Annotated in this window: 46 protein-coding genes (1 of these 46 running past the window's edge); 20 read left to right on the forward strand and 26 right to left on the reverse strand. The window is 47.0% G+C overall.

What is annotated here, in order from left to right:
- From ELAC_RS00005 to uvrB, 3 genes are all read right to left on the reverse strand, one after another.
- On the reverse strand, window positions 1-2,750 hold a 2,750-nt coding region (locus ELAC_RS00005; protein ID WP_143406385.1), incomplete at its 3' end, for an ELWxxDGT repeat protein.
- A gap of 365 nt (window positions 2,751-3,115) precedes the next feature.
- Window positions 3,116-4,441, reverse strand: coding sequence for an efflux RND transporter periplasmic adaptor subunit (locus ELAC_RS00010; protein ID WP_098037225.1), 1,326 nt, complete (start codon window positions 4,439-4,441; stop codon window positions 3,116-3,118).
- Between the two features lie 232 nt (window positions 4,442-4,673).
- Window positions 4,674-6,698 (reverse strand): excinuclease ABC subunit UvrB, encoded by a 2,025-nt coding sequence (gene uvrB, locus ELAC_RS00015; protein ID WP_098037226.1) that lies wholly within the window; start codon window positions 6,696-6,698, stop codon window positions 4,674-4,676.
- A gap of 257 nt (window positions 6,699-6,955) precedes the next feature.
- On the opposite strand from uvrB, the gene ELAC_RS00020 reads away from it, so the two are divergent.
- A complete protein-coding gene (locus ELAC_RS00020; protein ID WP_158227759.1) occupies window positions 6,956-8,302 on the forward strand; it encodes an MBL fold metallo-hydrolase in 1,347 nt (448 codons plus the stop codon).
- Between the two features lie 35 nt (window positions 8,303-8,337).
- Here the strand turns inward: ELAC_RS00020 and ELAC_RS00025 are convergent, their stop codons facing one another.
- Window positions 8,338-9,060, reverse strand: coding sequence for a LicD family protein (locus ELAC_RS00025; RefSeq protein ID WP_098037228.1), 723 nt, complete (start codon window positions 9,058-9,060; stop codon window positions 8,338-8,340).
- 358 nt (window positions 9,061-9,418) lie between these two features.
- Here ELAC_RS00025 and ELAC_RS00030 point away from each other — a divergent pair, with 358 nt between their 5' ends.
- Together ELAC_RS00030 and ELAC_RS00035 are read left to right on the forward strand one after the other, a co-directional pair.
- Window positions 9,419-11,113 carry a Na+/H+ antiporter NhaC family protein gene (locus ELAC_RS00030; RefSeq protein ID WP_098037229.1) on the forward strand — a complete coding sequence of 565 codons (1,695 nt, stop codon included), beginning with the start codon at window positions 9,419-9,421 and terminating at the stop codon, window positions 11,111-11,113.
- Between the two features lie 132 nt (window positions 11,114-11,245).
- Window positions 11,246-12,505, forward strand: coding sequence for a hypothetical protein (locus tag ELAC_RS00035; protein ID WP_239414268.1), 1,260 nt, complete (start codon window positions 11,246-11,248; stop codon window positions 12,503-12,505).
- 46 nt (window positions 12,506-12,551) lie between these two features.
- Here ELAC_RS00035 and ELAC_RS00040 read toward each other — a convergent pair whose 3' ends face one another.
- Window positions 12,552-13,370, reverse strand: coding sequence for an inositol monophosphatase family protein (locus ELAC_RS00040; protein ID WP_098037230.1), 819 nt, complete (start codon window positions 13,368-13,370; stop codon window positions 12,552-12,554).
- Window positions 13,371-13,694: 324 nt separating this feature from the next.
- Here ELAC_RS00040 and tpx point away from each other — a divergent pair, with 324 nt between their 5' ends.
- The gene (gene tpx / locus ELAC_RS00045; protein WP_098037231.1) at window positions 13,695-14,195 is read left to right on the forward strand and encodes a thiol peroxidase; all 501 of its coding nucleotides are present in this window, start codon (window positions 13,695-13,697) and stop codon (window positions 14,193-14,195) included.
- Here the strand turns inward: tpx and ELAC_RS00050 are convergent.
- Together ELAC_RS00050 and ELAC_RS00055 are read right to left on the reverse strand one after the other, a co-directional pair.
- Window positions 14,185-14,913, reverse strand: coding sequence for an SET domain-containing protein (locus ELAC_RS00050; protein ID WP_098037232.1), 729 nt, complete (start codon window positions 14,911-14,913; stop codon window positions 14,185-14,187). The two genes, tpx and ELAC_RS00050, sit on opposite strands and share 11 nt — an antisense overlap.
- Window positions 14,906-15,148, reverse strand: coding sequence for a hypothetical protein (locus ELAC_RS00055; RefSeq protein WP_143406387.1), 243 nt, complete (start codon window positions 15,146-15,148; stop codon window positions 14,906-14,908). The genes ELAC_RS00050 and ELAC_RS00055 overlap by 8 nt, the downstream gene beginning before the upstream one ends.
- A gap of 687 nt (window positions 15,149-15,835) precedes the next feature.
- On the opposite strand from ELAC_RS00055, the gene ELAC_RS00060 reads away from it, so the two are divergent.
- A complete protein-coding gene (locus ELAC_RS00060) occupies window positions 15,836-16,708 on the forward strand; it encodes a fructosamine kinase family protein (RefSeq protein ID WP_098037234.1) in 873 nt (290 codons plus the stop codon).
- Window positions 16,709-16,761: 53 nt separating this feature from the next.
- Here the strand turns inward: ELAC_RS00060 and ELAC_RS00065 are convergent, their stop codons facing one another.
- A complete protein-coding gene (locus tag ELAC_RS00065) occupies window positions 16,762-17,196 on the reverse strand; it encodes an FKBP-type peptidyl-prolyl cis-trans isomerase (protein WP_098037235.1) in 435 nt (144 codons plus the stop codon).
- Window positions 17,197-17,689: 493 nt separating this feature from the next.
- Between ELAC_RS00065 and ELAC_RS00070 the strand changes: the two genes are divergently transcribed.
- Window positions 17,690-19,426: a hypothetical protein gene (locus ELAC_RS00070; RefSeq protein WP_098037236.1), complete on the forward strand. Its 1,737-nt coding sequence runs from the start codon at window positions 17,690-17,692 to the stop codon at window positions 19,424-19,426.
- Window positions 19,427-19,604: 178 nt separating this feature from the next.
- Here the strand turns inward: ELAC_RS00070 and ELAC_RS00075 are convergent, their stop codons facing one another.
- Entirely contained in the window at window positions 19,605-20,081 is a 477-nt protein-coding gene (locus ELAC_RS00075; protein WP_098037237.1) for a hypothetical protein, read from the reverse strand.
- A 498-nt stretch (window positions 20,082-20,579) separates the two neighbouring features.
- Entirely contained in the window at window positions 20,580-20,741 is a 162-nt protein-coding gene (locus ELAC_RS11685) for a hypothetical protein (RefSeq protein ID WP_158227760.1), read from the reverse strand.
- 638 nt (window positions 20,742-21,379) lie between these two features.
- On the opposite strand from ELAC_RS11685, the gene lpdA reads away from it, so the two are divergent.
- The 11 genes from lpdA to ELAC_RS00130 all read left to right on the forward strand — a co-directional run bounded on the left by lpdA (window position 21,380) and on the right by ELAC_RS00130 (window position 32,494).
- On the forward strand, window positions 21,380-22,822 hold the full coding sequence (gene lpdA / locus ELAC_RS00080; RefSeq protein ID WP_098037238.1) for a dihydrolipoyl dehydrogenase: 1,443 nt from the start codon (window positions 21,380-21,382) through the stop codon (window positions 22,820-22,822).
- Between the two features lie 17 nt (window positions 22,823-22,839).
- Window positions 22,840-23,832, forward strand: coding sequence for a lipoyl synthase (lipA, locus tag ELAC_RS00085; protein WP_098037239.1), 993 nt, complete (start codon window positions 22,840-22,842; stop codon window positions 23,830-23,832).
- The gene (locus ELAC_RS00090) at window positions 23,819-24,742 is read left to right on the forward strand and encodes a hypothetical protein (protein WP_098037240.1); all 924 of its coding nucleotides are present in this window, start codon (window positions 23,819-23,821) and stop codon (window positions 24,740-24,742) included. Before lipA ends, ELAC_RS00090 begins: the two co-directional genes overlap by 14 nt.
- A 377-nt stretch (window positions 24,743-25,119) precedes the next feature.
- Window positions 25,120-26,196, forward strand: a complete 1,077-nt coding sequence (gene sctJ / locus ELAC_RS00095; protein ID WP_098037409.1) for a type III secretion system inner membrane ring lipoprotein SctJ — start codon at window positions 25,120-25,122, stop codon at window positions 26,194-26,196.
- A 120-nt stretch (window positions 26,197-26,316) separates the two neighbouring features.
- Complete coding sequence (locus ELAC_RS00100; protein WP_098037241.1) at window positions 26,317-27,180, forward strand: hypothetical protein; 864 nt, start codon at window positions 26,317-26,319, stop codon at window positions 27,178-27,180.
- The gene (locus ELAC_RS00105) at window positions 27,177-27,851 is read left to right on the forward strand and encodes an HrpE/YscL family type III secretion apparatus protein (RefSeq protein ID WP_098037242.1); all 675 of its coding nucleotides are present in this window, start codon (window positions 27,177-27,179) and stop codon (window positions 27,849-27,851) included. Before ELAC_RS00100 ends, ELAC_RS00105 begins: the two co-directional genes overlap by 4 nt.
- 4 nt (window positions 27,852-27,855) lie before the next feature.
- Window positions 27,856-28,722, forward strand: coding sequence for a type III secretion system export apparatus subunit SctR (sctR, locus tag ELAC_RS00110; protein ID WP_239414270.1), 867 nt, complete (start codon window positions 27,856-27,858; stop codon window positions 28,720-28,722).
- 19 nt (window positions 28,723-28,741) lie between these two features.
- Window positions 28,742-29,020 (forward strand): type III secretion system export apparatus subunit SctS, encoded by a 279-nt coding sequence (sctS, locus tag ELAC_RS00115; protein WP_098037243.1) that lies wholly within the window; start codon window positions 28,742-28,744, stop codon window positions 29,018-29,020.
- A 40-nt stretch (window positions 29,021-29,060) separates the two neighbouring features.
- Window positions 29,061-29,903: an EscT/YscT/HrcT family type III secretion system export apparatus protein gene (locus tag ELAC_RS00120; protein WP_098037244.1), complete on the forward strand. Its 843-nt coding sequence runs from the start codon at window positions 29,061-29,063 to the stop codon at window positions 29,901-29,903.
- A gap of 237 nt (window positions 29,904-30,140) precedes the next feature.
- Window positions 30,141-31,259, forward strand: coding sequence for a leucine-rich repeat domain-containing protein (locus tag ELAC_RS00125; protein ID WP_098037245.1), 1,119 nt, complete (start codon window positions 30,141-30,143; stop codon window positions 31,257-31,259).
- A 263-nt stretch (window positions 31,260-31,522) separates the two neighbouring features.
- Window positions 31,523-32,494: a beta/alpha barrel domain-containing protein gene (locus tag ELAC_RS00130; protein WP_098037246.1), complete on the forward strand. Its 972-nt coding sequence runs from the start codon at window positions 31,523-31,525 to the stop codon at window positions 32,492-32,494.
- Between the two features lie 2 nt (window positions 32,495-32,496).
- Here ELAC_RS00130 and ELAC_RS00135 read toward each other — a convergent pair whose 3' ends face one another.
- From ELAC_RS00135 to ELAC_RS00215, 15 genes are all read right to left on the reverse strand, one after another.
- Window positions 32,497-33,438, reverse strand: coding sequence for an L-threonylcarbamoyladenylate synthase (locus tag ELAC_RS00135; protein ID WP_098037247.1), 942 nt, complete (start codon window positions 33,436-33,438; stop codon window positions 32,497-32,499).
- 13 nt (window positions 33,439-33,451) lie between these two features.
- Window positions 33,452-34,678 (reverse strand): cysteine desulfurase, encoded by a 1,227-nt coding sequence (locus tag ELAC_RS00140; RefSeq protein WP_275425078.1) that lies wholly within the window; start codon window positions 34,676-34,678, stop codon window positions 33,452-33,454.
- 25 nt (window positions 34,679-34,703) lie between these two features.
- Window positions 34,704-36,014 carry a Fe-S cluster assembly protein SufD gene (sufD, locus tag ELAC_RS00145; RefSeq protein WP_098037249.1) on the reverse strand — a complete coding sequence of 437 codons (1,311 nt, stop codon included), beginning with the start codon at window positions 36,012-36,014 and terminating at the stop codon, window positions 34,704-34,706.
- The gene (gene sufC / locus ELAC_RS00150) at window positions 36,011-36,790 is read right to left on the reverse strand and encodes a Fe-S cluster assembly ATPase SufC (protein WP_098037250.1); all 780 of its coding nucleotides are present in this window, start codon (window positions 36,788-36,790) and stop codon (window positions 36,011-36,013) included. Before sufC ends, sufD begins: the two co-directional genes overlap by 4 nt.
- Window positions 36,791-36,793: 3 nt before the next feature.
- The gene (gene sufB / locus ELAC_RS00155; protein WP_098037251.1) at window positions 36,794-38,230 is read right to left on the reverse strand and encodes a Fe-S cluster assembly protein SufB; all 1,437 of its coding nucleotides are present in this window, start codon (window positions 38,228-38,230) and stop codon (window positions 36,794-36,796) included.
- Between the two features lie 779 nt (window positions 38,231-39,009).
- Window positions 39,010-40,029: a magnesium transporter gene (locus ELAC_RS00160; RefSeq protein WP_098037252.1), complete on the reverse strand. Its 1,020-nt coding sequence runs from the start codon at window positions 40,027-40,029 to the stop codon at window positions 39,010-39,012.
- A gap of 78 nt (window positions 40,030-40,107) precedes the next feature.
- Window positions 40,108-41,181 carry a hypothetical protein gene (locus tag ELAC_RS00165; protein ID WP_098037253.1) on the reverse strand — a complete coding sequence of 358 codons (1,074 nt, stop codon included), beginning with the start codon at window positions 41,179-41,181 and terminating at the stop codon, window positions 40,108-40,110.
- A 6-nt stretch (window positions 41,182-41,187) separates the two neighbouring features.
- The gene (locus tag ELAC_RS00170; RefSeq protein WP_098037254.1) at window positions 41,188-42,069 is read right to left on the reverse strand and encodes a DUF58 domain-containing protein; all 882 of its coding nucleotides are present in this window, start codon (window positions 42,067-42,069) and stop codon (window positions 41,188-41,190) included.
- Between the two features lie 39 nt (window positions 42,070-42,108).
- Window positions 42,109-43,110 carry an AAA family ATPase gene (locus ELAC_RS00175; protein WP_098037411.1) on the reverse strand — a complete coding sequence of 334 codons (1,002 nt, stop codon included), beginning with the start codon at window positions 43,108-43,110 and terminating at the stop codon, window positions 42,109-42,111.
- A gap of 303 nt (window positions 43,111-43,413) precedes the next feature.
- Entirely contained in the window at window positions 43,414-45,177 is a 1,764-nt protein-coding gene (locus ELAC_RS00180; RefSeq protein WP_098037255.1) for a sensor histidine kinase, read from the reverse strand.
- A gap of 593 nt (window positions 45,178-45,770) precedes the next feature.
- Window positions 45,771-46,766 carry a glycosyltransferase family 2 protein gene (locus tag ELAC_RS00185; protein ID WP_143406388.1) on the reverse strand — a complete coding sequence of 332 codons (996 nt, stop codon included), beginning with the start codon at window positions 46,764-46,766 and terminating at the stop codon, window positions 45,771-45,773.
- A gap of 224 nt (window positions 46,767-46,990) precedes the next feature.
- Window positions 46,991-49,258, reverse strand: a complete 2,268-nt coding sequence (locus ELAC_RS00195; protein ID WP_098037258.1) for a tetratricopeptide repeat protein — start codon at window positions 49,256-49,258, stop codon at window positions 46,991-46,993.
- A gap of 581 nt (window positions 49,259-49,839) precedes the next feature.
- Window positions 49,840-50,127 carry a hypothetical protein gene (locus ELAC_RS00205; protein ID WP_143406389.1) on the reverse strand — a complete coding sequence of 96 codons (288 nt, stop codon included), beginning with the start codon at window positions 50,125-50,127 and terminating at the stop codon, window positions 49,840-49,842.
- Window positions 50,124-50,483 carry an anti-sigma factor antagonist gene (locus ELAC_RS00210; RefSeq protein ID WP_158227761.1) on the reverse strand — a complete coding sequence of 120 codons (360 nt, stop codon included), beginning with the start codon at window positions 50,481-50,483 and terminating at the stop codon, window positions 50,124-50,126. Before ELAC_RS00210 ends, ELAC_RS00205 begins: the two co-directional genes overlap by 4 nt.
- Window position 50,484: 1 nt before the next feature.
- Window positions 50,485-52,218 carry an ATP-binding SpoIIE family protein phosphatase gene (locus ELAC_RS00215; RefSeq protein ID WP_098037262.1) on the reverse strand — a complete coding sequence of 578 codons (1,734 nt, stop codon included), beginning with the start codon at window positions 52,216-52,218 and terminating at the stop codon, window positions 50,485-50,487.
- Between the two features lie 450 nt (window positions 52,219-52,668).
- Between ELAC_RS00215 and rpoN the strand changes: the two genes are divergently transcribed.
- From rpoN to ELAC_RS00230, 3 genes are all read left to right on the forward strand, one after another.
- A complete protein-coding gene (rpoN, locus tag ELAC_RS00220; RefSeq protein ID WP_098037263.1) occupies window positions 52,669-54,135 on the forward strand; it encodes an RNA polymerase factor sigma-54 in 1,467 nt (488 codons plus the stop codon).
- A gap of 183 nt (window positions 54,136-54,318) precedes the next feature.
- Window positions 54,319-56,067, forward strand: a complete 1,749-nt coding sequence (locus ELAC_RS00225) for a hypothetical protein (RefSeq protein WP_098037264.1) — start codon at window positions 54,319-54,321, stop codon at window positions 56,065-56,067.
- A gap of 85 nt (window positions 56,068-56,152) precedes the next feature.
- Window positions 56,153-57,031, forward strand: coding sequence for a hypothetical protein (locus ELAC_RS00230; protein WP_143406390.1), 879 nt, complete (start codon window positions 56,153-56,155; stop codon window positions 57,029-57,031).
- 99 nt (window positions 57,032-57,130) lie between these two features.
- Here the strand turns inward: ELAC_RS00230 and ELAC_RS00235 are convergent, their stop codons facing one another.
- Window positions 57,131-57,671, reverse strand: the 3' portion of a protein-coding gene (locus ELAC_RS00235) for a hypothetical protein (protein ID WP_098037266.1). The gene runs 323 nt beyond the window's last position; only the last 541 of its 864 coding nucleotides appear in the window; the start codon falls outside the window, past its right edge — the gene reads right to left on this strand; the stop codon is at window positions 57,131-57,133.

A 57,671-nucleotide genomic window follows, 5' to 3' on the forward strand; every position in this document is an offset into this window, starting at 1 on the left:
GCTGTGCCGCTGAAGTTCGCTGAAGGAGAAAAAGTGAGTCCGTTCAGGGCAGCGTTGATATTGGCAGCCGTTCCCGTAAAGACCATATTTGAGCTGTTGGTACCGCTACCTGCAGTGAACGTCAAACCGTTCGTTTGACTTAACGACATAGTGCCATTGGCTGATGTCAAAGTAACCTGAAGGGTGCTTGAGCTTGCGTCTACATCACCTACAGAGATCTGATTGCCATTGGCGGCCGAGAAAGTCAGTAGAGAGTCTTCATTGACGGAAGCTGTCGCAGGAACCTGGTTGACGGGAGCGTCGTTGAAGGCTGAGACAGTGAAAGTCACAGTTGCCGTGTCAGTACCTCCGCTTTTGTTTTGTACTGTAAATGAAAAGCCATCCTGACCGCTAAAATTGGCATTCGGTGTGTATTTGAATGAACCATCGGCATTGACATACTCCAAGTTACCATGGGCAGGAGATGTATAGCTTAAGACTTTTGCTCCGCCATTGGGATCGACGATGTTAGTCAAAAGCCCTGTTTGAGCGGGAACAATCAGTGAATTGTCTTCCGATAGAGAATACGATTGATCTTTAGCATCGACACTTGCTGTCGTATCAAGACCCCATAACTCTTGCCCCGTGGAACCATCATCGGCACTGAAATAGAGTTTGGTTCCGGAAACAGTTAAATTAGTGGGTGCTGATCCTGTCGTGTCTGCACGAATATCTTTAACCAGAACCGTTCCCGAGCTTGTACCGTCTGTCACCCACACTTCCGTGCCTTTATCGGTTGTGGTGGCTGTAAAATAGATCTTCCCGTTGAAAGCTGTCAGCTGCTGAGGTGATGACCCTGAGCTTCCAGTTTCAATCTCAGCAATTTGCTCTGTTCCCGCTGTCGTGCCATCGCTTTTCCACAGTTCGACATTACCTGTCGAGGAAGCGGCCGCAAAATAGAGCGTGTTGTTTAAAACAGTCAAACCAGAAGGAGAGGAAGAACCTGTTCCGGAAGAAATATCTTTCACAATGACAGTCCCTGCGGCCGTTCCGTCGCTCTTCCAGAGCTCGCTTCCCTGAGTCGATGTGGTGGCGGCAAAGTAGAGGTTGCCATTCATCACAACGGGTTTCGTCATCGAAGAGCCGTCTTTTCCGGAAAAGATATCTTTGACAAGAGTCGTCCCGACAGCCGTTCCGTCACTCTTCCAGAGCTCAGGGCCGCTTGAGCCATCATCGGCGGTAAAGTAAAGAGTACCATTCAGATTGATCAGGTTGGTTGGATCAGATGAAACGCCACCGTTGCGGATCTCCTTTACCAGTTTAGTTCCCCCTGCTGTACCATCAGTCACCCACAGCTCAGTACCGGAAGCGCCTGTCGTCGCGGCAAAGAAAACCTTCCCCCCCGCTTCAGTAAACTGCGTGGGGTTGCTGGAAGGCGATCCGTTGCGCACATCAGCAATCATATATGTACCGGAGGAAGTGCCATCGCTGCGCCACACTTCCGTTCCATTCGAGGGATCGGAGGCGCTGAAGTACAAAATGCCGCTAATGTTTGTTAAGCCGGTGGGGTTAGAGCTCCCGTTAGTTGTATAGATATTTTTAACAAGAGTAGTCCCTGCAGCTGTTCCGTCGCTCTTCCAGAGCTCAACGCCATTTGATCCATCATCCGCTGTAAAGAATAACGTTCCGTTGACATTAGTGAGGTTTCCGGGAGATGATGATAGAGTTCCTGGGTTAATATCTTTCACCAAGACAGTTCCTGCCGCACTTCCATCACTTTTCCAAAGCTCCAGACCATTGGTGGAAGTGGTCGCCGTAAAGTAAAGCGTTCCATTCACGTCGACAAAATTGGCAGGAGAGGAGGCACCCGATGCGTTAATATCGGCAATTTGATAGGCGGTATTATCCAGAACCTGATTCCAAGCGCTCAAGCGCTCCGTATTGAAATAGGTCTTTGCAACATCGACCCCACCCTTTTCAAGAACCCAGTCTCCACCGGCGGCTTCGCTCCCTGTCAAGTTATTGGATGCCGCCACTTTGATGTCGGAGCCATCGTCATCGTGGTCCACCACCTGATCGATCTGTGCGATCAGTTGCAAGCCCTTGTCGGTTGAAACTAAGTTGCAGGCCAAGATGTCGACACGGCCATCATCCTTGACCATGTTCCCAACTTCATTCCAAAACTTCTGCAACCCGGTATCATTTTCAATGGTTTCAGCCGAAACCACCTTGCCTTGCGTCAGGTGGAAACCATCCGCTTCGCCAAATCCGGCAAAGGCAATGCTGTCGGCCTGCTCGCCATCCAACGTTTGTGCAATTTTTGCAGTTAACATCTCGGTAGTGGTCGTCGAAGCGTCATAATAAACGATCTTGACCCCGTTAAGTGCCGCTTGCGATAGTGTTGTGGCATCTCGAATTTCTGACGAAACAACAAGCACCCTAATTCCGTCTGCTTGGTTTTGAATAGGATCTATGGTCTGCGCGAGCGACAAACCGTCTGTTTCATGGTCGCTTTCATCTTGACCAGCCTGCTGTTTGTGACTTCCAATGTTAGAATCTTTTGCCGCTTGATTACTATCGGTTTGCTTGGCATCCGATGATTTTTCACTGCTTTGATGCTGGGCGCTGGCAGGGTCATTTGAACCGGTGGAGCTGCTGCTTTCTACTTGCTGAACAAAATCAACCATAGCGGCGGCATCGAATAAAATCCTCTCATCCAATGGGATAATTCTAAACTGCTTCATGGGTTCGTTCTTTGGCTCGTCTTTCATAAAAATAGCTCACAGCTAGCTGGTGAATGAAAACGGGAAAACAAAAGACTCATACGCGAGACTGCTCTAAAACTGATACTTTATGATTTTCCCGCTGAATTAGCTCACAGGCAATTTCAGCAGCAAAGTGCATATTGGAGTTTTAGTATAGGCTCTAAGTCCTCTCTCTCCCCTCTTTTCACGGTAAACCATCCTGATTAAATTTGAAAATTTAACTTTACAGGCGGTTAACAAAGGGATCTCGTCAATAAATCGACATGTATCTCCACAAACCCAACACCAACTCATCTGACAAATATAGAAAGACTTAGAAACTAACCACAATTCTCAAACTGTGATTGAAACCGTGAGAAATCGGCCTAAATTCAAAAACTGAACACTGACCGTAAAAAGGCCCAGGGACGGCGTGCAAGCCAATAGAAAACAGAAACGCGAGGCCCATAAAGAGTTGCGCTCCCCTTAAGCCCGAGCTGTTCATGTTCAGGAGATTTTACCCACTCAGCTTCAGCAACGAAGCTGGGAATGGAATGATCATCCAGCACGGACTCGGATGAAAGAAAGGAAAGTTGGGCCCTGTATGTCTTTTCAGGGGATATGTTGAGGAGAATTTTGATATCTTTTTCGGGATCAATAAAAACATTGTCCCCTTCCGGAATCCAAATTTTGACCATCGATTTTTTAGGATCGGTGATCGTCAATACCTTCTCCCCTATTTTGACAGGGTTGCCGCGCCATTTATCGGGGTCGTCAATCTGGACGATGCCATCCTCGGGAGCCCTAACATCCAACTCTTGGACTCTGTGTTCCGCCAAGTCCAAATAACTCTGAGCCTTATTAAGCCGATGCTTAAGAACCGCAAGCTGCTCTTGCTGCTCTTGGTCTTCAAGGCCAAGAATGTAGGACCTTTCCAGCTGAGCCTTTAGGACACGCACCTCTTCTTCCGCGGCCTTAAGCTCTTGTAAAGTCTCTTTACTGTCGTAGCTAAAAAGAATATCTCCTTTCCTGACTACTTTTCCGGGATCAGCCGTCACATTTTCGATGATGCCATCCAACGGAGCCGCAATCACATAAGGATCTTTGGCAATCACTTCACAAGGTGCAGAAATGGGTAAGTCGATAGGAATGATAAATACGATCAAAGCAGCAGCAGTGACAATCACGGCTGTTTTTCTTGTCAGAAGAGCTTTCCAGTGAAATTGTGAATTAAAGCGATCCCATGCCGTGGCATAGTTCTTCATCAAAAATCCAATGATGACCTGCTCATCTTCCAGCCACTCTTGCTTTCTCCAGCGCTCTAAGAGAAGCCCTAAATTAGCCTCGCCCTGAATCGGGATCGGAAGCCACAACAAACTAGGCCGCTCGGGAGACGGCTCCCCCTTTACCATCCCAAATACTTTGGTCTCTTTTTTATTATCGAATGTCGACAGCTCATTTTTAAGATATTGAAACTGTTCAGCATCGGGATTGAATTGGGAAGTGCCTGAAACACCTACAAGCTCGGCATCTCCATCAATTTTCCAAAGTGTCGCCCGCTGATATTGAATAATGCGGATTGTCTCATTTAGAATCAGGAAAATTAGCTGTTGCCTCGTCTTGGAAGTGTTTGCCGAGTAAGAAAGCCTGTTGATTGTCGCAAGCAGATGGACAGCTTTCCAGCTGGCGGCATCTTGTGATTTTCCTTCTTCGGGCATAGTACTCCAACGAACCGTTTTCGAGTTTTTACCGAACGCATCTCAAAATTTATTTTTCAACTCAGGGAAAAACAAATTTTGAGACGCCTTCGGTATACCACTAAAGAGCGGAGAATTCAAATGGATACCGAGGCGAACTTAAAAATTTGAAACAATGAGGGCGCTTCGGTGAAAAGGTCTTGATCGCATGATTTTTATACAAAACATTTTACGAGATCTCACAAGAAGGGGTTCAATCTTCATCATGCCCCATGCGCATCTCAATGTTTGTCCATTTACGCATTAAGTCGCGCCACTTCGCTGCCTCCTCATATTCCATCGCCTGTGCAGCTTTTTTCATTTTCGATTCATATTCTTTAACTCGTTCGCGTACACTGTCAGCATCTAACGAAACAGAAGACTCCTCCTCTTCTTTTGCCTTCTTGCGCCCTTTGGGAGACTTCTTACTATCTTCAGTCACAGACTCATACTCTTCCACGAGAGCATTGATGCTTCTGAACACCGTTTTAGGAGTGATCCCATGCTCCTTGTTGTATTTATCTTGTATCTCTCGTCTCGTTTTTGTGATCAGAAGGGCCCTTTTAATGGATGCGGTCTCTTTGTCGGCATACATGACGACCTTTCCCTCGCTATTGCGCGCCGCCCTGCCGCATGTCTGGATGAGAGCCGTCTCGCTTCTTAAAAAGCCCTCCTTATCAGCGTCCAGGATAGCAACAAGCGATACCTCTGGAATATCAAGACCTTCTCTCAGCAGGTTAATACCAACAAGTACATCAAATTTTCCAAGACGAAGCTCATGAATAATTTGCATTCTCTCTAAAGTATCGATATCGGAATGCAGATACTTCGCTTTAATGCCCAGGTCGTTCAGATAACCGGTCAACTCTTCGGCGAGGCGCTTAGTCAACGTTGTCACCAAGACCCGGGCGCCCTTTTCCGTCCTCTCTTTGATCAGCTCAAGACAGTCGTCTACCTGCGATGAAGCGGGTTTAATCTCAACAACAGGATCCAGAAGTCCTGTGGGACGGATAATCTGCTCGACAACGACGCCATTTGATTCGCGAATTTCCCATGGGGAGGGGGTTGCGGAAACATAAATTACCTGGTTAAAGCGGTCGTAGCTCTCTTCAAACTTCAATGGACGGTTATCATAGGCCGAAGGAAGACGGAACCCGAAGTCGACAAGGGCCTTTTTCCGCGCCTTATCGCCATTGTACATTGCGTGCAGCTGGGGTATGGTCTGATGAGATTCATCGACAAAGAGAAGATAGTCTTTAGGAAAGTAATCAATCAGGCAGCTGGGAGGATCCCCGGGATTTCTTCTTGCGAAATGGCGGGAGTAATTTTCGATTCCCTTGCAAAATCCCACTTCTTTGATCATCTCCAGGTCGTAGCGTGTCCGCTCAAGTATGCGCTGCGCTTCAATGTAACGCTTTTCGCTCTCAAAAAAAGCAACCCTCTCTTCCAGTTCTTTTTTAATCGCTTCGATCGCAGTCAGTCTCACCTCCTCGGGAGTGACGTGGTGGGAACCGGGATAGATTGTGATGGATTCAAGGGCAGCTCCCTTTCGACCCGTCAAAGGGTCAAGTCCGACAATTTTATCGATTTCATCCCCGAAAAACTCGACCCTAAAGGCTTTGTCTTCTTCGTAGGCAGGAAAGATGTCGAGCACATCACCGCGCACACGAAATGTTCCACGGGAAAAGTCGAAGTCATTGCGCTTATACTGCATCTCGACCAGATGCAAGAGAACGTCGTCTCTTCTTCTCTCTTCCCCTTTTGTGATCCTAAGATTCATCCCCCGGTAATACTCCGGAGAACCCAAGCCATAAATGCAAGAAACCGATGCGATGATAACTACATCATCTCTCTCAAGGAGGGAGCGGGTCGCTGAGAGGCGCATCCTGTCGATCTGATCGTTGATCGCCATGTCCTTTTCGATATAAGTATCGGTCCTGGGGATGTACGCTTCCGGCTGATAGTAGTCGTAATAAGAGACAAAATACTCTACGGCGTTGTTTGGAAAAAAAGCCTTAAATTCCTGATAGAGCTGGGCCGCGAGCGTCTTGTTATGCGCCAACACTAATGCGGGGCGCTTGATCTCGGCGATGATATTGGCCATGGTGAACGTTTTTCCGGATCCAGTCACTCCCAAAAGCACCTGGGAGCGCTTCCCCTCCTTGACTCCTTTGCTGAGCTCCTCGATAGCCCTAGGTTGATCCCCTTTGGGTGAATAGTCGGATTTCAGATGGAACATAAAGCCCTCTCGTCTAAGACAGTTTTAATAGGGAAAGTACACCGAAAGTGTCTCAACACAAGAGATTTTAGCTTTGCGAAACTTTTGCAATCGACAGGACATAAGCCACTTAATGTTCAGCTACTTATAACCTGTTAACCTTAAAACCTTTCTCTTTGCTAAAAAGAAATTTTGAGGCACTTTCGGTATATCTCTTTACCGTCAAAATCAGGATGAATATCCTGCGAATGTGGCTTAAAAACAAGGAGGCTGCCGCAATGTTTTTTTATAAGCGCTTCATTCCCGGTCTTGCCATTTTAAGCTATATGATCGGAGATGAGAAGTCAAAAGAGTGTGCTGTCATCGACCCTGTGCGGGACGTCGAAGAATATCTCAATGTTGCCAAAGCCAACGGCTACACCATCAAATATATACTTGAAACACACGTGCATGCCGATTTCGTCTCAGGATCAAAAGATCTCAAGGACAAACTGCATGGAAAGCCCCTGATTTACTGTTCGGCCCTGGGTGGCAAAGAGTGGCTTCCCTCCTATTGCGACCACGCCGTGGAAGACGGCGATACTATTGTCTTTGGCAACCTGCAGCTGACAGCCATGCACACCCCGGGACATACGCCCGAGCATATTGTCTGGCTGGCCTACGACCTTGCCCGCTCCAAAGAGACGCCCTGGTTTGTCTTCACAGGAGACCTTCTCTTTGTAGGAGATGTGGGCCGTCCGGATCTGCTCGGAAAGGAAAAACTTGAGAAGCTGGAAGACGACCTCTACTTATCGCTCTTTGACAAATTGAAGCCTTTGCCCGATTTTGTGGAAATTTTTCCAGGGCACGGCCAAGGATCTCTTTGTGGTAAATCGCTCGGATCCCGGGACAGTTCCACTTTAGGATTTGAAAGACAGTTTAATCCCGCCCTTCGTTTCCAAGAAAAAAAGGCCTGGACCCTGAAGCTGATGGAAAACATGCCCAAAGCTCCCTCCTATTTTTCCAGAATGAAAAAAGCTAATGTCAAAGGAAGTAAACCTTTAAGTGATGTTTTACAGGGGCTGAAGCTGATCAAAAAAGAAGCGGATGAGATCGTGTGGATCGATACAAGACCATCCACGCTGTTTTTAAAGGATCATCAGCCCGGAACCCTCTGGCTGCCACGAAACCCCAAATTTGCCCCTTGGGCCTCGTATATTTTACCCTATGACAAACCGCTGGGAATCATCGCGACAACAGCGGAAGAGGCCAGGCAGGCAGCAGTTGAGTTGGCAAGAGTTGGCCTCGACACTATTGTCGGATACACCCTTGATCCGGTCAATGGCGGCTTGAGTGAAATTGAATATATTGCGCCCCCCACCCTCAAAACGGCCCTTAAACAAGGGGAAGAAGTGTCTGTTATCGATGTGCGCGAACCCTCAGAATGGGCTCAAGGGCACATTGAAGGCGCTGTACCTGTCCCTTTAGCGGAACTTAGCAGTAAAAATTTTTCCTCGGAAGGCAATTCCAAACTGGTTTTTGTCTGTGCATCAGGGACGCGGGCACTCATTGCCGCCTCTTATTTTGATGCCCAAGGATTAAAAAACGTGCGTGTGCTCGAGGGTGGCATGAGCGCCTGGAATTAAGAGTTTCATCAATAACCCCGCCGGGGTCAGCTCCGCTACCGCCTAAAATTGACGATGGGAACAGGAATCTTGCTGAGCCGCCTCTCTTCAGCGTGATCATAATCTTTATAAGCTGTCGTATTCCAGTTTCCGTCGTAGACACGATTCAAATAATCAATCCACTGGTCCGGGGCGGGGATACTCCCCTCTCCGAAGGGAAGCCGCTTTAGATGCTTCACATCTTCTGCGTAAAACCACTCATTTTTAAAGCCTTCCTTTAAACGATCGACAGCATAGACCACCCGATTTCCCTCAATCTTCATCAAAAAAAGATCGACCCACGGAAACTTCCATTTGTATGACTCACCGGGATGCTCAGGGTCTGGAATGACTTTACCGTCCATATAATAGATTTTTACGCCACCGCCGAATTCGGTGATGTCATACCCTTGCTGATTTAATGTCTCCCGCAAATCGTACACCCTGGGTAGGTCTTCCTCCATAATGCCAATATCGAGGTCATCATCCCACGGAATGACACCCCCGTGGCGGACAGCGCCAAGCAAAGTTCCGGCGATCGCAAAATAGGGAATCGCTTTTTGCTGAAAAAGACCATCGACGTACTGATGCAATGTGTAAATACGCCCGATCTCCTCCCTGGGAGTGCGCAGTAGATCTTCACTTGTTAATTTAGGATATGAAGTTTGCGTTTTGAGTATAAACGCTGCAATGAAACAACCGAAGGCAGCGACAAAAAGAAAAATAGAGCGGCGGGACATAAAAACCTTTAAAATTTAAATATTTCTTACGACTTTGGTTTAAATCTTAATTTTTTCTTCATACAAATATCATATAATATTTTTAAAACAAATGATTTTTTAGACATAGCTGTATTTCGGTACCGAGAAGGCGGATAGGGGGAATGCAGCGCAAAATTTGGCACTGCAACTCTGAGAAAGCCGCAGGATTGAAAGATCACAACTAGAGAATGCTATCTCTTTGCCAAGAACCAAATTTTGAGACACTTTGAGTCTAACCGCTCAGACCAGATGAGGATTCTTGCCTTGAAGAGTTTTAGTGTGATAAAATAACCCGGTACTCTGATTTTTAATATAAAAAACATAGGTCTTTTACTGCATGTCCTGGCTTTCGCTCATTCCACCGCTCGCTGTTTTTATTGTCGGCATCTGGACAAAAAAGATCCGTCTTGCCCTTTTTTTGGGAGTTTTTCTGGCTGCTACCATCGCCTCTGATTTCTCGCTGATCAAAGGACTGGGGCTGGCATTAACGCGAATCTTTGACAATGCCCAGCTAGCTTCTGTCGCCTCACTTTCTTCATTTTTCAAGGCAAGCAACCTGCTGATCATGCTTTTTGTCTTGGCACTGGGGATACTAATTGAAATGATCCGCTCCTCCAGGGCTGCAAATGCCTTTGTCCACTTCACAGAATCGAGAATCAAAGACCAGAAAGCCGCCGAGACAAGCTCACTGATTCTCTCCCATATTCTCTGCATCGACGACTACTTGAGCAGTTTAACCGTTGGCTCTGTCGTACGACCGATCACCGACAGATTCCGCATATCGCGTATCAAGCTGGCCTTTCTGACAGACTCCATGGCAGCGCCCATTACGATGCTGACACCTGTCTCAAGCTGGGCTGCGGCCATCATCGGCTTTTTGAACGATAACGGCGTCAGCAATGTCCTCACCGAAAATACGCTCGTTCTGGCAAGCCCTTATTCCCTTTACCTGAAAATTCTACCCTACATTTTCTACTCGGCAACTCTGATCGCCACGGTGTGGATCATCGTCCGCTTCCGCATCAGCTTCGGCCTGATCGAAAGACACGACCACATCGCCAAAACAACCGGAAACCTGCTGGGCGGCAAAACTATTGACTTTGCCAACCACCAAGAAAAATCCAGCGGATCGAGAGAAGCGACGGTTACCGATTTCTTTCTTCCTATCGGCTCCCTGCTCGCCTTCACCCTCACTTTTCTTCTCTATTTCGGCGGGTTTTGGCTATTTGGAGGCGATAGCGGCTTTTTTGCCTCCATGCGGCAAGCCCCCATTTCCTTGGTGCTGTTCCTCGCGGGACTAAGTTCCATCCTCGCTTCTTCAGCCTACTATGTGGCAACCCATAAGTTTTTCATCGGTGAACTGCTGCATGTTTTCAAAAACGGCATCAAACTCATGTTCCCGGTCACTATTATCCTGGTCTTAGCATGGACCATGGGAGGACTCCTCCGTCAGGATCTTCAAACCGGCCAGTGGATCGCTTCGCTCATCGCCGATGCAGTTCCTCTGCAATGGCTCCCCCTGATTCTCTTCTGGAACGCAGCGTTGATCTCCTTGTCCCTTGGCAGCTCGTGGGCAACCTCCGCGATTCTTTTTCCGATCGCCATTCCGATGGTGATGTCGATGAAGCACTTAGACGGGGCTATCACCCTCGAACAGCTTCCCATCTTGCTTCCGGTATTCGGAGCCATCTTATCCGGAGCTGTCTGCGGTGATCACATATCCCTTATTTCCGACACCACGATCATGGCCACATCGTCTTCTGGATGCGACTTGGTCGATCACGTTAAATCACAGGCAGCTTACGCCGCTCCTGTCATCTTCGGCAGCTCAGTTGGCTACGCGACGGCGGGATACTACATCGACGATATCGCTTCTTGGCCCTACTTGGCCTTAGCTGCGGGATTGTCGCTTGCCTCCAGCACAGCGATGCTTATAACCATGAGAGCCCTCTGGAAACGCGATCCTGGATTCGACCAAAAGACGGAAGAACCCGCGGCAGTAAGAGACTGCCCACAAACTGAAATCGTATGATTCGTTTGCCCTAAAAACGGTCGAGATCCAATTTAAAAAATTCCCGTTCTTTAAGTTGACTCCAAAGCCAAATGCCGTTTACTTAAAATCTCCGGGGTTGATATTTATCAATAAATTTTCTCCGGGAATTCCATGCTTCTATCTGCCCGATGGCCGGCCATCTTCAAGCAATATTTTCGCACCCGCGGTTTTCTTACGAAAACCTCCATACTCTGTTTATTGTTTCAAACTCTGCATGCTTACGAACCCTACCATGCGAAGGTCGCGGCAAACAGCACAGTCGTCAACATATCTGCGCCCAATTTAGTCGATCTGAACAGGGAGCTGAAAGCAGCTTCTCTAGCCGAAATCATCCCGGGATACACACCCACTACTGCCATTGCATTTGGAATTGACTTAAGGGGGCTAAAAGCCATCACATTTTTCCCCGCCAACTCCACAACCCTTTTTGTGGAAATCCCGGATGCTGCAATCACAGAGACATTTACAGGGGCTACACGGGACGAGAGCCTGACGCTTTTCAAAGAATTCATAAAAGAAGGGGCCTCTCTTGAAAAACTCCTAAGGGCATACTGCAGACACTCTCCTATCGATCCGATCGCAGGCAACCCGACAAGTTTGATGTCCTTGATGGCAGAATCAGATTACCTTCTGGGGCAGCTCTCTCCTTTCAACGGCTGCGACTGCCGCTTTAACACCCAGCCGGTCAGGCATCAATTTCAGGCTGGACTGGATCTGTCGCGGGCAACAGTAAAAAAATTCGACAGCACCCAGCTTACCTTCCCTCTTCGTTATTCATACAGCCCCTGCAACACTTGGGCCTTCATTGTTGATGCTCCTTTGCAATACATCCGCAATGGAGGAGCCTCCTCCCTTGTTGGATCCTTGGGGATAGGCTGGCGCCTTCCCCTCACTTCAAACTGGTCGCTCACGTCAATTGCGAGAGTAGGCAGCGGGGGCTCTCTTGATCTTTGCACATCGGGCAGCTTTGTATCGGTAGGGGCAGTCAGCTCCTCCCACTACAAAATCAGCCATTTCGTGCTCTCCATAAATAACTACGCAGGCTATGTTTCTTCAGCCAACCTGTGGCTCACAGGTGTCAACTTCAACTACCACCTGCACAATGTTGCAATCAAAAATGGCATTTCCATTTTTTCCTGCAACGGACTGATGCTGTGCGACAGAGCTTTCCACATCGGAGCTGAGATCAAAGACACCTATTTCGCGGGAAGCAAGCTATTTATCCGGCACTACGATGAATTTGCCTTAAATGTCACCACCACACACATTAACAGATGCCTGGCCTTTGACTGCCTGACAACGCAGCTGGCCTACCAGTTTGGCGAAAAAGGTTTCAAAGGATACCGCCTTAACTTCATATACCAGTTTTAAGGCAGGCTCTTGCAGATAAGCCCTGAATCGGTCGAGAGAATAGCGGTCAAAAGACAAAGGGTGTGTGTTTTTTCCGAATGGCGATGAGGTTGCGGCTCATCTGCTCGTGGACTAGTCCATTGGAAGCTAAAATTCGTCCAGACTCCATCTCGAGATCGCTATTTTCATACGAGGTGACCATCCCACCCGCTTCCTTGACAAGCAAGATTCCCGCAGCAATGTCCCAAATCTTCAAGCCCCTTTCCCAAAAGCCGTCGTAGCGTCCTGAGGCCAAAAAAGCGAGATCCAAAGCCGCCGAACCCATTCTCCGAACACCTTGGGTAATCGATGTCATGTAGCAAAATTCCAGGTAGTTGTTGTCGGGAGTGTCTCGTCGATCATAGGCGAATCCAGTCGCTAAAAGACTTTTATCCAGCGTGGCCACTTTGGACACACCGATACGTGATCCGTTGAGATATGCTCCCTCTCCTTGGATTGCTTTGAACATTTCATCCATGAAGGGATTGTAGACGATCCCAACAACGGGCTGCCCTTTAAAGAGAAGAGCGATAGATACGGCCACAAGGGGCATTTTATGGGTATAGTTGGTCGTTCCATCCAGAGGATCGACAGCCCATAAAAAATCGCCTTGGTCATGTCCACTTAAACCCGACTCCTCAGAAACAATCCGGTGGTGAGGGAAAGCGTTCCGAATTTCACTTAATACGACCGCTTCAGAATCGTGATCCGCCTCCGTCACGAGGTCCCCGCTGGAACTTTTCTCCCGGACATTGACCAGATTTCCCCACCACTTTTTAAGGACCGCCCCCCCCTTGAGTGCAGCCGTCTCGGCAACCTCGTAAAATTTCTGATAATCTTTTTGCATGAGATAAAACTTATTTGTTGCCTTGTTTGCGCAGGGTACCCGCCAAAAACACACCCTTTCGAGATCTGAAGTTTTTCAGCAAAGCTCACTGCCCTTGATTTATACCGAAATGAATTCAAAATTTGGAGAGCCTTGTCGAACTTTTCTCCTTATCTCAGTTCAAATAAAATTTAACAAGCTCAAAATAAATAATTTGAGTATTTCAAAGAGCCTCGATAATGTGCGGAAAATCCAAACACGTTATATATCGGTATGAAGATTTTTTTTCTTCATTGAAAGCCTCAGAGGCCGTACTAAAACTGAAATCTATACAAAAGGGAAGCTATGACTACAGTCAATTTCAAAGGACAACCTGTTAAAACAATCGGTAAGCTTCCTGAAGTGGGTTCTAAAGCGCCGGACTTCACTCTAGTCGCTCAAGACTTGTCTGAAATAAACCTGGGAAGCTTCGGTAGTAAGAAAAAGATCATCAACATCGTTCCCAGCTTAGACACGGGAGTTTGTGCGACATCAGCCAAAAAATTCCAGGAGGCCGTCCGAAGAGAACCTGACGCAGTGCTGATCTCTGTTTCCATGGATCTTCCCTTTGCCCAATCCCGCTTTTGCAAAAGCGAGTCGGTCGATCAAAAACAGGTTCTTTCCTGCTTCAGAAGCACTTTCCCTAAAGATTATGGCGTTCAACTTATCGAAGGACCCCTTAAAGGGCTCTGCAGCCGGGCTGTTGTCGTTTTGGATCATGACAACAAAGTGATCTATGTCCAGCAAGTTCCTGAAATCACTCAAGAACCGGACTACGATAGTGTCATGAAAAGCATCACGAAATAAAATCCTCTAAGGGACAACCATAGTCAAATGTCAATTCACTTCCTTTGGGAATATCTTCTTTTGCCCTAATTAGCACGTGAAAGAGATGGTGGTTGATGCTGACAACTGATTCGCAGTTGGGGGTCTGGCTATGGTTGATGAAACTGATCTCGTTGGTAAACCCTTCAGCATCGATCGTATACGAGCCAAAAAGCAGACGATATAACGGGTAGCGAAAACTGTAGCGGTTAGGCAGAAAAAAGAGGGGAAAACAGCGTCTGACAAGGCCCGTGTACTCTCCTACCATCTCTCCTTTCGGGATCTCTTCCTCCGCAAAAAGTCCAAAGCCCATCCGATCGCCGATCCAGCGTATGGAGACTTGCTTAACCCCTCCCGTATCTATTTGATTGCGGAACACAACACCCAGCCACTCCGCCCTCTTGCTGATCGCTCCTTTATCGAAAGCCTCTTTACAAAGCTCCCTGACAAGCCGATACACCTTTTTGGAAGGAAACGCAAGATGGTGGGCATAGGTCACGCCCATCAGCTTCTCAAAAGCTTCAACTGAGTAGGGCTGCGGGGCAAGATCCTCTTTAAACTGGATGAAGACCTGGTGACCAGATGCATCTCGGTCATACGGAAGCGGCTCAAAGTAGAGGCGTTCACCGGGGTGTCTGCTCCCAATGGCACCGCAAAAAGAGTGAAAGACCTCTTTCAGCCGGTTTAAAAGGTCACTCATTATCTTCTTTATTCAAAGAAACATCTTTAGCAGGGCTCTCTTCAATAAACTCGACGGCACCTGAAGTGGTCTTGCCTTCGGCCTTCTGTTCTTCTAAATAATCTTCGTAATATTCATGCTTGGGAGGAGGCAATTTTTTATTCTCTTCCCTAATCACTTCGCACTTATAGCAAACCCCTGTGAGAGGTGCAGAAACGGCAAAAACTGCCAGCATACTGAAAAGAAATTTTGTCATCACAAACCTTGCTTTCGAAAAACTCTCCGGTGAGAGGAGCCCCATACGAAGGGTACCTGTGTCGACCGGCAGCACTTATACCGAAAGTCTCTCCAAATCCAAAATTTTGAGAGACTTTCGGTATAAACCCTGATGTTATCCCATTTCAGGTATTTCGATAAACAGAGGGTTCGAAAGGTGATTTCCTGCTACCTCCGTGTCCGGATTCCGGCGAGAAACGTATGAACCAATAAAATATTTTCGTCTTGAATCCGGGGTTTTCTAATCGTTTTTGACTGTGGCTTAACCTTTAACATCTTCCGCCATTCATCCCCTTTGCCAAACCCGCATATAGAATTTATTTTGAAAATTCGCTTTTTTAAACGCTATGCGTTATAAATAAATATATACAGTGCTTAGGTCCACCTACCGTAGCGTGCGTTTCAGCCTTCATTGAATAAATGATCCTAAATAAATTACGAGACTGTCCACAAACTGACATCGTCTGATTTGTTTGCCGAATTTGGTTATGAGCTTCGGAAAAAATTTCACCACATTGGATTAATAAGCTGAATTTTTTTTCGAAGCTCATGACCCTATGGAACAGCAAAGCATACTGAATATCAAAAGCTATCTCTATAGAGGACAGGCCTTAGAAATAACCGGATAAAGAACAGATTTTCATCCCATTAACCGGAAAAGAGACACATGATTACTCAGGCTATTCTAAAGGCTCTCAGGAAAAAGATCGGATGCGCTTCGATCGGCGATCCTGTCGTCTTCGGAAAAAACGTTCTGAATCAGTGCTTTCAATACGAAACCGATAAAGGGCGCTTTTTTGTTAAAGTCTCCTCTTCCGGCGATATCGATGCGATAGCTGCGGAAGCTAAGGCTTTGGAGATGATTGACGAGAGCGGTACGTTAAGATCCCCCCGTCCGCAGTATTTCGGCTATTACGAAAACCAGGTGTTCCTCATCATGGAATATCTTGAACTGTTACCGCACACCCCTGAATCGATTGAGCTCCTGGGAAGAAATTTAGCTCTCATGCATCAGCAAAAAACGCATGAGGTTTTTGGCTTTCCCCTGGATAACTTACTGGGTGCCACTGTCCAACCGAACAGCTTCAACAACTCCTGGACTGCATTTTTCGTTGAGAAAAGGCTCCGCTATCAACTGAAGATCAACGAAGATAAATATGGCGATAAAGAATTGCGGTCCCTGGGTGAAAAAGCGGTAGAAAGCGTAGAGACCATTCTTTCAAAGATCGAGGCCACCGCCTGCTTGCTTCATGGAGATTTGTGGAGCGGCAATACTGCGAGAGATACGGAAGGGATGCCGGTCGTTTTCGACCCTGCTTCTTACTATGGCCACAGCGAGGCGGATCTCTCGATCACTACCATGTTTGGTGGATTCCCTCCTCGTTTTTACGAAGCCTACCACGAGATCATCCCGAAAGAGTCCGGGTTTGAGGAGAGGCAAAGGATCTACCGCCTCTACCACACCCTAAACCACTACTACCAATTCGGTGACTCATACCGCGGTGAGTGTATCAATTTAATCAAAGCAATCCACGCATAAGAGGCTGCCCTGAAACGAAATAGCGTAGTCAGGGCTCATTTCCTCAGCTACGATCACTCGATTCCGACAAGTTCGATCTCGAAGTGAAGCCTTTCTCCTGCCAGGGGATGATTGGCATCCAAGGTGACAGTGTTCTGAGCGATCCGGATAATCTCGGCCTGCGTTAGGGCCATCGATCTTTTTTGTCTGATTTGAAGTTTGATACCTACTTCCAGCTTGAGATCGGTCGGGAAGTTTTCTTTTGGTATCTCGACGATCAGCTCATCGCGCTTTTCGCCATATGCTTCGTTTGCCTCCAAGGAGACTTTCTTCTTTTCATTGAGCTGCATCCCTGCAACGCAATCTTCAAATTTTTTGAGCACTACCCCTTGGCCGACGACAAAACTTAAAGGCTCCCTACCTTCGGTAGAGTCAAAGATATCGCCACTGTCCAATGTGCCAACGTAATTGACGAATACTTTATCGCCTTTGTGAACTTTGTTCTTCATAATAAAAAGCCTAGGGTTGTCGTCATTAAAAAAATTTCACGCTTGGTCTCCGCCCGGGCAACTTGGTTTCCGTCGCTCTTCAAGCAAAAGAGACTCCACAAAGCAAAAATGTCCCAAGCAGGGTCAATTATAGTGTATAGTTTCCAAGCCAGCCGGGTATTTATTCAAGAACTTTGAGGGATCCTCCGAGAAAAATACAGCGGGAAATGCTGTTTCGAAAACACTCGCCCACCCCCTCCGAATGGATAGCGCCGGGCATCAGCCCATACCTTCCAACACCCCAGTTTTGTGTCCAAAGAGACTAGAAATTTGAAACAATTCCGGTACGACAAGCGATGCTCAGGATTTTTCATCCCCTCAAAAGAGCAAAGACAACAGAAAATCACATTAAAATTATCAAACAACACAAAACCCATTTTTTATTAATAATTCCTTAACACAACTATGTTTTAATAGATCATTCAACATTTAGCACAGAAGCAAGGTAGTTCATATGCCTGAAATCAATAACATCAAATCAGCAGGTCAACCCGCTCCGTTATCGGCCCCGGTACCCCCTGAATGTCTGAAAAACGAATTAGAGTTTGTTCTGGATTACATTCCTGATGAAGAAACCTATCTGATCACGTCCGAAGGAGGAGGAGGCCACAAGAGTGCAGCCGATGCCATCCAATACAAACTATTGGACCAGGCGGGCAACAAAAGCGGCGCCGTCCATCGTGTCGATGTGCTAAAAAACAGTATTCTCCCGAACTTCATCGCCGACAAAGCAACCGGCGTGTGGGACCAGGCAAAAAAAGAGGGCAATGTCGAAAAACAGATCAGCCTGGTGAAAGGCAAGTTCTTAGGAATCGTGACGTGGCGCAGGCTCGCCGATATCCTCTTCTTTCTCCCGATCTTTTTAAAAACATTTTTCACTCTTTGGGGTAATAGAAAAATCACCCGCATTGTCGATACCCAGGCTATGGGGACAACCGCGATTGTTGCGGCAGCCCGTTTGGCAAATTTCCTGTTTCAAAGACATATCGAAGTCCTGAAAATGATGACGGACATGCCGACAGAGGAGGCAATTCACTTTGCTGCTTCTGCCAAAAGCCTGAGCAGTGCGGACAAAAAAATCTACCGCATCCTCTCGACGGCTCCCTTTCCCCAATACAAAGACGAAACAGAGTCGAACTACATTGACCGAATGGATGCCTGGTGGAAAGAGCACTTCAATCTCTCCTTGAAAGAAGGTCAGGTGCGATATACCGATTTCCCGCTCAGGCCGGCCTTTATCAGGGCGAAAGAGGGAACGTTGAGTGGCGATATCGGAATCAAGCTCAACAACGCGGACGAGAAAAAATTGCTTGTTGACGCAGGAATTATTGACGAAGACACTGTCAGCAAGCGCGGAGGTAAAGCATTCGATGCTGCCAACGGCACAATCGTTAAAACAGAATATGATTACTCGCCGGTTGACGTCGGATCCGAAGATATGGTGGGACTGATCACTATCGGCAGCATGGCCAACGCCGGGGCCACGAAAGCCTATATCGAAGATGTGATCGATCTTGCCAACCTCCACAACGATTTAGCTTCGAGAGACGAGAGCGGAGAGGGACATGAGATGAAACAGTTCCATCTGTTTGTGGCCTGCGGTCGCCATGAAGCGGGCAAGCCCTCGCTCTTCAGCGACGTCGCGGCAATGATCGGGAAGTATAAGCAGGAGGGGAGAGTTCCGCAAAACCTTCACATCGTTCCCATGGGCTTCCAGAGTGATGAAGAGATGGCCCCCATCATGCACCGCGCCAATTTCGGAATTTATGGAGCCGGCGGCCTGACAACGATGGAAACACTCGCCGCCAGCGATCCTGAAAGAGCCCATGTCTTCATCCATTCCGATGCCAAAGAGGCAAAGGCAGATATGAGTGATGCACAAATCCAAGAAGAGCTTCTGAAAGGATATGTTCTCTGGGAACGCGGAAACGCCGAATTCCAGCTCAAGAACGACGGCTACAAAGCTCAGCTTGTCGCGCCCCAGGAAATATTCAGAAAGCGTCTGACCGAAATATTAGAGCTTGAAGCCGGAATGGAAGAGATCTACTCCTCGGTAACGCACGAGCATGCCGTAGGTGAAAGCAAGAACGCTACCGCAGAAGGAAGCGCTTCCTTTGGCAATCCCTTGGTTTTAGACGCACGGCCCTTTACACAGATAGCGGCATCAACCGCAGGCGTTGTGCTAAGCTAATCCCCTCAATCAAATAACGTCTTTGAAGCATATAAACGCTTCTAAGAGACCGTTAAAGGATTGGCCTCCTGTTGATTTTGGGGTTCTTAATGAGAAAGAAGGTGCTCGAGATTTCTAACTTAAAAAACGTCCACAAAGCTTTCAGTGTATCCTCGCGAGCTTACGGATTTTTTAAAGATTAATCTTCAGGCAGCTGATTGAGCGTACGCCATCCGTAAAATAGGAGGGCTGCACTCAGGATGATGTAACCCGGCCAAAACTCCGAGCTCCATTTCAGGGTGAAATAGCCGCTCTGATCGGAAAAAAGCAGCAGCAATAGACCGAAGAGCAAAAAAACAGCCCCTGATAGCAGGGAAAGAAGAGGCGTCAAAACTTCTTTTGTTGAAATTGATTTAAGGGGAATTTTTTTATCCTCTGGCTGCGTTTGAACCGGAGGATCTTTTTCTTTTGGCTGATAGGGTGGAGTAGGAGCTTTTTTATCTTTCGGATGCTTATCCCTTTCGGCTGTGTAGGGCGGTACTATCGGATCACCTTTTCCCGGCTGCAAAGGCTGAGGACTTAAGTAGACGCCGCAAAAAGGACAGTTTTCAACATCCGTCGCCACTCTTCCTTCACAGCTCCAGCAGAGCTTGGTTTTTGCGGTCTTAGTGTTCATCGGCTACCTCAAATACACAGTAAAATATGCTCATCCCTTCAAAAAGTATGCAGCCTTAAAAAAATAGCGGATATGAGGCCCAAAAATTGTAAAGAAGCTTCCAGCACCACCTCGATCCTATCCGCATATTTTTGAAATATCGGCATTTCCCTTTTACATATCGTACATTCTCTTGTTTTTATTCAAGAATTTATCAGTTTAAGAAACCAAAAGAGTTTTTAACACAATACGACCAATTATCAAAAGATAACTAAAAATCGACATACGGGGAGAGAAAAACGCACCCATTGCCGAGATGGAAAGCTCTTATGATTTGTCATATACGACTTCAAAGACGCAAATTTTCGATAAAAGACTTTAAGGAGACAGCGATCGAATGGTCGCAGAAAAAATCGTGTTCAGACCAAAAACTTTAGCCAAAAGAGGATTGTGCTCCTTTTCAAAAAGGGAGGCGGGATAGCTTTTTGTCTGAATCCCGACAAAAAAAGAATTAACCGGTTAACCGGCAGTGTTTAAGTTGACAGAGTCTCTACCGTGACCGATACTGAAATAAAACTCCTTCCCTTCTGCCACAGCAGGATTGGATGCTAAGACTTGAACGCTCTTCGCCCGTTTGTCCCTGCAATATACGCTCGGGTCCAAAATGAGATCCAGCAGCATAAATCGCCACGCCTACGCGATGAAGGGCATATAAGCCGACTTCACCATCACAAGAAACACCTTCCATTACGTTTAACAGCAGTTTGTTGAAACCCCTTTGAGGGAAAGCCGCTACCGATCTCATTGAGGGGTCAAGACGCCCTCTGTTATAGCGGACAAAGGGATTCGTACCCCTCAAATCCAATTTGAGAATAAACTAAAAAAGCATTGTGGCATTAGAGAATGTCCACATGCCAAATTTTGAGATACTTTGGGTAAATATTCAAATACACCATCGATCAACATCTACTTAAAATCGAATTGAATAAATTACAGACTCCGTCTAAAAAAACAGAGCGTAGTACGGAACCGATCGACAGGCTCCCCAATTTATTCCGTTTCTGCTACCCTTTTCCTGTAGGGACCGTGAACTGTCTCGTAGAGCCTGTCTTAAAGCTCTAATCACTATGTAACGAATGCATTCAAAACTTGTCTTTTGACAAAGTGAAAGCTCCCTAAGATTGAATGTTTTTAAGTCGCCTAATATTAGAAATATGAGAAGACTTAAAAACATTCAATCCCGAGGCTGTCTCAAAGTCAAATTTTGAGGCACTTTCGGTATAAATAAGCTCTTTCAAACCGCTAAAGAGGGTAATAAAATGACCACTCCCCATCAAGATGACAATCCTACCCGGTTCGACATCGCAGTCATAGGGGGAGGCCCTGGAGGTTACCCTGCGGCAATCAAAGCAGCACAGGCAGGAAAAAAGGTAGCCCTGATCGAGGCGAAAGACCTGGGAGGAACCTGCCTAAACAGAGGCTGCATTCCATCCAAAGCGCTCATCTCCAACGCCAGTTTATGGAAGAAAATACAGCACGCCACTGATTTTGGCATCGAAATCAAAGGAGCCTCTTTCAACTACGCCAAAATGAAAGAACGAAAAGACGGTGTGGTGGAAAAAGTCAGGAAGAGCTTGGAAGGCCTGATTCAATCCAATAAAATCCAACTTTTCAGGGGCTTCGGCAAGTTTATTTCCTCTAACGAAATTAAAATCACGGGACAAGACAATACCGTAATCCAAGCAGACAAGACCATCATCGCGACCGGATCTGAGCCCAGGAATATGCCACAGTTCCCTTTCGACTATGATAGGATCCATGATTCGACCTCGCTCCTGGAAATCACCGATCTTCCTTCTAAAATCGTGATTATCGGCGGAGGCGTTATCGGCTGCGAGTTTGCCTCGCTTTTCAACGCGTTTGGAGTCGAAGTTGTCATCTATGAAATGTTACCGAGAATCATTCCCATGGAGTGTCCAAGCGTATCCCATGCTTTGACGCAAACCTTCAAGAAGAAAGGGATCCTCATCCACACCGAAGCTCTGGTGGAATCGGTCGTCAATAAAGGCTCTCATGTCGAACTTAAGGTCTCGCAAGGAGAAACTGTTAAAGCGGATATCGCTCTGGTATCGGTTGGACGCTCCTTGAACACCAAAGGTATTGGCCTTGAAGCGGCGGGAGTCGTCGTCGCGCAAAACGGACTGATTGAAGTAAACGAGAAAATGGAAACGACAACCCCGGGAATCTATGCCGTAGGGGATATCGCTTCCAAATGGTGGCTTGCACACGTAGCCTCCCACCAAGGCCTCGTCGCAGCTGAAAACGCATGCGGCAAAGAAGCATTCATGCACTATAATGCCGTTCCCTCCGTCATTTTCACCGATCCTGAGATAGGAACGGTAGGAATGTCCTTAGAGCAGGCACTCGAGAGTGGTTACAAAGCGACGCTTGGTGCATTTCCTTTTCAGGCTTTGGGGAAAGCGCAGGCCTCGTTGGAAACAGAAGGTTTTGCACAAGTTGTTGTCGACAGAGAAACTCACCAAATTTTGGGCGCGCAGGTCGTCGGACACGATGCCTCCACCTTAGTTGCAGAGATGGGTATCGCCATAGCCAATGAGATGACGCTGGAATGTGTAACCCACACCATCCACGCTCACCCGACGGTCGCTGAAGTATGGTTGGAAGCGGCGCTAATGGCCAATGAAACCCCTCTGCACCTTCCTCCGAAGCAAAAATCCCGGTTGAAACCGGCCAATGTATAGATCGGGGATTTTAAGCGATGGATAACAAACTTACATTCCTCGGTCAGCGAAAGCAAAATAAGTTGAATATTCTGCCGGAAAATCCTGAGCGTCCCGTCGAAGATAAACCCCTGGGACGTTTTCCTTCCTGGCTCCACAGAAAGCTGCCCAGGGGAGGAGATCTTTTTAAAACAGGATCCCTTCTAGAAAAAAGCCGCCTGAGTACTGTTTGCGAAGAGGCAAAGTGCCCCAACCTGTTTGAGTGCTGGTCAAAAAAGACGGCGACTTTCCTGATCATGGGCAAAGAGTGCACCAGGGCCTGCGGCTTTTGCGACATCGACTTCTCTAAAACTCCGAAATCCCTCGAAGCTGATGAACCGGATCGTATTGTAGAGTCGGTGAAAGCCCTGTCTTTAAAACACGTTGTCATCACTATGGTTGCAAGAGACGACTTAAGTGATCAGGGGGCTTCACATATTGTAAAGGTTGTCGAAGCTTTAAGAAAGGATGCTCCTGAGTGTACAATCGAGCTTCTCACTTCCGATTTCAACGGCGATATGGCAGCACTTGAGACCACCCTTAATGCGGGACCCGACATTTTTAACCACAATATCGAGACGGTAAGACGTCTAAGCCCAAGAGTCCGACACAGAGCCACTTACGAAAGGACTTTACTTGTGCTATCCCACGCCAAAAAAGCCGCCGCAAGGCTCGGCAAGCAGATTTTCATCAAATCAGGGATCATGGTCGGCCTTGGCGAAGACGATCATGAAGTCCTGGAGACCCTTAAAGATCTTAAGGAAGCTGAAGTAGATATCGTCACTATCGGCCAATACCTGCAAGCTTCGCAAAAAAAACTGCTGGTCAAACGTTTTGTAACACCAGAGCAATTCAAAGAGTATGAGTCGACAGGACTTAAAATGGGGATTCCCTATATCTTCTCCGGTCCTTTCGTTCGCTCAAGCTATAACGCTGAATCGGTCATGAAGGCCGTCAAAGACAATACCCGGAAAGGCAATGAAGGAAGATAACGCATTAAGAGCTCTTTCTGAGCTATCTGAAACTGATATCGATATAATAAGGCACCGAGAAGCCCATTTTTCAGGCAGCTTTTCACTGATGATTGAATATTACGCGACCGAAGGAAGGGGACGCGATCCCGATTTCTCGATCAGCCGCCTGCATGAGCTTAAGATGATCGAGGAGAAGTCCGGTCAGAACCTTGCCTCGCTAACGCTCGCTGATGACCAGAAGGAAGAAATTGAAAAATCAAGGGCTCTCTATCAGAGATTGAAAGAGATATACTCCAAAGGGAAAAAAAGCCGTCCCGAGGAAATTCTCATCGCCGATCTGATTCTCTCTGAAGAAGAGTACCCCGAGAAAGAGATCGAGAAAATCTGTCTGCTGGGAAAAAGAGCAATCCCCTTCCTGATTGCTTTAATGCGCAACGAGGAATTAAGAAACCCTCTCTTCCCCGGATTTGGTAAAGCCCCCTCGCTGGCAATCGATTGCCTGCGGGAGATCAAAGATGAGTCGGCCATTATCGCTCTTTTTGAAGAGATCGGCCACGAAGAGGTCGTCGATGAAGAGGGGGCCCTTCTTGCCCTCAGAGAGATCGGACGCCCCGCGGAGCTGTTTCTCTTAAAGGTGCTCTCGTCCCGTCCGATCACCTCGGATAACGAGCGAGCTGCAGTCGCACTCATCCATTTCAAAGATCATCAGGAAGTGTCGAAAGCAGCCATCGACTTACTTGAAAGCCAAGACTTTAGAAACACGATTCCCCTCTCTTGCTATCTGGCATTGATTGCAGAAGGAACTCATGATGAAACCTTGAGAGAACGCTTTCGAAAAATGGCCTTGGAAAAGGGAACCCCCAAGGTTTTGCAAGAGGATATGCTGATGGTTACCAGATCGTGGGATAAAAAAAAGAAGGCACGTTAAACGCCTTAACTTTTAATAATTTAAATAAAACATCAGTAGAAAGCTGGCGTTAAAAACAGCGGGTGCGTTATTCCCCTGTTACACCGGGCAATAACTCAAAATTGGGGCACTCTCAAAGCCGAAATTTTGAAATACTTTCGACGTAACAGACTCTAAGAGCCTGTTATAAAAATGAAATCGTATTAGGTTGATTTACTAATCGATGAAACGCCCTGAAGGGCTCATCGGTTTTCAGAGCAAAGAGCAGAAGGTGCATGCCGAAAAGAACTGAAAAATAGATAGTTCTTTCCGCTTTCTCATATTCAAGCCATTTGCTAGGATGCAGTTTATGGTTAAAAAAAACATTTATGTTTTTCTTTAAAAAAAGGCGATTGATTATGCTTGACTCTCCCAGTACAGCAACACTTACTCACAGCAGACTTGATAGCTATTGGCTTCTGATTCAGCGAGTAGCCTCGAGAAAAGCCAAACTCAATCGATTTTTTCAGCTTTTCTTTCTTCTGCTTATTCCACTCCTGACAGGCTGCGAAGGCAGAAAAACCATCGTCAACGGCCTGGATGAGAAAGAGGCGAACGAAATTGTCGTTTACCTTGCTTCCAGAGGTTTTGACGCGCAGAAAGTTAAGGCCGAAGCAGCGGGTACGGGGCAGGGTCCTCAGCTATTTGACATCAACGTCAAGGAAACGGAAGCCACCCAAACCATGGCTATCCTCAATCAGGCCGGTCTTCCACGAAGAAGAGGGCAAAACCTTCTTGGAATTTTCCAAAATACAGGACTTGTGCCAACCGAGATGACGGAAAAGATCCGCTATCAGGCCGGACTCGCAGAGCAAATAGCGAGCACCATCCGAAAATTCGATGGTGTGCTTGATGCTGAAGTACAGATTTCATTCCCAGAGGAAGATCCGCTCAACCCGGGCAAAACCAAAGGGGACATCACCGCGTCGGTTTACGTCAAGCACTCCGGAGCACTAGACGATCCCAATGCCCATGCACAGACTAAAATCAAAAGACTGGTAGCATCCAGCATCACTGGACTTAAGTACGACAACGTCACCTTGGTCTTTGACAAAGCCCGTATGAACGATATCCAAGGGCAGCTTTCATCCTCTAGCGAAGATCAAAAGCAATATGTTATCGTCTGGAGCATCGTAATTGGAAAAGAGTCGGTTACCAAGTTCCGAGTCATCTTCTTCACGTTCTCTGTCTTGCTGCTGCTCATTTTACTGCTGATGGTCTGGATTATCTGGAAGACCTACCCACTCTTGCAGGCTCATGGCGGACTGAAAGAACTTATACATCTAAAGCCGATTAAGACCGATAAGAAGAAAGAAGACAAACCCAAAGACGACGCCGCGGGCAAAAAGAACCCAGAGGCCAAAAAAGAGGGTGAGGCTAACGCCGAAGCCGACTTTGAAGGCGAGATCGAGTTTGAGGAAGAAGGCAAAAAATAGCGGGGGCGGGCCTCACTTGCCCGCTCACTTGATGCCCTACAGCTCTTATCGGGATAGAAGACTGGCCTGGAATATTGATCATGATAGATTGAATAAGACAACACTTTAGAGCAATCGTCTATGCAGCAGAAGAGCAATTTCGTTTTCAGGATACTTGCCAATCGGTTTCACACAAAAGATTTTGAGAAGTTTTCTCAGTCTCTTTCGGAAACCGATCGTTCGGCTATCACATCCGTAGACATCGCGAGCACAAACACCGAAGCTTTGGTCCGTGATGATTTCAAGGATCTGCTGGAACTGCACTATTCATGGCTTTTACCCCATGTAAAAAGCTTACCTCCCGAGTTGATTCCTACCTATCTCTCGTCGCTCGATCCCAGTCAAAAAAAAGGGCTCAGCGAAATCTTAGGGGTAAAACCAAACCCGAAAAAACCGATTCCACTAGCTCAGGCGTATCTTCACAAAATAATAAGGCAGAAAGCTATCGATAAGTCGATACTACCGCGAGAGTACCTCCCCCCCTCCCAGTTATCGCCCCTGCTCGATCTCAATAAGGCCTTCATCGTGGAAGTCATAGACCTCTTGGGTATTCATGACCTGGCTGAAAAAATCCGTTCAATTGTAGATAAAACAAAGCTAAGGTCCATTTATAAATGTCTGACACCGGTCAAGCAGAAATATCTTGAATTTGTTTTGCGCCAGACAGAAAAAGTGATGCTTTCCGAATTGGATCTTCAGCACTGGGATGGCACACCTGAAAAACTGCTGAACAGCTTGCATAAACGGGGATTAGTCCGCCTGTCGATGGCATTGAGTGAAGAGACGCCTGATTTTATCTGGCACCTGACCCATAAAATCGATACGGGTCGAGCGAATTTCATAGAGAAACAGATGCAAACGCCTCCTTCCCAAGAGGTGACTAAAGTCATAAAGAACCAACTGATCAACATCGTCAATCTCATCAATCACAAGAGGGAACCGTGAGCAGTAAATTTTTCTCCCTGATCAAAGACGGAAAGATACACCTCTCTCCCAAAACCAAAGTCGTTAAAGCCGCAGCCTTTTCTGAATTGCTAAGCTCCATCGAAGTGTTGGAAAAGGTAAAAAATGATGCTCTTGCCTATAGGCAGGAAGTTACAGAGGGTTCAGAGCTGGAGAAAGAGGCAGCCCGCAAAGAAGGTTACGAAGCCGGCTTTAAAGAGTGGGCCGAACATATCGCCAAAATGCAGCAGGAAATCGAATCGATCCGAGGCGAGTACACGAAAGTATTGGCGCCAATAGCCCTGAAAGCTGCCCAGAAAATTGTGGGAAAAGCTATGGAGACTTCCCAGGAAGCCATTTATGACATTGTGACAAATGCTTTGAAGCCCGTGCTTCAGCACAAGAGGATCACTATTTGGTGTAACAAGGAAGACCTGCAAATTTTAGATAAGCATAGGCAGGATTTAAAAGATCTCTTTGAGATGATTGAAGTGTTAAGCATCAAAGAGAGAGACGATATTACCCGAGGCGGGTGCGTTATCGAAACCGAAGGAGGGATCATTAACGCGCAGCTGGAAAATCAATGGGCTGTCTTAGAGAGAGCCTTCCAGTCCTTGTTTAAGGAAGGAAAAGCTGCTCCCCAACACGAACACGAAGCGAAAAGCAAAGGTTGACCCCATGATCAAGCCCTCTTTTCTTTTTAGAAAACTTCTGTTTTTAATCCCGCTGATGCTTCTTTTCATGCCCATGCAAGGGTATTCAGAGACACCTGAAGAGGCAAAGAAAGCGGAGCAAGAGGCGGCAAAGAAGCGGTTTGAAGCGGCTAAGGGAACGAATGTAAACTCTGTTCTGGACGAGCCTTTCGATCAGTTCAAACACCCCACTTTAATCACGCAGGCGGTGGCCCTATCCATATTTGCCCTGCTGCCGTTTATCATCATGATTTTGACATCGTTCATGAAGATCGTGATCGTGCTTTCACTCCTACGAAGTGCCCTCGGGGTGCAGCAGGCGCCCCCTAACCAAATCATCAACGGTGTGGCGTTCATGCTCAGCCTATTCGTCATGTATCCGACAGTGATGCAGATGTGGGATGTCGCGAGAACCGCCATTGAAAGGACTCAAGCGCCTGAATCACTGACAGCCCCAGGATCTTCCACCTACATCATTAAAATTGCCGATGAGACAAAAGAGCCCCTAAGAGATTTTTTAAAGAGGAACTCATCAGTCAAACACCAGCGTCTCTTTTACGGGATGGCCTACCGCACTCTTCCTGAAAATCACCGAAAGGAATTAAAGCCCGATGATTTCATGATTTGTGTACCTTCATTTATCACCAGCCAGTTGAAAGACGCTTTCGAGATCGGGGTTCTAATCTATATTCCTTTCTTCGTGATCGACCTGGTGACTTCCAACATCCTTCTTGCCATGGGTATGATGATGCTCTCACCTGTGACCATCTCCATGCCGCTGAAGCTCTTCCTGCTTGTCATGCTCGACGGCTGGACGCTTTTGGTCGAAGGCCTCGTTAAAACGTTCCGATAGGGAAGAGGGGAATCAGAACATGTTCAAATCACAAGTTATCGAGCTGGCATACAAAGGGCTTCTTCTCATTTTGATTCTCTCTGCCCCGCCCATATTGATCAGCATGATCTTGGGTATCATGGTTGCTATTTTTCAGGCAGCTACCCAGATCCAGGAGCAGACCCTTTCCTTTACCATCAAACTGGTGGCGGTAATTTTAGTCCTGATTGTCATGGGACCTTGGCTCGGTGCCTACATTATGTCTTTCGCAAAAAATATTTTTCTCAATTTCTATCAATGGAGTAATGCGTCAGGTTGAAAATTTTTAAGCAATAGCTCTCTGACTTAGGAAGGTACTCGTGGGCCATGACTACATATCAATATTTTTAAATAGCTCCCTCTACCAGAACCCGGTTGCCGCCCTTTCCCTGCTGTTTCTATTTTTCGGCCGTTTCATGCCCATCATCGCACTTTCACCTTTTTTCGGGTCAAGGGTTCTGCCCCACCCGGTAAAAGTGACATTCGCGCTCTCGATGTTTGTCATCTTCCTACCCAAAATCTTAGAAACCACGACCCGCCCCATCGATTTCAACCTGACCCTTTTGATGTACATGTCGAAAGAGCTCCTAGTCGGCCTTCTGATTGGAAACATCATGAGTATTCCCTTCGTCGTCGTTCAATCGGCAGGCATGCTGATCGACCACCAAAGAGGCGGCTCATCGCTCATGGTCAACGACCCTACCATTCAGAACCAGTCGTCACCCCTTGGTACGCTGTTTAACATGGTGCTGATCTACCTCTTTTTCACAATCGAGGGTCCTTTCATGTTTCTGGAAGTGATCCTGCAGTCTTACGAGTTTTTGCCTATCGACCAGTTCATGAACCCCAATTTTTTTCAAACCGACTCCAGGTCCTGGGCAATGCTTGCCCAACTTCTGAACCAGGTCATGACTCTCTCTATTCAATTTGCGACTCCGGCGCTAATCGCCATCTTGATGACCGACTCATTTCTCGGCATCGCCAACCGTTTAGCTCCCCAAGTTCAAATTACGTTCTTGGGAATGCCGCTCAAATCTCTGCTTGGTCTTTACCTTGTTTGCCAAGGCTGGCTTCTTATGGTCAAGCAGATGCGCGTCACTTCCATCGACTGGATCCAGCATACTGAAGAGATGGTCCGCTACTTCAAATACGTCGGCCAGTAGGAAAGATTTCTCATAAGCCTCAATGGTACTATTTTAAAGACTGTTCACAGATTCGGATACCGAAAAAAGCGCAAGATTTAGCTTTCTCAAAGCCCCACATTTCAAGACACTTTCGACACAAATTTAAATTATTGCCAAATAAAAAAAACTAAATCTCCCCATAATATCTTTTACGTATCAAATAATTAACAACCTATTTAAACTATATATCGTTATTTTAATTAAATTAGAGTTTTTATGGATTCAAGAAGTGTTATTCCTGCACTGGACACCAACACCCCCTACTACGTCCCGGAGGGCGAGTGCCCGATAGCCAAACTCCCAGTTGAACTCCTCTGCAAAATCTTCACTCTCACCGAAGGCTCTCTGCCTATCCCGTTGGTCTCCACCGGCTGGAATAAAATTTCACGAACCACAACCATCTCCTACCCCTGCCTTGAAAAGCGACTCCCCTCTTTGAGTTCATTCTTGATCCAAACCGACGTAAGGGGCGCCTATGATGAAATCACCGCAAGAATACACAGAATTTGGGCACACAGGCAACTGCCAGAGGCAATGACGAGTGTCCAGCCCACCTTTGCCTGTATAGAGGAGTACGCCAAACGCTTTGAAGAGTATAAAAACTTAATGACGCTAGCTCTGGTTGTACGCCGGCATATCAGGCAAACCACAACGCTTGAAGAAAAACTCAAATTGGAAACAGACCCCGTTCTACGGCTGCCGCATATCAAAAAATGGTTTGAGGAAAATCAAGAAGAGCTCGCCCATTTGAAGGATTTAAGCATCGAACTGGGAGATATTACCGAAATTCCAGAGGAGCTAAACTATTTTACAGGCCTTGAAAAGATATCATTTAGGGGCAATCAAATCCGTTCTATCCCAGGCCATTTTGGCCGAAATCTTCCGTTGCTCAGCGCCGTTGATTTAAGACAAAACCAAGTCAGCACGATTTCTGCTGACTTTTGCATCAATAGCACCAACATCCACACACTCCAGTTGGATAATAATAAAATTAGCCAATTACCTGAGAATTTCGGCCTGGGAATGATAAAATTATCCAATCTTGATCTCGGCTCGAACAAGCTCAAAAAAGTGCCTTCAGACTTTGGTAGGCTATTCCCGAACATGTATCGCTTATGCCTCAGCAACAATGAAATCGAAGAACTTAACGACGAATTTGGCAGTCATTGGACTAAACTGAGGTTTTGTGAACTCAAAGACAACAAACTAAGCAGCCTGCCTTCCTCGCTGGCCATTAACTCTACCAGAGTGATGTTACTGAGTGCCGACTGGGAAAAAATCAAGGTGTGCCCCAAGCACCTGGTTAGGTTTTCGTCGCTCCGTAAGTCTCATTAACGACATTCCTCAAACTGGAATTGTAGTTTTTTTTGCCGAATTTGGCTATGCACCGAAAAGTCTCCAATTTCTCACAACTTTCGGCCAAAAGCAAGCAGCCAACAGTCTCTCCGCCAGTGCCAGTTCTAAAAAAAGCGATTTTAAGGTATATACCAAAGACGTCTCAAAATTGGGCTTTCTCAAAGCTAATATCCGACATTTTAAGATGCTTCGGTGTAGCTCTTCCAATAACATAGAATTTTGACTCACCAAAGAGGTTCTTTATGTTTGGGGTCACCCACGTCTTAAGGCGCCTGCCCTCATTTGCCCCTCAACTCAATCTGAAGAGGCCTATTCACACTGTCAAAGCGCCGGGAAAGATAGCGAGCGTGGTCGACACCACCTTCCGCGACGGCATACAGAAGCTGCCCTTTGTCATCCCCTCTCAAAGGAAGATTGAGGTCATCAAGCTTCTTTTAGAAGCGGGATTTTCCGCCGTGGAGATCGGAAGTTTTGTCAAAGGGCTGCCCAACGTCGACAACCCCGAGGAGCTCTACCACGCGCTGGAAAACCCCTCGGCAACACTGGACATTTTAGTTCCCAACGAGAAAGGGTATAACAGAGCGGAAAAGTGCCACTCGCCGATGAGGCCGATGCGCATCTCCTTGTTCACAGCAGCATCAGATACCTTTGCCAAGAAAAACAGCGGACTTTCCTTTAATCGATCAATGGAGCAGTTCGCCTCGATTATCCCCCGGGCAAAAGTCAAAGGCATGAAAGTGCGTGCCTTCCTATCGTGTGCTTTCGGGTGCCCCTTCGAAGGCGACAGGCCCTTAGGGCAATCTCCCCTCTTGACCCGTCGGCTTCTTGACCTTGGATGCGATGAGGTGGTTCCCAGTGATACAATCGGCGTTGGCACCGCCGCAAGGGTGCACGATTACGCAAAAGAGCTTCTAAGGATATCCTTCAATGATACAGATGTGTTTGAAAAAATTGCTCTCCACTTACATGGGGACGATCTGGAGAGGGTTGGGGCCGGGCTTCGATGGGGAATCGTCCGTTATGACGCTTCGTTAGGCAAAGTAGGCGGGTGCCCGGCGACGACAAGAGCTAAGCATAACATCAATACGATAGACCTGCTCTCCTATCTTCACTCAAAAGGGTATAATACGAGGATCGACATGGAAAAGGTCCGGCTGGCTCAGGAGTGTTTTTTGACAATTCTTAAAGATTTGTCACCGCAAACAAAGCTATGAATTCATTTCGCGTCAAATTCCTGACCGGCAGCTTTTAAGATACGCTCTCTAAGCGTTCTCCAAAGACCGGTAGAGGGGAAATCAACGTCGATGAAAGCGGATTTAATTCCCTGCCTGTCCAGCTTGCGCAGTATCTCATAGAGTCGAAAAGCCGCTTTTTCAGGAGAGTGAATGGAGCCGAGAGAAAAAAAGTATTTTCTTTGCGGATATGATCTTTCGTCAAAACCGATGACGGCCTCAACCTCTTCAGAGACAGGGAGGGAGGTCAGAAGGTGGGCTTTAGGGGCATAATGACGCCACTTCTGTCCTGGACAGAGAGGCTTTTCTTTTCCATCTGATCCTTCAGGATAATATCCAAGCAGGGCAGCTATCTCCTCAACTGCAAGCGCTCCCAGGCGGCCAAGTCGCCACATCCCATCTTGCCAGATCAAAATTGTGGACTCCACCCCCCTCTGACATGGCCCACCATCCAAAACCGGCACCAGGCTACCAAAATCTTCTTCAACGGCCCCAGCGGCGGTTGGTGATGGCTTGCCCGACAGGTTTGCCGAAGGCATGACAAGCGGGCCGGATTTTCGAATCAACTCTAAAGCCAAAGGATGGTTTGGCATGCGAAAGCAAGCCGTCGGGAGCCCCGCACGCACAGATTCAGGCACTTTTGAAACATCGACAGGCAGGGCTAATGCCAGAGGCCCCGGCCAGAAGGCACTCGCAAGCGCATAAAAGCCCTCTGGGATCTCTTTTGCCACAGCCTCGACTGTTTCCACGTCTGCGATATGAATGATAAGGGGGTTTGCTCTCGGCCTATTTTTCAAAGCGAAAATTCGATCGACTCCCTGGATGTTGTCCATCAAAGCTGCAAGGCCGTACACCGTCTCTGTGGGAACTGCGACATTTTCCCCTTTAAGCAAAATTTGTGCTGCCTCATCGACACTGACCCGCATGATGTTAGCCCGTTTATGAGAGTTTGCGAATCACATCGGAGAGGGCCTCATAGAACCTTTCGACCTCCTCTTTTGTGTTGTAGAGGCCAAAAGAGGCTCTTGCTGTAGATTCTATGCCAAACCTACGCATGGCAGGCTGGGCGCAGTGATGTCCTGTCCTCAAGGCAAATCCTTTAAGGTCGAGCATCGTGCCAATATCGAGGGGATGGATGCCCTTAACCACAAAACTCAAAATAGCGCCTTTGTGTTTTGCCTGTCCGATGATTTTAAGGCCTTTGATGGAAGAGAGTCTTTCTTCCGCGAGGTGCAAAAGGGACTGCTCGTGATCCCTGATATTTTCAAGGCCTGCTTTCTCCACATAATCGATCGCAGCGCCCATGCCCATCACTTCCGCGATCATCGGTGTACCCGCTTCAAACTTCATGGGAAGGGTGTTGTAGGTTGTCTTCTCGAAACTTACCCTCTCTATCATGTCGCCTCCGCCCTGATAAGGGGGCATTTGATCGAGCAACTCCTCTTTGCCGTAAAGGATGCCTATGCCTGTCGGCCCGTAGAGCTTATGCCCTGAGAAGACGTAAAAATCGGCAGAGAGATCCTGGACATCGACTTTGAGGTGCGGCGCGGCTTGGGCCCCGTCGACTAGAACCTTGGCTCCAACGCCGTGTGCTTCCCTGATGATCTCTTTGACAGGATTTTCAGTACCCAATGCGTTGGACACATGACCGATTGCCACAAGCTTTGTTTTGGAGCTGAGCAGGCTTTTATAAACGTCCAGCTTAAGCTCCCCCGCATCATTGACCGGGATGACTAAGAGCTTCGCCCCCCTCTCTTCACAAAGGATCTGCCAGGGAACGATATTGGAGTGATGCTCTATCTCGGAGACGATAATCTCATCTCCCGCTTTCACAAACGCCTTACCGAAAGAGGAGGCAACTAAGTTGATCGATTCGGTAGTCCCTCGCGTGTAGATGATCTCTTCAGGCTTTTCGGCATTTAAGAAGCGTTGGGCTTTTACTCGAATTTTCTGGTAGAGATCGGTGGAATAAACGGCAAGCTCATAGATCGCTCGGTGAACGGTGCCATAGTGGTTCGTGTAGAACTCCTGCATGGCATCAATTACCTGCTTCGGTTTCTGGGCGGTCGCAGCGGTGTCCAGGTAGACAAGCGGCTTGCCATGCATCGTTTTGCCGAGCATGGGAAAGTCTTCTCTCAACTTCTTGAACGCTTCAACTGCTTCCACCTTAAACCCCTTTAAGAACTTGCTGCTATTGACCGGGTAAGAAAAAGGGCTTTCCCAAGATGCTTTCCCTAAGCTTAGGGATAGACAAAAGATCGACAACCTCTTTGCAGAATGCTGTAGTGAGATACTCTTTGGCTTTATCGAGGGACAAACCTCTTGATCTTAGATAAAAAAGCTGCTCTTCGTCGAGCCTGCCCACCGTAGCTCCGTGCGATGCTTTCACATCGTCAGCATAGATTTTAAGCATCGGTTTGGAGTCTGCCTGGCATCGCTCTGACAAAAGCAAATTGTTATTCAGCTGGAAGGCATCGGTCTTCATCGCTTCCTTATCGACGATGATCTGCCCTTCAAAACTCGATCTTCCAAAGTCTTTGAGAACATTCTTAAACAGCTGGCGTGAGCGGGTATGCTTGCCCTCGTGGATCACCATAATGTGGGTGTGCGACTCCCTTTTGCCGCTCAGCATCGCGAGTCCGTCAAGAGAAGCTTCACTGTTTTCACCCTGCAGCCACACTTTATAATCGGATCGCTCGGTCATGGCGCCCTTGGAGGTGTTGATCATGGTGAAGCTAGCGTCTCTTTTCAGCTTTGCTCTCACGGACTTGAAAAGATAGAGCTGTTCCGGAACTTCATCCGTTGTTTCTTCGCAACGCACGATAGCACCCTTCTCCAAATGAAAATCTGCTGCCGCGTTCACGGTCTGGCCTTTGCCGGCAGAGAAAGAGTGAGTGAACTGCAAGTTGATTTCAGAACCGGCTCCAACGAATACCGAAAGCCTCGGCTGCATAAGCATCGGAACGCTCGCTTCGTCGTAGATAAAGAGGCACTGAATCGGGCCGTCCAGCTTTGTACAAGGGGGAACGTAGATAAACACGCCGTCTTTGGCAACGCTTGTGTTCAAAAGATAAAATGGGTTTGCCTCTTCTTTAATCAAAAAGGACCACTCGTTTGCAAAAAACGAGTTGAAGGTACGGGCGCTCTTCAAAAGGGGCATCGCCATCGTTCCCTTAGGAAGCCTGGCGGTATTTGACAGTTCCTCCCTAAAGTGTCCGTTGACAAAGACAATAGACCTTCCCTCGCATTCACTGAAGACAAGATTGTCTACAGTGCTTTTTGCAACCTCTACAGGAAAGGAAGGCTGCACCTTTCTGGCATAAAGAGGCTTCAGCTTCACATACTTGAAATCTTCATTTTTTCTAGAAGGCAATCCGAGCTCTAGAAACTTGGTAAACGCCTCATCTTTTAGGCGTGAAAGAAAGTCCGAACCGCGTGATTCCTCAAAAATCGCTTCAGTCGCCTGAAGAAATGCATCGTCGACAGCTGTCTCCATTGTCATTCGGCAACCCTTTCTTCTTTATCCATTTCCAGCCAGTCATAACCCTTCTCTTCGAGCTTAAGCGCCAGCTCCGGTCCGCCCGATTCCACGATGCGGCCATCCATCATCACATGGACAAAGTGCGGGCTGATATAATTCAAAAGCCTCTGGTAGTGGGTAATAAGCAAGAGAGCCATATCGGCGCGCAAAAGCTTTTTCACTCCGCAGGCGACCACCCGCATCGCGTCAATGTCAAGACCCGAATCAGTTTCATCTAAAATCGCGAAATCAGGCTGAAGAATTGCCATCTGCAAGATCTCATTACGCTTTTTTTCACCGCCGGAAAAGCCTTCATTCAGGCCCCTTTCAGTGAAATCTTTGCGGATTTCCATCATTTCCATGCGATCTTTGAGGATCACCGAGAACTCTTCTTTGGTAATCTCTTTCAGACCTTTTGCTTTTCTTTTGGCATTGTAGGCTGACTCTAGAAAACGCACGTTGTTAACGCCCGGAATCTCGACAGGATACTGATAGCTGACAAAAAGGCCGGAGTGAGATCTCTCTTCAGGCTCCTCTTCGAGAATATCTTTCCCTTTAAAATGTACGCTTCCGCCAGTGACTTCGTAGGCTGGGTGACCGGCCAGAACTTTAGCAAGAGTTGATTTACCGGCTCCGTTAGGACCCATGATCGCATGGATCTCGCCAGGAAAAATCGTCAAGTTGAACCGGTTTAAGATCTCCTTGCCATCGATGACAGCCGACAAGTCTTTGATTTCTATGAGTGGGGTCTTTTGCATTGCTTAACCTACAGAATTTTCTAGTTTGAGCGCGAGAAGCTTTTGCGCTTCTGCGGCGAACTCCAGCGGGAGTTCCTGGATGACTTCTTTACAAAAACCGTTCACGATCATGTTGATGGCATCTTCTGAAGAGATCCCTCTGGATTTAAGGTAGAAAACCTGCTCTTCATTCATCTTGGAGGTGGATGCCTCATGCTCGACCTCTGCCTGATCGTTTCCGACTTCGATGTATGGGAATGTGTTGGCAGAACACTCGTTACCCACCAGCATCGAATCGCACTGGGTGTAATTTCTCGCTCCCTTGGCGTTAGGCGCTATCTTGACAAGCCCCCGGTAGCTGTTGCTTGAAGAGTCTGCCGATATACCCTTGGAGACGATGGTGGACTTCGTGTTCTTGCCGATATGGATCATCTTGGTTCCGGTATCAGCCTGCATGTGGCCATTGGTCAGTGCGACAGAGTAAAATTCGCCGGTGGAATTGTCACCTTGCAAAATACAGCTGGGATACTTCCAAGTGATCGCCGCTCCCACTTCAACTTGCGTCCAGCATATTTTTGAGGATTCACCCTGGCATTTGCCTCGCTTGGTCACGAAGTTGAAGATACCGCCTTCTCCCGTCTTTGGGTTACCGGAATACCAGTTCTGCACCGTGGCGTATTTAATTTCCGCCCTGTCCAAAGCGATCAACTCGACTACCGCCGCATGCAGCTGGTTACGGTCATAGGAAGGGGCGGTACAGCCTTCAAGATAGCTCACGTAAGAGCCTTCTTCGGCGATCACCAAAGTTCTTTCAAACTGCCCAGTCTCTTTATCGTTGATGCGGAAGTAAGTCGAAAGTTCCATGGGGCAGCGAACGCCTTTTGGAACATAGACAAAGGAACCGTCGCTGAAAACGGCTGAATTCAAGGCAGCAAAGAAGTTGTCGCCGATAGGCACAACGGAGCCTAAATATTTTTCAATCAGCTCAGGATATTTATGAACTGCTTCGGAAATAGAGCAAAGAACGACACCTGCATCGTCCAATTTCTTTTTGAAAGTGGTTCCGATCGAAACGGAGTCAAAAATCATATCGACAGCGACGTTCGAAAGCCTTTTTTGCTCATCCAAAGGTATCCCCAGCCTCTCAAAGGTCTTGAGCACTTCCGGATCGACTTCCTCCAGACCGCTTAATTGAGCCTTCTTTTTGGGGGCGCTGTAGTAACAGATATCTTGATAATTTATCTCGGGGTAGCGCACGTTGGCCCACTTAGGCTCTTCCATCTCCAGCCATCGACGATAGGCTTTCAGCCTGAAGTTCAAGAGGAACTCTGGCTCGTTTTTGATTTTGGAGATGGCGCGAATCGTTTCCTCGCTCAACCCCTTTTTCAACCTTTCGCTTTCGACCTCTGTCGTAAATCCATACTTGTAATCTGTGCTGGCAGAATACGATTCCAAAGACACGTTAAAAAAACCTCCGCAATGGCAGCACCCGGATCAGCAAGTGGTTGATCCTATGCCCATCAGGTAAAATAATTTGTTAATTCAAAAGCAGAAATTCCAGTATTTTCCGAATCTTTTCTGACGAATCGGAATATCGGTACGAGTAGTGGTATTATAAAGAATATCATAACAAAAACAAACAATAAACTGAGAGGGGCCGCCACCCAGCCTTATAAATTTTCATGGGTTGGCCTAGTGCGAAAGACTCTGTTTATAAACGGCATACCGAAAGTGTCTCTAAAAGAGAAAGGCGGAGAAAATCGGTGGCCGGTGGAATTTTCGGTGGTTAAACCCCCTGCGGAGCATCACTTACCGAAAGCGGTTTAAAATTTACTTCAACAAAAGAGAGCTCTCAAGCCTAAGAAATTGCAAGACACCTAATATTAAAGAGATAGTGAAGTAGTCTATCTCAAGCGGGCGATGCCAAATTTTGACAGGCTTTGGGTATAGGGCGGTAAGCTTCAAAAAAAAATTCTGAAATAGGGGGCAAGATGCAGATCTTTTTTGAAACCTATCACTATACCGAAAGTATCTCAAAACTTGGGATTTTGGCTTTGAGAAAGCCTCGGGATTGAATGATCTTAAGCCACCTCATATTTCTAATATTAGGTGGCTTAAGATCATTCAATCCCGAGGCTTTCTCAAAGCCAAAATCCCAAGTTTTGAGATACTTTCGGTATAGACACTTTCGGTATAAATTCGGCAAAGAAATCGTACGATTTCATCTTGTGGGCAGTCTTTTAGGTCAGAAAATAAGTCGCCAGGCTCATATAGACAAACGTGGTCAAAATATCCGCTATCGTCAAGACCAAGGGGCCAGCGGCAATTTCAGGGTTGAGTTTGAGAAACTTCACCCCCACAGGGATCACCACTCCCAGGCAGGCGCTGAATACCATCGACAGGAAAATTGATAACCCGATGGTCAAATAGGGAATCCCTTCGTTGATAATCAATAAGGACACGAGCAACACTATCAGAAACGATGCGGTTCCCAGCAGAGCGGACGTCTTAATTTCCTGAAGAAGCTTGAAAAACACATCCCCAACCGAGATGATCCTCCGATGGGTGAGCCCTAAACTTAGGGTCAAAGCTTGCATCGAAACCGATTCCGACAGAGTGAGAACAAGGGGGATGAACATCGCTAAAACAATGGCGCTCTGCAGGGTGGCTTCGAAGTATTTGGAGATGGCGAGGCAGACAAAGCCGGAGAACAGATTGCTGAAAAGCCATGGCATCCGAATAGCGAACGCGGCAAAGGCATTTTTGTTCTCCGCTCTTTCGATCGATACCCCGATCAGTTGGAAGATATCGTTATAGAGTCTTTTTTTTCTTTTCAAGGGATGCCGCTCGTCCGTGGCAGCTTCGGGACTTGCTTTCATCTCAACGATGCCAAGAAAATTATTGTCGTGATCGATCACAGGGAGTGAGAGAAGTTGATTTTCGTTCATCATACGGATGGCAACGCGGAATGGAGCTTCGGCTGCTACCGTAATGGTCTCGGTATCCATCACACTTTTAAGCGTTTCATGCGCCTTCGCCAGCAAAAGGTTGTGGGAGGAGATCACCCCGGAAAGCTGATTCTTTGGATTGACAACGTAAAACCAGCGCAATTCGACTTTGTCTGTCAAACTCTTAAGGTAGTCGGTCGCCTCGGCGACAGTCCACTCTTCCTTGAGTGACAGGCACTGGCCGGATAGAGAGTTTTTGATCGGTTGATTCAAATCAAACTTTTCAAGCTCTTTGTGGACATTTATCTGCATCAAAACCCCAAATTTCGAGACGCTTTCGGTTCACATCGTCATTTTTTAGAAACTTAGATATTGAGACAATAAATATTTTTAACGATTCGGCATGGATTTTACGATGTTCCTCAAAGCGAAGAACGAGCGATCCATTATCGTCTCAGCCTCCTGATCGAGAACTACCCGCTTCCCAAACTTGATGCCAACGCTCGCTTCCAAGAGCTGAGAGAGATCCTCTTGTTTTACCTGCTGAAAGGCGCTTTCTCTGCACAAAAGCTCTTTTAACTCTTCCACCGTCAGCGAAGCTAAAGGTATCTCAAAACGAAGCTCGAAGCATTCCACCAAAGCCTTTTGGTAAAAGACTAGCGCATCATTTGCAGAAAACTGCCCCGACTTGTGCCGGGCCCGGATAACCTGCATCTGATTTAAAAGCTCTTTCAAAATGGAGCGGGCACTCTTTCCCCTGACCGCCCGTTTTCTTCCCTTAATGGTACGGAAAGCTAAAAACACCATCAGAACAATGAAAAGAGAGCTTCCGATCAGAAAGAGCAAGGCGGGAGCCTTCCTCAGAAAAAAAAGATTCCTCCAAGCTATCCTCTCTCTTTCCAGCAACTCTCTCGAAGTCATCAACTGCTGCCTAACCATCGGGTCAATCTCGACGGGAAGAAGAGGGTTAAAATAGAGGTATGTCGGCTCGGGAGGGGCAAATGCCGGATCGACAGCGGCTGGCACTATCTCCAGGGGTTTTAAGGGGGACAAAAGATGCACAGTTTTGTCTCCCTCCTTGCTATGGAAGGAAGCGGCGCCAAAACTGATAAAGAAACGGCCTGTTCTGCTCGGAGCGATTTGATAGTCTATCCACGCTTCACTTTCGCTAGTCCTGATGACAGTTTCTTTAAGCAGAGAAAAGGGCGGCTGTCCGTAGCCAAAATACTCGATAAGGGCCCGCCTTAAAGCGGGAAGATCTATCGCATAGCCTGAAGGGTAGCCGGCTCTTAGATGAACGGTTATTTCATCGCTTAAAGAAAAAATCTCCCTTTCCAGTTGAACGTCCAACGAAAACCCGGGCTGCCCCTCTTCTTCGGCAATTCCCGGAGAAACCTGGCTCAAAAAAAATGCCAGGAGATAGGCGAAGCGAAAGAGAGCGAGCAACCTACGGATCCAGTCCATTCGCTCCTAACTCCTTACCTTTCTGTAGCCAAAGAACTTCCTTAAGGCGTTAACCGGCGACTCATCCGTTTTAACCGTTAAAAATTGCGCTCCGGCTTTCAAGAAACACTGCTTCCATTCATCCCTATTTTTTTGAAGCGCTTCCGAATAGGGCAATGGATACTCCGGACTTGCAAGATCGACGTAGTCTGTGATCCCGGTCTCGGGGTCTTTGATAAGAGTCAGTCCCAGAGGCGGCACCTGCACTTCCCATGGGTCGACAAGGCAAAGTCCGACCACATCGGCTCTCTTGGATAATGCGGCCAGCTCCTTTCCTCTTAGAGGGGCTAAAAAGTCGGAAATAATAAAAATAATAGCCGCTTTTTTTTGCGTACTAATCAAAAACTTAATCGCTGAAAGCATGTCCGTCTTGCTCTCCTTAGAACTGGAGATCAACACATCCCTTATGACCCGAAGAACATGTCGGAAACCCTTTTTCGGTGAGAGATACCCCTCCACTTTATCCGAGAAGAGCAGAAGACCGACTTTGTCATTGCTGCGCAGGGCAGAGAAGGAGAGAAGCGCGGTGAGGGTGGCCGCAACCTTTTGCTTCGTGCTCTTTCCGCTGCCTCCCAGCATTGAAGTGGATATGTCTTGAGTGACGATGATTGGAAGCTCGCGCTCCTCCCTGAACACTTTGACATAGGGATGGTTTAGCCTGGCGGTCACATTCCAGTCGATACTGCGGATATCATCTCCGGGTACGTAGTCTCGCACCTCTTCGAATTCCATACCGGTTCCCCTGAAGATGGAGCGATAAGCTCCTGCAAGGAGATCTTCGGCAAGGTGTATAGACTGTATCTCTATACGGCGGATTTCTTCTAAGATCTCTTTAGGTATGGTTGCCATATCAGAAACCCGCCTTGCTGCTCACCCTATCCATTGGCATCAGGGCACAGGGATTGCTTTAAAGATTCTATCGATGATGTCCTCAGGGGTCAGATTCTCCGCCTCGGCCTCATAACTTCTCCTAAGACGATGTCTTAAGACGTCAAAGGCCACCTGCTTGATATCATGAGGAGTGACAAACGCTCTTCCGGAAAGAAAAGCATGTGCCTTGGAAGCATTTTTCAGTGCGATGCTGGCCCTTGGTGAAGCGCCGAATGCCAGTAAGCCTTCAATATCGGCTCCAAACTCTTTAGGTCTTCTTGTGGCAAAGATGATGGCAAGGATATAGTCGATGATTTTCTCGTCGATATAGATCCTTTCCACCAGATCTCGCAGCCCAAGAATATCTTCCCCTTTGATCACCTGGCTCACCTTAGGTGTCTCCTTCAGGGAGGCCATGCTGGCGAGGATTCTCTTCTCCTCCTCCATGGAGGGATAGTTGATTTTAACCTTCATCAGGAAACGGTCTGTCTGCGCTTCGGGCAGAGGATAAGTCCCCTCCTGCTCAACCGGGTTTTGTGTCGCGATGACCAGGTAGGGCGATGCGGCTTTAAACGTTTCTCCCCCAATGGTAACTTGCCTCTCTTGCATGACCTCCAAGAGGGCCGACTGCACTTTGGCAGGTGCCCGGTTGATTTCATCGGCCAAAAGTAAATTGGTGAAGATGGGTCCTTTTTTTACGGTGAAAACCGCCTCCTTGGGATTATAGATGACTGTCCCCGTAAGGTCTGCGGGCAAAAGGTCGGGCGTGAACTGAACGCGTTTAAAATCCAGGTCGATCACTTTCGACAGAGTCGTCGCGATCAATGTCTTGGCAAGCCCGGGCACACCCTCCAAAAGGATATGTCCGTTGCAAAGAAGTGCGATAAAGAGACTGTCGATCACCTTACTTTGCCCTACGATGACCTTGGATATCTCCTCTCTGGCGATACGGAGCGTTTCTGACCGCTGTTTGATTTCTTGTCCAAGGCTTTCAAGATCGTTGACTTCAGCGCTGTTCATAAACTTACCGGGAAAGTGACCTGTTGAATCGTGGAAAAGAGTCTTCATACACCATAGCTTGTCGCTATCCAAGTAAAATTTTATTGAATCAGGAGATGCGACGCGAGAGAATTCCAGGGGATAAAGAAGAACTTTCGATATAATTTGAAATGATTTTTAGCTTGTCTTGAGCCGTTTTCAAATCGAGGGCTAACAGACGCATGCTGCTATTGGCTCTCAATTTGAATCGAAAAGCCGCCAAGACAATCGAAAAAATCAACGGGTGTTAAGTTAGAGATCGTCACAAACTCAAACCATACGATTTCAGTTTGTGGACGGTCTCTTAGGCAAACGAATTGTGAAAGTCGTCCCTTTGCCCACTTCGGACTCGACCGAGATTTTTCCGTTGTGCTTGCTGATGATCGTCTCGACAAGCGACAACCCAAGGCCGGCCCCTCCCATTTTCTTGGAGTGCATGCGGTTAACTGTATAAAAACGTTGGAAGATATGTTCGACATCTTCCGGAGGGATGCCGATTCCCTTGTCGGCAATGGTAATCACCACATCTTCGGATCGATCTTCCACGAGCACCGTGATATGCGCAGGGGGATTAGAGTACTTCGCCGCATTCTCAAGCAAATTCCAAAGAGCCAGCTCCATCAACTGCTTGTCTGCCGAAATAGCAATCGAATCTGTTTGCCCCAAGTTGAAGATGACTTCGGCTGTCGGATGTGCATCTTGCAGCATCGATACACACACTTCCAGGATCTCAATGATGTCGCAGGGAACAAGCCGCGATTCTTGAAGATGCTCGATATCGGCGAGCGTCAAGAGATCTTTGATGAGCGTGGTCATCCGCTCGCAGCTTCTCACGATTTTCCCAGTGATCTCTGTAGTGGTCTCTAAGGGCAGTTCCGGGTTGTCATGCAGGGTTTCGGCAAACCCGCGGATCACTGTAATGGGTGTCTTGAGCTCATGGGATGCGTTGGCAATAAAGTCTTTTCGCATCTCAAGAATTTTATGCTGGGACGTGTTATCCTGGATAACTAAAATGGCCCCCGATCGCGCTTTCTTGGGTGCTGCGACAATATCGAGGAAAAGAGTCCTTCCCTCAATTTTAAGCCGCTCGGAAATCTTAAGTACCTCTTCCTTATCCTGACACCTCTTCAGCAACTCCTCCCAAGAAGGTTTTTCCGAAGACGAGAAATTCTTCCCCAAAATAGTGTCTTTATCCTTTTCCAAAAACTTAAGCGCCATCGCGTTTGCAAACTGAACAACCATGGAGTTATCCACCGCGACAACACCTTCAACTAAAGACTCCAAGACGGCTTCTTTTTCATTTCTCTCCATTGTCAGCGAGTTGATGTGACTCTGAATCCTTTGTGAAAGAGAATTCAACGTCATGGCGAGTTTGCCGAAATCGTCTTTGGTATTACTGGAGCGGATGCGGATCTCAGGAATTACGTTCTGAGTTCCTTCCTGATAAGGTTTCACCGCCCGGATGATTTGCTGGATGGGGTTTGTCAGGTGATTGATGATAAACCATGTCATGATGGAAAACAGCAACAACACCAAAGTCGCAAGACCCAAGAAGCCTATCTCAAAGTCCCGGGTCAATGAGATGATGTACCTGTACGGAAAGGCCATCCTGAGCACATATGTTTTGCCATGAAAGTCAAAGGCCTTGGCCATATAGGCAAAATCTTGCTTGAATAACCTTGAGTAGCCTTCATAGTAGCCGACCCCGACTCGGAAGGCTTGAGCAACTTCGGGATGGTCGAGAGTATAATCCTGACTGAAACTGGGACCGAGCAGCTTTTTTGCATGGGAATCGTAGAGAACTTTACGCTCGTCGGTAATGATGCTGACCCTGAAAAAGATCATCCATTTCAGTTCTTTCATGCGCCTGATGAGGGCGTCATCTGTTTTTGCCTCTTTAAGTTTGACGATCATTTCATCGGCACGATCCGACATCGTCTTGGCAACGATCTCATCGACAGTCTTGGTCGCGAACGGAAACAGAAGAACTAGAAAAAGAAGAAAAACACCGATGTAGGAAATGAAGATCTTCTGACGAAAGCTGAACATTAAAACGTCCCTTAAAGGCCAAAAAAAGGAGTAGGCTATAATTTATAAAAAAACGCAACCAAACTCATGCGAATTGGTGCAATACAACAAAAACTTCATTATATAATAAATAACAATAATTCACACTGCATTTACATCTCTTTGAGATCGCGCCAAACGATAAATTACTTCAAATTGAATTAAATCGAAAGTATCTCAAAATTGCAGATCTTGAGACACTTTCGGTATATCTGCCCCTTCAAAAATGGATCAGGAATCCGAATCCGTGTGGATTTCATCTATACCAGGACAGCGTTCGCTCGTCCTTGGCTATCTCTCCTGATTTGATATTTTCGCTTTTGACCTTCCGGGCAAGATAGGGTTCATATGAGAGGAAGACACCAACATTTTTTAAGATGTTTTGTTTTCTTATCCCATCGATAGCAAAGGCGCTCATTCCCCTTTGGCCTTTGCAGGCAGAATTGCCCCCAATCAAAGAGTAAAGGTCCGCCTCTCAGGCAGCTTCCGATTAGAGATCTCATAACAACATCCCGTGGTGAACTCATTACCACGGCAATAGTGGGCCACTATTTCAAATGACAAACCAAGAACTTTTAAGAGCGTTTCCGACCGATCAACTGGTCTAACGAATAGGCCAGCCACCCCAGGGTGATAGGAAGACTTACGACAAAATGATGGAGCGTGTACCAAAATCTGAGAATGCGGCTCTCTTCAACAAGGGAAGTGAAAAGATAGAAGCGCACCGCCAAAAAGAGAAAACCAAGGGAAAAAAGCAAAATAAAAACGACAAAAAATGCCCCGGCATGGGCGGGAAAAATAAAACTCAATACAAACGGGCATATGACACTCAGAACAAAGATCCAGGCAAAACGAAGAGGGCTGAGCAAGAGATCTTTAGGACAAGGACTCGGCTCGGCTTGGTACTTCCCGAAAAGGGGCGCATAGGTGTACCCCTTCGCATAAGCCTCTTGTACACATTGACAGACGGTGTCAATTCGACTGTTTATCAAAGACATGGGAACATCCAAAGAACGCAGCAGCCACCCCTTTTTGTGAAGACGGTAACTGATATCCTCTGTCTCCGAGCCATTTAAACGCTCGTCGAATCCCCCTACATCGTCAAGAGATGACTTGCGTAAAACCATATCCCCGGAAACATAAGGAAGTAGACCTTCAAGCCGTCTTAGCTGAAGATCGACAATGCTGCAGTAGAGTGATCTCGCAGGATTCAGTTCACGCACCGAACCGATCACAATTCCAACGCTCATCTCCTTAAACTCTTCTATAGCCCGCATCCCAAAATCCGGATGGATTATGGATTTCGGACTGATAAAAAACACGAATTCCCCAGAGGCTGCTTTGAGAGCAAGATTCTTACAATGGGCTTGACTGGCGTTTGTGTCTTTTAGGATAAGAGTGCGTACGCCCAATTCCCTGGCGATGGCGATGTTTTGGGAAGATGCCTTCGCATCGATGTAGATTACTTCCAAGACGCCTTCCGACATATGCATGGAGAGACAAGATGAAAGACAGTCCCTTAAAGACTCCTCAGCCTGGTTCCCTATGACCACTATCGAAAGAAGAATCATATATACCGAAAGTGTCTCAAAATTTGTTTTTTGGCAAAAGGCAAGCTCTCAAAGACTGAAAGATTGCAAGTCACTTGTATTGGAGATGAAAGGTAGCATGCAATCTATCCATCCTGAGGGCTTCTCAGAGCCAAAGTCCCAAATTTCCAGACACTATCGGTATGATCTTCTCGTTGCGCCCTGCATGATACCGAGGCGGCTTTAGGAGGACCCTCAAACCGGTTTTATCTAGGGGTCCCCTCTTGTTTTTCGATCATCTTCAGATTTTTTCTTAGAACTTCACTGCCCGGATTATTTTCTAAAAGTTCAAGCGTTAACTTCTTCGACAAGGCGATATTCCCACGCTCAAAGTAACGCCTTGCCAGATACGATTTAGCTTCCATCGATTCACCGGCAATGTCTGCGTAGATTGCATCGGCTAAATCCACTTTTCCCTCTAACAGAGCTGCTTTAGCTAAAAGCTCTTTACCTTTCAGGCTCTGGTCTAAACCTGCGTTGAGCTGTATCTCATTGCGCGCCCTAGCAAAATCTCCCTTCTCAATGTAGGCCAGCGTCCGCAGCCATGCTGCTTGTTGGCTTAAATTGCCTTTTTCATCTTTCACTTCGCTGAGTAGTTTTATGGCCGGCTCAACTTGTCCGTCGCGGATGAGAAGTTCTGCAATCGTGTAATTTAATTCATTAGACTCCCTTTGCCTTTTGGCAAATTCGAGAGCTTTAGCTATGGATCGGTTGGTGCCATAGGCTTTCGTCAAATTCACAAGCACCGAGTCAGGGGCAGCCTCTTTAGCACTTTCGTTGAACATATCCAACGCTGCTTCCGTCCAGCCTGTTTCTAAGAGAGCGGCGACATAGGCCATATGGCTGAGAAGCATATCTTTGTCTTCCTGACGCAGAGTGATGTACGGATCTTCTTCCGATTTCAGTGCATAGGAATTAACTCTGGAGATAAACCCTGGATTGGCTTTGTTTTGCAGAGACTCTCTCAGCTTAATTTCCAGCTTGGAGAGCGGTATGTCTTTGCCTTTTAAGGCAGGGGATCCATAGAGCTGGTAGGTAAGGATGCTTTTTAAGGCTAGCTCCAAGGAGGGATTCCAGGACTGATTGGAAAACGGATTATTTTTGAGAAGCTCAAGAGCTTGTTGTTTTTCATCCTTGCGCAAGTAACTTAAAAGCTGAAGCCAAAAAGCAGATTGCTCAGACAAGCTCAGATTTTCTTGCTTGCTCAGCCTTTCAAACTGAGATTCATCCCAAAACTCCCACGGCCTTAAGTTGGCAAGATACTGCACGTACTGGTTTGAAGCCGGATCTGAAGCTTCGACCTTTTTGACCTCTTTCAAAGGTTTTACAGTTTTACTGAGGAAAAGCGCTTTAGATAAGAGCGCGCTGTCATTTGTTCTGTCAAGATTGGCTTCCAAAACATCCAGAGCTCTGTCAAACCTGCCTTGCCTGATGTAAAAATCCGAGAGCTGTTCTACAGTTTTAGGATCGAGCGGCTTTTGATACCATGCTGAGAAATATTCCGAGAAAGCCTGATCTCCCTTACCGGCCATCTCCAAAATGCGGCCTCTATAGGAAAGAACTTCCGTATTTTGGGGATCCAGTTCCTTGGCTTTTGTCAAATACTCAAAGGCAGTCTTTGGGTTCTCAGCTATCTGCATTAGAGCCAGCCTGAAAAGCCTGGGGACATCCTGTTTGCCCTCAAATTGCCTGGACTTAAGCAGCTCTATGGCCTCCATGCGCTTTCCCTCGAAGAGATAGGCGTCCGCATCAAGAACAAGCCAGCCCGCTTCGTTTTGCTCAGATCCTTTCCATGAATTTCTCAGTTTCCTATAACTTTCGTCTCTTGCAGAGTCGATAAAAGCTTTAGCTAAAAGAAGAGATGCTTCCTCGTTATTTTTGAAAAGACCCGGCGCAAACTGAGATAAAATGACAAGCTGCGACTCGTCTTTTTTCTCGATCGCATGATCTAGAAGAAGAGAGAGCCATTTTTGTCCGAACTCGGTATTCGGATTGAGATATTTTTTATTTTTTTCCGTGTAGAGAAGGAACTTGCCTTCATCCCCTTTTTTGAAAAGCCTCTCTGCCGTTGCGTAAGCTTCCGCTTCATCTTCTGCCGATTTCGAGGGCGCTTCCTTTTGAGGTGGAGTCTCCGGCTCTTCTTTCGTCTTCAGCTCCTCATGGGAGTCTATTCCCGGCTCGGGCTCTGCCTCTTTGTCGCTCTCATCGCTTTCCCCACCAATCGTCTCACCTTGGGATGATTCTTCTTCATTCGATGTTGCTAAAGAAGTTTCCGGAGAATTCCATCTCTTTCTGGGAGCATCCGCCAGGGCGATATCTTCGTTTTTCTCCTCAAGAAGGGCTCCTCTAGGCCAGGATTCGGGCTGAACATCCTTAATGTCGAATGTTTCCAGCTGATTGGGTAAATATCTTGCCGCGACAAAAGCTAAAGCCGCTGATACAACAAGCATAAGGACGAAAGCGATCTTTCGCATGGTCTGCCTTCTTTATCGATTACAAGTGTTTTCTTTGCACAGAACTTAACTGATCATAGGATGAAAAGGTTTTGACTAGCATGAAAGCTGTTTTATCCTCAAGACTTTAATGCTGCTAAAAACCTTTTCAGATTTTGTATCAGACAAGTTGAGCAGCGCTCATTCCCAGAGTCTGGCAGTCCATTCTGCCTTTGTCGATTTAACCGACAAATCGCCATACGCTAGCAATCTCTTACCCTTTCAAAACTTTCTCAAATACATGAGGTTCGTTTGCCGTTTCCCAAAGAGAGAATCCGACATAATCACGATCAGGATCAATTTCTTGCGATCTTACTGAAAGATGATTTAATCGAGGAAGGATTTTTAAAACAATTATTTATTTACGCCGAAAGCGTCTCAAGAGGGGGGCTTTTATACCGAAACAACTTGAAGAATTGGAAATTTGGCCAGGAGGGCCTTAAGAATTTTTGTCCGGAGCGAGCGACCATTGCCGAGAGGCAAGGCGCGAGTGAGAACGAAAATTCTTAAGTATACCGAAATTGTCTCAAAATTTGGGATTTTGAGACACTTTCGGTAGGAAATCAGCTTCTTTCGTAACGCCGGCTTTTGCTGGATGACGCCCGTGGCCTAGGTTCACTCTCGCGCATCGCACGCCCTCTTCCCCTACGCTCCCTCCACTCCCGTTCAATCCGCAGCTCGTCGTAAAATGAAGGGCGATATTCGCGGTCTCTGTCCGCAATTTCATCTTCAGGAATTTCCTCAAGACACCCAACCACTTCCTTAAATGGTGTCAATGTAACCACCTCGGGAAAACAGGGACATGCCTGAACCAGCACTGCGGCCAGTGAAAACAAAAGCGTTCTTTTCATGATTTGTGAACATGTTCCTGAAATGATTTTACAGCTTCATCCACACTTTTATAGATCTCGAAAATCTTATGCATGGAAACCAGCTCGAACATTCCCTTAACTGTAGGCGACATGCAAGCGAGCTTCAAGCTTCCCCCGCGGTGCTGCAAGCTTCTGGATATTCCCAAAATGGATCCCAGGCCGGAGCTGTCGATGAATTTCAGCTTGGAAAGATCGATCACAGCCTTACGACAGTCCTCCTTGGCTATGAGGTCGAGAACTTTTTGCTTGAACTCGGGCGCTTCCTTAGCGTCCAGACTTTCCTTACCTATGAGCACTATGTAAACGCCGTTTTGTTTTACGTAGACCAACTCCAATTTATCCTCCTGAAGGATACGTTTTTAACACCTTCAACCTATTCCACTTCTGCTTGCTGTTTTTGCACTGGTATTCCACCAGGTCGCACACTGTTTTGATGATGTAGAGGCCAAACCCCTGACTTTTCTCCGGAGAGAGTTCAGCGTGAATCAGTCGAGAGGGTTCCAAAGAATCGCCTTTATCAAAAAATTCCATACAGACTCCGCCCTTCTCTTTTCGTATATCTACAAAAATCTTTCCATTTTCCTTGAAGGAGTAGCCATGTTCAACAATGTTGCAAAAAACTTCGTTTGCCACAAGCTCAAGCTTCAGGGCAAATTCTTCATCAGAATAATTCCATTCACGCAATCTCTCTCTAAGGCAGCATCTAAGCCGTCCCAGCTCTTCCAGGCGGCTGCTGAATGAGATTTCTTTGGCTATCTTTCCTTCTTCGATACCCTCATCAATCCTGACAACAATCAAACTTAAGTCGTCATCGTAGTGATCTTTTTGCGCAAAGCTAAGCACAGTATCCTGGATCAGCTCGATCAAATCCTTAGGCTCAAGCCGAGCGGAATTTTCAACGATTTCAAGAAGCCTCGAGCTTCCAAACACCTCCCCTTCAGGAGATCTCGCCTCCGTAACGCCATCAGAGCAAAAAACAAAGAGATCGTTGGGAGCAAACGAGAGCTCGTTGTAGGCGTATTTCTTGGGTGATACAATCCCTATCGGGTAATTTTTACATTCGGCATACTTTGCTCTTTGAAGTGCATGAGAGAAGTGGATAGGTCCTGGCGTACCACAATCGACGAATGAAAAAATCTGGCGGTCCAGGTCGAACCTCCCGTAGATCAGGCAAACAAAATACTCAAGTCGCATCAGCTTGTCGGCGATTTCGTGACTGAGCTTGAAGACAATCTCTTGCGGAGTAAGCCTCATAGGTGCCTTTTCTGAATCCCCATAGAGTGCCGAAACAGGGTTGGCAAACCTTAAAAGCTGGGTTTTGACGGCCGTGCCTACAACTGAAGCGGTAATTCCTTTTCCCATCACATCCCCGACCGCAATGTCAAAGACGCGTCCTCCCTGGTTGAAAAAATCAAAAAAATCGCCGTCGATTCCTTTCGAGGGCACTGTAACCGCCTCAATGCTCATTCCGTTAATTCCCTTCGGCACCGAACCGACTAAAAGGGTTTCGTGAATGATGGAGGCCATCTTGATTTCCTGATGGAGGTTTTTAAGGGACTGCGTTAGAGCATTGTGCTTTTCAAGAAGCAAGGTTTGCAGCGTCTTGTTCTCGTGCACAAGCTTATATTGCCTGACAGCTCCTTTCATCGTTTGTATCAGCAAAGCTTCGTCCCAGGGTTTTTCAATGAACTGATACACTTTTCCTTCATTGACAGCGCGTATGGCCACCCCGGAGTCGGGCGAGGCCGTCATCAAGACACGAACCACGTCAGGCTCTATCTCTGCCACCGTTTTGAGTACTTCAAGACCGGCCATTCCCGGCATCTTCTGATCACAGACAATGGCGGCAACCCTGACACTTTTCATCAAGTGGAGCGCATGGTCGCCATCTTTGGCTACAATGATCTCAAAGCCCGCTTGAGTCAACGATTGCTCAAGCAAGCTTCTGATCAGAGGATCGTCGTCGACAATCAGAATCGTCTCATCCCCTTTTCCTATCGTTCTTCTCTTCTTTTCCGAAAATTGAGGGGAAGAAAGACCGGTATCGTTATCCAGGGAAGAAGATGACATCGGAAATACCTCATTCGATTTTCAGTCACATGTTGTTCCAGAAATTATTTTTTTTAAAGCTAATGAAGAAATATAGCGCAATTGGGGATTTGGTCTTCCCAAAATTACGAGAACTAAAATATTTCAAAACAACTTAATATTAGCCAGATATAGACGCACATAGTCTTTCCGTGGCAAGAGTTTCTCTAAACCTCAGGACCAAATTTTGCGACACTTTCGGTATAAAGTTTTGCCTGTTTCCGCTATATACCAAAAGTGCATCAAAATTTGTTTTAACAAAAAGGATTCCCGAGATTGAATGAGTGCAGTTAACCTAGTATCAAAAGTATGGGTAACTTCTGATTACAGAATCCTGAAAGCCTCCTCTTGGCCCAAAACAAATTTTGCGACACTTCGGCATAAGAGACTGTCCTATAACTGAAATCAACAACTCTCCAAAGGAGATTGCCTTTGAATCCCAAATTCGAGCTGAAACAGGAAAGAAAGCAGTCGCTTACTCAAAAGCAATCCCAGCGGCTCATCATGTCTGCGAAGATGCAGCAAGGAATCTATTTTTTGCAGCTTCCCATCCAGGAGCTTGAAGCGACAATCGAGGAGGAGCTCGAAGAGAATCCTCTTTTGGATATTTTGGAGGAGCGGGAATCGACACCCGAAGAAGATGAGGAGTGGGAGAGGGATCCAAAGGAGAACCTCGAGGAGGAACTTTCGTTTAATGAGGGAGATTTTGAAGCGCTGAGCCGTATGGACGACGATTTCACCGAAAATCTCTACCAAGAAAAAATATCCTCCGAAAATCGAGAAGACGGGGATAAATTAAAAACATTCCTCCTCTCTCTCGTCCAAAAGAGAGATACTCTCTTCGAAAACCTGATGCGCCAGGCGGAGGAGGCTTTTACAACTGAAAGCGAAATGAAGGCCGCCGAATCGGTGATCGGAAGCTTGGATGAAAAAGGATTTCTGACAACGCCTCTTGATGAGATAGCCTTCCTTTCCGGAGAAGCGCCTGAGCTTGTGGAGTACGTGATACGACGCATTCAGGAATTCGACCCTCCCGGGATCGCAGCGACCTCCCTTAGGGAGTCCCTTCTCATTCAGCTGAAACGCAAAGACAAAGAAAACACACTGGCCTTCAGAATCGTCGACGAGTTCTTTGACGAACTGATTCAAAATAAAATCAAGCTGATCGCTGCGAAACTTAAAGAAAGTCCGGAAATGGTTAAACAGGCTGTAAAAGACCATATCGTCCAGCTGGATCTCAATCCCGGATACCTTTTCGCAAACACCGGCCAGAAAATTATCGTTCCCGACCTGTCAATCCAGGAGGAAGACGGAATCCTGCACGTGAAGGCTAATAATGACCGCCTGCCTGAGCTAAAGATCAACAGGCAGTATATCCGTCTCTTGCAGGATGAATCTCTCAATAAGGGAGAAAAAGAGTTTTTAAAAAACAAAATCGAATCAGCGCGCTGGCTGATCAAGAACATCGCTCAGCGCCAGTCGACAATCGAGAAGATCGGCGAGTGGCTGGCCGACAAGCAAAAATCCTTTTTCCTCGACCCCAAAGGTCTTCTGACACCCGCATGCATGCGAGAGCTTGCAGACGACTTAAGCTTGCACGAATCCACCATTGCAAGAGCGATTGCAAACAAATACCTCTCGTGTGACAGAGGGGTGTTTCCGTTAAGAAAGTTTTTTACAGCCTCCTACACGAACGTCTCCGGAGAAGCAGTGTCTGCCAAGACTGTAAAAGATATTCTTAAAGAGATCATCGACGGTGAAGATAAAAAAAGACCTCTCTCAGACCTCACCATCGAAAAAGAGTTGGAGAGAAGAGGAATCCCCTGCGCGCGGCGTACAATCTCCAAGTACAGACTGGAGCTTAATATAGGAAACGTGCATCAAAGGCGGGAGTTTTAACAAACCCTCCCCTCCTAAGAATTTACATTTTAATCAGTTAAATTACCCTTCGCTTCATGGCACTCTGGCATTCTTATCTTGATTTCTGCATGATAAGGGTTCTTGTAGAGATGAGGGTGATGAGAGCTTCCGGATAGGGTAGACGTCCCTTCGCGCTAAACGTAACGTTGATCATTTTTAAATATGACCCTGTCTCCTCAACAACTTTCAGCCAATCTCCAGGAGCTCTACTATGAAGCACACGTCGGCGGTCAACCCGAACTTGTGCCAAGTCTTTTTTCGAATCACGTATACTCCTCAGGAAGCGGTTTTGGAAGATTTTGGAAAGTCATCTACGCCGTCATTGGCTTTTTTTTCGGGCACGGGCTGAAAAACGAACGGCTTAAGACAGTCCTCATGAAAGTGGTTCAATCCTATCAGCAGTTTCAAAAAGAGATCGAACCTGTTTTTAAGCGCTACCAGACCCTGATTGGAGAGCGCTGTGAAGGGTATGAAAGCAGAACAGATCTGTATAAAAATTTGCGCTGGCAAATCCATCACTGGAACGATAGGACGATGCCGTTTGTGAAGCTGATTCTTAAGCGCAAGACCGCAAAAGTTGAACAGTTGATCAGAACTTACTTCTCCGGAGAGAATATTGAGGCTCCCGAAGAGAGCGGCAACCCCTTTATCTTCCCGAGCACAAAAGAGATTGCATCCTATCAGCGATTGATTGATCTGGAAGAGCTTTCCGAAGATTTCTACCCCTATTACCCCCTCGCCAAACTGGCCATGGAAAAGCCACTGACTAAAACGGAAGAGCAAGAATTGGGAGATTGGATCGAGAGGGTGGAAAGCCTGGAGGTCAAACAAAAAAAACTCCGGAGGTCGCTGGAGGCGCTTATTCATAATATCAGCGCCATGAATTCCTCTCCTGTAGCCAAAGAACCTTCTCTCGTGCTGTTGGAGATTGAACTGCTCAAGAGGGGGCTGAACACTCTCACAAAAGAAGACCCCAAACATATCGAATGGCGGAAAACGCTCAAAAAAGGCGATACCGTGCCTATCAACGGCACCCCCTACACGCTCGGGGAGGAAATTCGCTACCTGAAATCCACCCCCAATCAAAACCTGGTGTTTCTTTGCCGTGAAAGAGAGGATGCTGTAGTTGTCATAGGGAAGAATCTTTCGACCCTGGAAATTCGGCGGCAGCTTCAAAGAGATGTCTCGAGCGGTCTGGTGCCTCCCACCTGGATTGAAATAGGAGAAGACGGAAAGGCCGCTTTACAAGAGCGGATGTTAAAGCACATTTCCCAGATCGAGTGGAAGTCATCCCACGAACTTAAGCAAGCTGATAATCCTTTTCTCAGGCCTTTTATCGGTCTCATCCGCTTTATGGTACAGATCGAAAAAACGCCAAAGAACATCCCATTTGAGTATTTGTACTTCAGCCGTGATTGCATTCTAAAATGCATCAAACCGACGCAGCTGGTCCCTTTCGATTACGGTTCTCTGGAGCTGCTTGCGCTTTACGCATCTAAAAAAAACCAGGTCATTTTCAATACCATAGTCACCAAATCCTCCCTTTTTCAGTATGGTCAGCGAAGGTTTTTCGAAGACATTATCAGCACATTTGAACAAGAGGGAAATCTTAGCCCTAAAGCCATCGCCAGCTTATCAACCCATATGATCACAAACTCATCGGTGATAGACCGTGGAGAGGCATTGTCCGAGAGTGTGCGCACTCTCTTCAAGAGGATCGAAAAAAAGATCCACCTCCGCTATCAGGTGGAAGATCCGGATGCGCTAAAAAAGGCGATCCGCAGGCATATCCGTATAAGATACAATGCCGAAAAAGCACGAAGTTTTTTCTTTCCGAAATTTAGTAAAAGAGTCATGAATCAAATTCAAGGTGATTTAAGACTTCAATTGAAAGAGGGTTTCTCTTTTTAATGGAGATTTCCAGATGTCAATGAGATTGATTTTTAAAACTTTGCGGAGCATCCTTGTCATATTTGTTTCTTTGGTAAGTATGTCTATGACCCCTCTATCTTTAAGCAGCGGATGGAACTGTCCGTCGGACCATCTGCCTGTCGGTGTAACTCTGGAATCCTCCGATTTGCCAAAACCTATTTCGGTCATCTCCTGGAATATCCTCAACTCCCTATGGATCCCTTACATAGAACAGGATGCCGAGACAAATGGAATGAAAGAGAGTGCCATACTCAAACTCGACCGAATCATTGAGGGAACCTCCTATACCGAAAGGGAACTCAAGGTCAATGAGCTCATTCAATCCATCCTTTGGGGCCAAATGCAAAGAGGAAGGTCTCCCATCCTTCTACTGCAGGAGGTTTCAACGCCGATGAGAAAGCTGATCGAAAAAGATATTCCCCAGCAGCTTTGCATCTTGGCAACCGATCCGGGATTTAACGACTTGGGGCTTGTGATCTATGACCAAGAGATACTGGTGGTCGAGGAATATGAGGTCATCCACGGCCTCTACTCCAGAGATCGAGACAACTTTGTCCAGGATGTGATTTTTTCCATCCGGGGATCTGAACAGCGTTTAAGAATCATCAATACGCACATACCGGGTGGAGAGGGATCGTGCGGCCCTCAGGAGTTTTCAAGCTACCTCCAGGCAACTTTCAAACCAGGCATGCCCACCCTTGCTGCAGGCGACATGAATGTTGAGTCCCCCGAAGTCGACAGCGCCCTGAAGGAGGCATTCAATGGAGCATCTCCCTTCGCTCCGGTAGTGCAATCCTACGGGACGTACATTAATTCGAGCAATAAACTGCTTCAATACGACCAAATCCTGTTTTCGCTTCATCAGGTAGATTCCCTGAATGCATTCCCTCTCGATCCTACAGGGATTGAGGGAATTGTGGCGGATTATCTGTCCGGGCTTTAGAGACCGTCCACAAGCTGAAATCGTATGATTTGTTTGCTCCATTGGGTTATAAGCATACTGATTTGAGTTTGTGGACAGTCTCTTAGAGACTGCTACCCTCTACAGGAACCGCACTCTGGGAGTACGCTTAGGATTGGTCTTTGAAACGGAAAAATCAATTTTTCCAGGGGGAATATCGGATCTTAGGCGCGTTTGAAAAGCCTCTTCAAAAGTTTTGGTCGCCTGCTCGGGCTTCACCCGGTCACTCTTGACGTCATTATAAAGCTCCATTCTTAAAGCGGCCGCCTCATCTGCGGTTCCGCTCTCCCCAAAAAGAACGTAAAGCAGAGGCCTTGGCGCCAGATAGAGCCTGATCTTTCCATCACCTCTCAGTGTCAGATAATCGATAATAGAGGGATACTCCTCTTGCAGTTCTGTTTTCTCTCCCCTTGGGGCCATAAACCCCTTGAGCATTTTGTACCAACCCTCGGCAAGGAGCGGGTCTTCAAACTCGATGTTGGCAATTTCTTCAATTTTCTTGGGCGGTTTGCCTCTGTTTTTTATACTGTGCTGGAGGGCTTTAGTAAGCTCTTCGACCAAATCGTTCGCGAAAGAGGGTCTTTTACTCACCATTTGCTGATAGAAAGACTGATCTTCATAG

This window comes from Estrella lausannensis, from assembly GCF_900000175.1.
In the GTDB taxonomy this organism is placed as follows: domain Bacteria; phylum Chlamydiota; class Chlamydiia; order Chlamydiales; family Criblamydiaceae; genus Estrella; species Estrella lausannensis.

What these genes read in the sequence shown, in the direction of transcription:
- ELAC_RS00010 (WP_098037225.1), bottom strand. Translation starts at nt 4,441, where the DNA reads ATGCCCGAAGAAGGAAAATCACAAGATGCCGCCAGCTGGAAAGCTGTC.
- uvrB (WP_098037226.1), bottom strand. Translation starts at nt 6,698, where the DNA reads ATGTTCCATCTGAAATCCGACTATTCACCCAAAGGGGATCAACCTAGG.
- ELAC_RS00020 (WP_158227759.1), top strand. Translation starts at nt 6,956, where the DNA reads ATGTTTTTTTATAAGCGCTTCATTCCCGGTCTTGCCATTTTAAGCTAT.
- ELAC_RS00025 (WP_098037228.1), bottom strand. Translation starts at nt 9,060, where the DNA reads ATGTCCCGCCGCTCTATTTTTCTTTTTGTCGCTGCCTTCGGTTGTTTC.
- ELAC_RS00030 (WP_098037229.1), top strand. Translation starts at nt 9,419, where the DNA reads ATGTCCTGGCTTTCGCTCATTCCACCGCTCGCTGTTTTTATTGTCGGC.
- ELAC_RS00035 (WP_239414268.1), top strand. Translation starts at nt 11,246, where the DNA reads ATGCTTCTATCTGCCCGATGGCCGGCCATCTTCAAGCAATATTTTCGC.
- ELAC_RS00040 (WP_098037230.1), bottom strand. Translation starts at nt 13,370, where the DNA reads ATGCAAAAAGATTATCAGAAATTTTACGAGGTTGCCGAGACGGCTGCA.
- tpx (WP_098037231.1), top strand. Translation starts at nt 13,695, where the DNA reads ATGACTACAGTCAATTTCAAAGGACAACCTGTTAAAACAATCGGTAAG.
- ELAC_RS00050 (WP_098037232.1), bottom strand. Translation starts at nt 14,913, where the DNA reads ATGAGTGACCTTTTAAACCGGCTGAAAGAGGTCTTTCACTCTTTTTGC.
- ELAC_RS00055 (WP_143406387.1), bottom strand. Translation starts at nt 15,148, where the DNA reads ATGACAAAATTTCTTTTCAGTATGCTGGCAGTTTTTGCCGTTTCTGCA.
- ELAC_RS00060 (WP_098037234.1), top strand. Translation starts at nt 15,836, where the DNA reads ATGATTACTCAGGCTATTCTAAAGGCTCTCAGGAAAAAGATCGGATGC.
- ELAC_RS00065 (WP_098037235.1), bottom strand. Translation starts at nt 17,196, where the DNA reads ATGAAGAACAAAGTTCACAAAGGCGATAAAGTATTCGTCAATTACGTT.
- ELAC_RS00070 (WP_098037236.1), top strand. Translation starts at nt 17,690, where the DNA reads ATGCCTGAAATCAATAACATCAAATCAGCAGGTCAACCCGCTCCGTTA.
- ELAC_RS00075 (WP_098037237.1), bottom strand. Translation starts at nt 20,081, where the DNA reads ATGAACACTAAGACCGCAAAAACCAAGCTCTGCTGGAGCTGTGAAGGA.
- ELAC_RS11685 (WP_158227760.1), bottom strand. Translation starts at nt 20,741, where the DNA reads ATGCTGCTGGATCTCATTTTGGACCCGAGCGTATATTGCAGGGACAAA.
- lpdA (WP_098037238.1), top strand. Translation starts at nt 21,380, where the DNA reads ATGACCACTCCCCATCAAGATGACAATCCTACCCGGTTCGACATCGCA.
- lipA (WP_098037239.1), top strand. Translation starts at nt 22,840, where the DNA reads ATGGATAACAAACTTACATTCCTCGGTCAGCGAAAGCAAAATAAGTTG.
- ELAC_RS00090 (WP_098037240.1), top strand. Translation starts at nt 23,819, where the DNA reads ATGAAGGAAGATAACGCATTAAGAGCTCTTTCTGAGCTATCTGAAACT.
- sctJ (WP_098037409.1), top strand. Translation starts at nt 25,120, where the DNA reads ATGCTTGACTCTCCCAGTACAGCAACACTTACTCACAGCAGACTTGAT.
- ELAC_RS00100 (WP_098037241.1), top strand. Translation starts at nt 26,317, where the DNA reads ATGCAGCAGAAGAGCAATTTCGTTTTCAGGATACTTGCCAATCGGTTT.
- sctR (WP_239414270.1), top strand. Translation starts at nt 27,856, where the DNA reads ATGATCAAGCCCTCTTTTCTTTTTAGAAAACTTCTGTTTTTAATCCCG.
- sctS (WP_098037243.1), top strand. Translation starts at nt 28,742, where the DNA reads ATGTTCAAATCACAAGTTATCGAGCTGGCATACAAAGGGCTTCTTCTC.
- ELAC_RS00125 (WP_098037245.1), top strand. Translation starts at nt 30,141, where the DNA reads ATGGATTCAAGAAGTGTTATTCCTGCACTGGACACCAACACCCCCTAC.
- ELAC_RS00130 (WP_098037246.1), top strand. Translation starts at nt 31,523, where the DNA reads ATGTTTGGGGTCACCCACGTCTTAAGGCGCCTGCCCTCATTTGCCCCT.
- ELAC_RS00135 (WP_098037247.1), bottom strand. Translation starts at nt 33,438, where the DNA reads ATGCGGGTCAGTGTCGATGAGGCAGCACAAATTTTGCTTAAAGGGGAA.
- sufD (WP_098037249.1), bottom strand. Translation starts at nt 36,014, where the DNA reads ATGACAATGGAGACAGCTGTCGACGATGCATTTCTTCAGGCGACTGAA.
- sufC (WP_098037250.1), bottom strand. Translation starts at nt 36,790, where the DNA reads ATGCAAAAGACCCCACTCATAGAAATCAAAGACTTGTCGGCTGTCATC.
- ELAC_RS00160 (WP_098037252.1), bottom strand. Translation starts at nt 40,029, where the DNA reads ATGCAGATAAATGTCCACAAAGAGCTTGAAAAGTTTGATTTGAATCAA.
- ELAC_RS00165 (WP_098037253.1), bottom strand. Translation starts at nt 41,181, where the DNA reads ATGGACTGGATCCGTAGGTTGCTCGCTCTCTTTCGCTTCGCCTATCTC.
- ELAC_RS00170 (WP_098037254.1), bottom strand. Translation starts at nt 42,069, where the DNA reads ATGGCAACCATACCTAAAGAGATCTTAGAAGAAATCCGCCGTATAGAG.
- ELAC_RS00175 (WP_098037411.1), bottom strand. Translation starts at nt 43,110, where the DNA reads ATGAACAGCGCTGAAGTCAACGATCTTGAAAGCCTTGGACAAGAAATC.
- ELAC_RS00180 (WP_098037255.1), bottom strand. Translation starts at nt 45,177, where the DNA reads ATGTTCAGCTTTCGTCAGAAGATCTTCATTTCCTACATCGGTGTTTTT.
- ELAC_RS00185 (WP_143406388.1), bottom strand. Translation starts at nt 46,766, where the DNA reads ATGATTCTTCTTTCGATAGTGGTCATAGGGAACCAGGCTGAGGAGTCT.
- ELAC_RS00195 (WP_098037258.1), bottom strand. Translation starts at nt 49,258, where the DNA reads ATGCGAAAGATCGCTTTCGTCCTTATGCTTGTTGTATCAGCGGCTTTA.
- ELAC_RS00205 (WP_143406389.1), bottom strand. Translation starts at nt 50,127, where the DNA reads ATGAAAAGAACGCTTTTGTTTTCACTGGCCGCAGTGCTGGTTCAGGCA.
- ELAC_RS00215 (WP_098037262.1), bottom strand. Translation starts at nt 52,218, where the DNA reads ATGTCATCTTCTTCCCTGGATAACGATACCGGTCTTTCTTCCCCTCAA.
- ELAC_RS00225 (WP_098037264.1), top strand. Translation starts at nt 54,319, where the DNA reads ATGACCCTGTCTCCTCAACAACTTTCAGCCAATCTCCAGGAGCTCTAC.
- ELAC_RS00230 (WP_143406390.1), top strand. Translation starts at nt 56,153, where the DNA reads ATGACCCCTCTATCTTTAAGCAGCGGATGGAACTGTCCGTCGGACCAT.